This window comes from Sinorhizobium chiapasense, from assembly GCF_045277575.1.
GTDB lineage: Bacteria > Pseudomonadota > Alphaproteobacteria > Rhizobiales > Rhizobiaceae > Ensifer > Ensifer chiapasense_A.
This window is the reverse complement of sequence record NZ_CP144205.1, coordinates 3,057,991-3,114,184: the sequence shown is the minus strand read 5'-3', so window position 1 is coordinate 3,114,184 and position 56,194 is coordinate 3,057,991. Positions and strand designations below refer to the sequence as shown.

Here is a 56,194-nt window from a genome sequence, read left to right as displayed (position 1 = left end):
CGGCATGACTCAGCGAGAGAGGAGGAGTGTTCCTGTTTTCGCTGAGGGCTCGCGGTCGACGGCCGGTCGGTTCGGCTCCGCGTTTTCGTGATCTCCCGCAATATCACGCCCTTCACCTGTGACGGAGGGCGTGACTTTCCTCATCTTTCGCCTGCTATCGCGAACCGCTGTGCACTCTTGCGCAACAGCTTCAGTCGAGCTTGCCTGCCTTCCTGAGCCGTGCGTTGCGAGCGACCATGTTGAGGATTTCGACGAGGGCCGAGAAGGCCATGGCGGCGTAGATGTAGCCCTTGGGCACATGCAGGCCCATGCCTTCGGCGATCAGCGTCGTGCCGATCATCAACAGGAAGGCGAGCGCCAGCATCACGATCGTCGGGTTCTTCTCGATGAAGTTCGCCAGCGGACTGGCGGCGACGAGCATCACGGTCACGGCGGCAATCACGGCGATGACCATGATCGGCAGGTGCGGCGTCATGCCGACGGCGGTGATGATGCTGTCGACGGAGAAGACGAGATCGAGCAGCAGGATCTGGCCGATCGCGGCACCGAAGCTGCTGATCGCCGAGGAGGCGATGAAATCCTCGCCGTGATCGCTCGGATCGACATTGTGATGGATTTCCTTGGTTGCCTTCCAGACGAGGAACAGGCCGCCGGCAATCAGGATCATGTCCTTCCAGGAGAAGCCGTGGCCGAAGGCCTCGAAGACCGGCGTCGTCAGCTTGACGATCCAGGCGACGGTACCGAGCAGAGCGAGGCGCATGACGAGCGCGAGACCGATGCCGACGCGGCGGGCTTTCTCGCGATGTTCGATCGGCAGCTTGTTGGTGAGGATCGAGATGAAGATCAGGTTGTCGATGCCGAGAACCACCTCCATGACGACGAGAGTAACGAGGGCGACCCACGCGGCGGGGTCTTGGGCAAGCAACAGGATATCCTGCATCGGCGATCTTTCCTTTTTGCCGCATGTTTCCTTAAATCGCCTCCGATTTAAGGAAACATGCGGCGCTTCAAAGTGTTACAGCGACCTTTGCGCGTCTGAAAAGACGCGCGGCGCTGTAGGTGGCGCGTCGTTGCGCAAGAATCGCCGCAGTATTTAAGGAACATCGCGGGAGTGACAAGCGCCGCCGGCCCTTTGCGGCGGCGCTTTACCGTTTACGATTTGATCGGAATCCACAGTTCGACCGCGCCCATGCCCGAATGAGGGTCGAAGCGCTCGTCGTAGCGTTCGATCAGATCCGGCGTCTCTCCATGCTGCAGGCCGGACTCCGGCAGCCACGTGCCGAAGATGTGGTCCGCGGTCCTGGCGATCGCCGAGATGTGGCCGCGATGCAGGAAGACGGCATAGCGCTGCTTCGGCAGCTTCAGTGTCGAAAAGCCATCGGGCAGTTCGTCGGCTTCGCTGACTTCCGCGGCTGCCATGTAACGGAAGGTTCCGGCCTCGCCATTGCTTTGGCTGCACACGCCATAGGCGACGTCGCCCTTCTGGCCGGGTATGTTGCCGAAATGGCGGTTGAACCGCTGCCAGAGCGACGGGATGCCCTCGGTGCGGCCATAGGCATAGGTTTCCGCCAATCCGGCCAACAGCAGGGGCGGGCTGTCTTCGAAGCGTGGCGGGTCGATCTTGAGAAGGCGGGTGTCGTCCATCCTGATAGGCTCCATCAGTTCGATGTTTCGAACGTGCCTTTGCTTGCGGACCGTCTCGGGCGTCACGCCGAACTGGTCGCGAAAGGCGCGGGTGAAAGCCTCGTGCGAATTGTAGCCCGCTTCGAGGGCCACCGAAAGAATGCTGAGAGAGCCATCGGCCAGGGCATAGGCGGCATCGGTCAGCCGCCGGCCGCGAATATAGGCGCTGATCGAGCGGCCAGTGACCAGCCCGAAAACGCGCGAGAGATGGAAGCGCGAGAGGCCCGCGGCCCCGGCGATTTCATCCAGCGATATGTCCTTTGCGAAATGGCTCTCGATGAACCAGACCGCCCGTCCGATGGCACTCATCATCACTCCTTAGGCTTGCGCCCTGGTGATAGGGTCTTGCCGGAAGGTGCGCTTGATCGCAATTGCTGGATTGAACGCTCGAAGGATGAAAGAGGTTCGGCGTCAGATCGTCTTTTTCTTCGGTCCGTAGGCGGCCATAAAGACGCGGACGGCGGCGGTGACCGTCGCCTCGATCTGTTCCTTGGGCGGTGCAGAACACATGCCGCCGAACAGCCGGTGCTTGAAGAGGCCGGCCTGTGCCATTTCGATGAACTGGCGGGCAGCCATCTCGGTGTTGTCGATATTGAGCGTGCCGGCGGGAACCTGCCGGTCGAGATAGGCCTTGAGCACGGTGTAGCCGTTTTCCGGCGCCTCGCTGAAGAAGCGTTCGGCCAGGTGCGGCATCCGGTCGATCACGCCGATCACCATGCGCATGGAGCGGATCGTTTCCTCGGCCGTCATGCTGGTCGTCAGCGTCACGCCGAAATCGTAGAGCGATTCCTCGACGTCGTCATGATCGTTGAGCGCATGCTTGGCCGTCTGGACCACCCGGGTCTTGCCCTTGATGATCAGCGCCTTGAAAAGGTCTTCCTTGTTCTCGAAATAGACGTAGAGCGTGCCCTTCGAGACGCCAGCCTCACGGGTGATGTCGTTCATGCTGGCGGCGTCGAAGCCGTGGCTCAGGAAGGCACGCCTCGCACCTTCGAGGATCTGCTCGCGCTTGATCGGGTCCTCACCGGCGGCGTGGCGACCGCCACCCGGACAGAGATCTTCCTCCATGCCGGCTACCGGCTGCACGATGTCCCGTTTCCCGGTCTTCGCCGTACTCATGATGGTCGCTTGTTTCCGTCCTGCTCGCATTAAATTTCAAACCATCGAACCGCGTGGTTCGATTTCCTCTTGATATGCGACCAGAAAGGCCTTATGTCAAGTTTCGATCGAACCGAACGGTTCAGTTCGTTCACCAATCTTTAACCAGGCCGGTGCCCAATGTCCGCATCCCACACATCCAGCGCTGCTCGCGTCCGTCCGGTCGACGAGAATTTCGAAGTGCAGCAGGAAACCGCGCTTGAGGCAAAGGCGCCTGCCGCGGAGCAGACCGCTGTCCAGGCTCCTGCAGAAGCGGTGCAGCCGCCGAAGAAGGCGCGCAAGCCCATCCTCCCCGTGCTCGGTCTGGCGCTTCTGGCCGCCGGTGCGTGGTTCGGCTACGACTGGTGGACCAATGGCCGCTTCATGGTCTCGACCGATGACGCCTATATCGAGGGCGACATCGCGACGATCTCGCCCAAGGTCTCGGGTTACGTCGCCAAGGTCGACGCCGTCGCGAACCAGAAGGTGAAGGCCGGCGATCCGCTCGTCACCCTTGACGATGGCGACTACCGCATCGCTGCCGAGCAGGCCGAGGCAAAAATTGCCACCCAGAAGCTGGCACTCAGCCGTTTCGATGCGCAGATTGCCGGCGCGAAGGCGAGTCTTGCCCAGACCGAAGCGCAGAAGAAGGCTCTCGAAGCGACGGTGCGCGGCGCCGAGCTCGCGCAGAAGCGCGCGAGCGACCTCCAGTCCAAGGCCGTTGGCACCGTCGCTTCGCTTGACAATGCAGACGTCGCGCTCGATCAGGCACGGGCAAACCTTGCCGGCGCCGATGCCAACATCGCTGCCGCCAAGGCGAGCATCACCGTGCTCGAAGCGCAGCGCACGGAAGCGGAAAGCGAGATCCGTTCGCTCGAGCTTGTGCGCGACAAGGCCAATCGCGACCTCGGCTTCACGGTCCTGAAGGCGCCCTATGACGGCGTCGTCGGCAATGTCGCGGTTCAGGTTGGCGACCTCGTTTCCGCCGGCCAGCGGCTCGCTGCCCTCGTTCCGGTCGACCAGCTCTATATCGACGCCAACTTCAAGGAGACCCAGATCGCCCATCTGGTGCCGGGCTCCAAGGTCAAAGTCCATGTCGATGCTTATGAGGACCATGCGATCGAAGGCACGGTTGCCTCGATCTCGCCGGCCTCCGGCTCGGTCTTCTCGTTGCTGCCGGCGGAAAACGCCACCGGCAACTTCACCAAGGTGATCCAGCGCGTGCCGGTGCGCATCACGCTGCCGGCCGACGTGCTGGCCGAAGGTCACCTGCGCGCGGGCTTGAGCGTCGTCGTCGATGTCGACACCCGCACGGCGCCGGATGCGACGAAGGTCGCCGCTACCAAGTAAGCGGACGAAATGCCGGCGCGCCCCTGGGCGCGCCTTATTGTCGAGACCCCAGCGCGCCACGGAGCGCGTTCAAGTCCGGAACGCCGGCGCGGCGAAACGCGCATGTCCAGAACGCTGGCGCCTTAAGCGCCCATGCAAGGAGTGGCTGAGATGGCCGCAACGGCAACAGCAGGTTCGGTGGCGGCCGCCGCACCGAAGGTCGAGGAACATATGGACCCGAAGAGGCTGATCGCCTTCTTCGCCATGGTCGTCGGCATGTTCATGGCGATCCTCGACATTCAGATCGTCTCGGCCTCGCTTGCCGAAATCCAGGCAGGTCTCTCGGCCGGCTCGGACGAGATCGGCTGGGTGCAGACCTCCTATCTCATCGCTGAAGTCATCATGATCCCGCTGTCGGGGACGCTGGCGCGTATCGTCTCGACGCGCGTGCTGTTTTCGGTGTCGGCTGCCGGCTTCACCGCGGCAAGCGCGCTTGCGGCAACCGCGACCAACATCGACCAGATGATCGTCTATCGCGCCATCCAGGGCTTTATCGGCGGCGGCATGATCCCCTCCGTCTTCGCCGCCGCCTTCACCATCTTTCCGCCGTCGAAGCGCAACGTCGTCTCGCCGATCATCGGCCTGATCGCGACACTGGCGCCGACGATCGGCCCGACGGTCGGTGGCTACCTCAGCCACGCCTTCTCCTGGCACTGGCTGTTCCTGGTCAACGTCATCCCCGGGATCATCGTCGCGACGCTCACCTGGAGCTTCATCGACTTCGACAAGCCGGAACTCGGCCTTTTCAAGAAGTTCGACTGGTGGGGGCTGGCGTCGATGGCGATCTTTCTCGGCGCGCTCGAATATGTGCTCGAAGAGGGCAATGCGAACGACTGGTTCAACGACGAGCATATCGTGCTGGGTGCGGTCGCCTCGGCGCTGGCGGCGATCGTGTTCTTCTACCGAGCCTTCAAGGTGGAGTTCCCGGTCGTCGACCTCAGGGCCTTTGCCAACCGCAACTTCGCCTTCGGCTCGATGTTCTCCTTCGTGATGGGCATCGGTCTCTACGGCCTCACCTATCTCTACCCGCTCTATCTCGGCCGCATTCGCGGATACGATTCGCTGATGATCGGCGAGACGATGTTCGTCTCGGGCCTTGCGATGTTCTTCACGGCGCCGGTCGCCGGCATACTCTCGGGCAAGCTCGATCCGCGCGTGCTGATGACGATCGGCTTCACCAGCTTTGCCGGCGGCACCTGGATCATGGGCCACCTGACGGCCGACTGGGATTTCTACGAGCTGTTCATTCCGCAGATCCTGCGCGGCGTCGGGCTGATGCTCTGCATGGTGCCGATCAACAACATCGCGCTCGGCACTATGCCGCCGGCGCGCATGCGTGGCGCCTCTGGCCTTTTCAACCTGACGCGAAACCTCGGCGGCGCGGTGGGGCTTGCGATCATCAACACGATCCTGACCCAGCGCCAGGATTTCCACTATGCGCGCCTTGCGGAGCACGTGCAGTGGGGCAATCCGGAAGCGATGGAGCGGTTCGGCAACCTCGCCGCCAGCTTCAATGCGCACGGCCTCGACGGCACGACGATCGCAATCAAGCAGCTTGCCGCCATGGCGCAGAAGCAGGCGGTCATCCTGTCCTTCAGCGATATTTTCGTGCTTCTGACGGTGCTGTTCCTGTCGCTGATCCTCGGCGTGATGATGATCAGCAAGCCACAGGGCGTCGGCCCCAGCGGCGGCGGCCATTAAAACAGGATGATGGGCCAAGGCGGCCACCATCATTGCCCATGAGGAACAAGGAAGCGGGCGATCGCCTCTTCCTCGTTCCCATGCCGAGCGTTCTGCGCGGTTTACGCAAGGCACGCCTTGCGGCACACTTCCGTCCACGGATATCGAGGGGCGGCGGCATGACGGAACTGGTTTCGGCGGCCATTTCGCGGCGGTCTTTCATGACGGGTCTTGCCGGCTTCGGGTTAGGGCTTGCGGCCTCCCGCAGCCGTGCTGCCGCTCCGGCCATCGATGCGACATTCCTGTTCTCCAGCGACATCCATGCCTGCCTGGTCTCGATCGAGGGGCTTGCGCCGAATTGCGCTGCGGAAGGCAAGACCGACGCCAACCTGCTGCGCCATGTGGCGGCGCTGAACGCCGTGCATGACTTGCGCTGGCCGGCAACGGTCGCTGACAAGCCGAGCGGCCTCGCAAGCGGCGGACGGCAGATCGGCAAGCCACTCGGCCTGGTGCTGGGCGGCGACATTACCGACGATGGCGGCGGCCAGGTGCGCCAGCCGCGTGAAGGGCGGCAACTGCAGCAGTTTTCCAGCCGCTACCAGGAAGGGGCGGGAAATGATCGCGTCCACATGCCTGTTTTTGTCGGGCTCGGCAATCATGACCTCGACCAGGACGGCACGCCGCCGCATGTCGACTGGTATCGCCGCGAGCTGCGCGACTATGTCGAACTCAACCATCGCCAGACGGTCTTCTACAAGCCGCCGGTGCCGGTCACCAACTACGATCCGCTCTCGGATTGCTATTCCTGGGACTGGGGCGGACTGCATCTCGTGCAATTGCAGCGCTTCGGCGGCGACGAAAACAAGGGGGCGGTGAACGCCTTGCCCTGGTTGAAGCAGGATCTCGCGGCCTATGCCGGCGATGGCCGGCCGGTGATCCTCTTCCAGCACTATGGCTGGGACGCCTTCTCGACCGAGGTCTGGGATACGAAGTTGAAGACCTTTGACGACAACGGCGACGGGAGCCCGCATTGGTGGAGCGTCTCTCAGCGTCAGGCGCTGCTCGACACCATCAAGGGCAGCAACGTCATCGGCCTGTTCCACGGGCACCAGCACGAATCGGCAATGATCTACCGACAGAACGGGCTCGACATCATCAAGCCGAAGGCGGCTTATATGGGCGGCTTTGCGATCGTGCGTGTCACGGAAGGCTTCATGGATGTGGTGCTTGCCGAGGCTGGCGAGGTCCATGGCGAGGTCGTCTTTACCGCGGCTTTCAGTAAGCGCCTCGGATAATCCGGGAAATATGAGCTAAATCAAAAAGTTAAAGCATGTAATCCGCTGTCTCGGGACTGGGCGCGGAGCTCTGTTTTCCGCATTCTGCAGATTCTTGATTTACGTACATCAAAAAATCCTCTAAAGGCAGAGCCCGGAGGAAAACATGCGCCCGACAGTTCACGACATCGCTGCCGAAGCGGGGGTCAGCCTCGCGACCGTCGACCGGGTTTTGAACAACCGTCCCGGCGTGCGTGGTGTCACCCGCGACAAGGTCGAGCGCGCCATTGCGACGCTTGGCTATGTGCGCGACGTCGCCGCCGCCAATCTCGCCAAGAGCCGCAGCTACCCGCTGGTCTTCATTCTGCCCGAGGGCGACAACACCTTCATGCGCGGCCTCGCCGCCGAGGTGGAGGCGGCAAAGGTGCGCTCGGCAGTCGAGCGCACTGCAATCACCGTGCTCTCCGTGCCGGCCTTTGATGCGGCGGCTCTTGCCGCGGCGCTGGAAAAGGCGCGGGCGCTAAGCCCGGCCGGCGTCGCCGTGGTTGCGATCGATGCACCCGAGGTCGTTGCGGCTGTCGACCGGCTTCATGAAGACGGCATTGCCGTGGTGACGCTGGTTTCCGATCTGCCGGGATCGTCGCGGGATCACTTTGCCGGCGTCGACAATATCGCCGCCGGCCGGACCGCGGGCAGCCTGATGGGTCGCTTCCTCGGCGGTCGCGAAGGGCCGGTCGCGATCGTCGCCGGCTCGATGCTGGTGCGCGACCATCGCGACCGCCTCGAAGGCTTCAGCGCGGCGATGGCCGAAAGCGCGCCCGGCCGCCGGCTGCTGCCGGTCGTCGAGGGCCATGACGATCCGGCCGAAGTCGAGCAACTCGTCTCGAAGCTCGTCGCCGATCATGCCGATCTCGCCGGCATCTACAGTCTCGGCGCCGGCAATCGCGGCTTGATCACGGCACTCGAAGAGGCCGGGCGTCAGACGGATGTTTGCGCCATCGCGCATGAACTCACGCCGCATAGCCGCCGGGCACTCTCGTCCGGCACCTTGGACGCGCTGTTGAACCAGGATGCCGGTCACGAGGTGCGCAGCGCCATCCGCGTGCTCAAGGCCCGCGCCGACGGGCTCGCCGTGATCGGAGCACAGGAGCGCATCCGCATCGAGATTTTCCTGAAGGACAACCTGCCGGTCGAGCCGGCGTAACGATTTGGAACGACGCAGTTCCAGACGGGAAGCCGGTTTGGAATTGCTCAATGGAGGCAAGCATGTATCTCGGACTGGATCTCGGCACCTCGGGCGTCAAGGCAATGCTGATCGATGGCGACCAGCGCATCGTCGGTTCGGCCTCGGGCGCGCTCGACGTCTCGCGCCCGCATCCCGGCTGGTCGGAACAGGATCCGGCAGACTGGGTGCGCGCGACCGAAGAGGCGATCGCCGGCCTGAAGGCGGCGCACCCGGCCGCGCTTGCGGCCGTCAGCGGCATCGGCCTTTCCGGCCAGATGCACGGCGCGACGCTGTTGGACGCCGACGACTGGGTGCTCAGGCCCTGCATTCTCTGGAACGACACCCGCAGCTTCCGCGAGGCGGCGGCCCTCGATGCCGACCCGCAGTTCCGCGCGATCACCGGCAATATCGTGTTCCCCGGCTTCACCGCGCCGAAGCTTGCCTGGGTGCGGGCCAACGAGCCCGAAATCTTCGCCAAGGTGCGCTGGGTGCTGCTGCCGAAGGACTATTTGCGCCTGTGGCTGACCGGCGAGCATATGTCGGAAATGTCCGACTCCGCCGGCACCTCCTGGCTCGATACCGGCAAGCGGCGCTGGTCGGAAAGCCTGCTTGCCGCCACAGGCATGGACGAAAGCCAGATGCCCAGCCTGGTAGAGGGAACCGATCCGGCCGGAAAGCTGCGTTCGGAGCTTGCGGCGCGCTGGGGCATTTCCGGTGATGTCGTGGTTGCCGGCGGCGCCGGTGACAATGCGGCGTCTGCCTGCGGCATGGGTACCGTTGGTGAGGGGAACGCTTTCGTGTCGCTCGGGACCTCGGGCGTTCTCTTCGCGGCGAATGCGAGTTACCTGCCGAACCCGGAAAGCGCCGTGCACGCCTTCTGCCACGCCCTGCCGAACACCTGGCACCAGATGGGCGTCATCCTGTCGGCGACCGATGCGCTCAACTGGTATTCCGGTATTGCCGGGCAGAGTGCTGCGGACTTGAGCAGCGAACTCGGCGACGACATCAAGGTACCCTCGGGCGTGACCTTCCTTCCCTATCTCTCGGGCGAGCGCACGCCGCACAACGACGCGGCTATCCGCGGCGCCTTCGTCGGGCTCGGCCATGAAAGCAGCCGTGTGGCGCTGACGCAGGCGGTCATGGAAGGCGTTTCCCTTGCCATCCGCGACAGCCTGGAAGCGCTTCGAGCCGCCGGCACGACGCTTTCGCGCGTGACGGCGATCGGCGGCGGTTCGCGCTCGCGCTACTGGCTGAAATCGGTAGCAACCGCGCTCAACCTGCCCGTCGACCTGCCGGCTGATGGCGATTTCGGCGCAGCCTTCGGGGCCGCCCGCCTTGGCCTCATTGCCGCGACGGGTGCGGATCCGGTGGCGACCTGCTACGCGCCGCGCACGGCCGAGACCATCGCGCCCGAGGCGTCGCTGGTTGCGGCCTACGAGGAAAGCTATCAGCGTTACCGCCGGCTCTATCCGGCGATCAAGAGCGCCGCGTCGTGACACGGCGTCCTTGCTTGAATGTCGCGCGCTCAGCGGGTCGGAACCTTGTCGAGAAAGCCGGTGATCGCCTTCAGGCGACCGTTCTCGATCTGGCAGACGTCGGTGCCTTCGATGACCGAGGGAACGCCATCCGGGCCGAGCGCCCAGGAGAAGCGGAGCGTGTCGGCATAACCGTCCGCCGCACCCTTCAGCGTGAAGCGGAAGCCGGGAAACTGCCCGTGCACGCCGGCAATCAGGGCATCGATGCCGGCGTGGCCGTCGCCCTGCATGATCGGGTCACGATAGGCAATGTCGGCGGTGAAGGCCTTCTCGATCAGCGGCGCGCGGCTGGCGGCATCCGTCGTGTTCCAGGCGGCGATGTAGGCTTCGGCGATGGCGTTGAAGTCGTGCATCGAGGTGTTCCTTTCCTTCGGCGTTTCGATGCTTTCCGTATCGCCGGACGAGGGAATGAAACCAATTACCTTCCACGTAATGGCCGGGCTCATCGAATGGGCGATGCCGGCCGAAACCACTCTTGAAAGAGGAGCAAGACCCGTGAGCACAGGATTTTTCGGCGATATCGCCAAGGTCAAATATGAGGGACCCGAGAGCACCAATCCGCTCGCCTTCCGTCATTACAACAAGGACGAGATCGTTCTCGGCAAGCGCATGGAAGACCATCTGCGCTTTGCGGTTGCCTATTGGCACACTTTCGTCTGGCCGGGCGGCGACCCTTTCGGCGGCCAGACCTTCGAGCGCCCCTGGTTCAAGGACAGCATGGAAGCGGCGAAGCTGAAGGCCGACGTCGCCTTCGAATTCTTCGATCTGCTCGGCGTTTCCTTCTATTGCTTCCACGATGCCGACGTGCGCCCGGAAGGCAAGACTTTTGCGGAGAACACGAAGAACCTCAACGAGATCGTCGATCACTTCGAGAAGAAGCAGGCCGAAACCGGCGTCAACCTGCTCTGGGGCACGGCGAACCTCTTCTCCAACCGCCGCTACATGTCGGGGGCCGCCACCAATCCGGATCCGGACGTCTTTGCTTTCGCGGCGGCAACGGTGAAGACCTGCCTCGACGCCACCAAGCGTCTCGGCGGCCAGAACTACGTACTCTGGGGCGGGCGCGAAGGTTATGAGACGCTGCTCAACACCGACATGAAGCGCGAGCTCGACCAGCTCGGCCGCTTCGTCAATCTCGTCGTCGAGTACAAGCACAAGATCGGCTTCAAGGGCGCGATCCTGATCGAGCCGAAGCCGCAGGAACCGACCAAGCACCAGTATGACTACGACGTCGCGACGGTCTACGGCTTCCTGAAGAACTACGGCCTCGAAAACGAGGTGAAGGTCAATATCGAGCAGGGCCACGCGATCCTTGCCGGCCATTCCTTCGAGCACGAGCTGGCGCTCGCCAATGCGCTCGGTATCTTCGGCTCGATCGACATGAACCGCAATGATTACCAGTCCGGCTGGGATACCGACCAATTCCCGAACAACGTGCCGGAGATGGCGCTTGCCTACTACCAGGTTCTCTCAGGCGGCGGTTTCGTAACCGGCGGTACCAACTTCGATGCGAAGCTGCGCCGTCAGTCGCTCGATCCGGAAGACCTGCTGATCGGCCATATCGGTGGCATGGATTGCTGCGCCCGTGGCCTCAAGGCGGCGGCGAAGATGATCGAGGACAAGGCGCTCTCCGCTCCGCTCGAAAGCCGCTATGCCGGCTGGCAGGTGCCGGAAGCCAAGAAGATGCTCGACGGCGGCTTCTCGCTGGAGGAGATCGAAGCCTGGGTGCTGAAATCGGACCTCAACCCGCAGCCGAAGTCCGGCAAGCAGGAACTGCTCGAAAACGTCGTCAACCGCTACGTCTAAACGCTTTCCTGAATTGGTTCATGCGGCGGCTCGGAGTTCTTCGGGCCGCCGTTCGTTTGGGAGTCACTGCAATTTGCATCTTCTGCGCGTAAAAAATCCATGACGCTTTCTGGTTGTTGCCGGCGCATGGGCTTGATGAAATTCTGCATCAGTTGATTCTGAAGTGATCGCATGGCCGTGGACACCGGATGTCTTCGGCGACGAGATTGCTTGGGCTGTCGGATTTCAATCTTCGATAGCATAATTAATCATACACAATTTACAGTTATTTCTATATTATAATATGGTAAACCTTCGGTGCAGGGTGTGCCGTACCTTGAGCTGCAGCGGCCACTCGTCACGCGTGCTGTCGCGGCGCCAGGGGAACAATCCGTATGACCAGCTTCGATTCGAAAACCAAACTTCTCAATGAGCGTCTGCAGTTCGTCGATCTCGACGACGCTCAACGGACCGCGCTTGCGCGCTCGCTGCCCGTCATTTCCGCCTCGCTCGACACGGCGCTGAACAAGTTCTACGCCAAGGCGCGCGCCAATCCGGAAACGGCGCGCTTCTTTGCCAGCGAAGCGCATGTGCAGGGTGCCAAGGCCAGGCAGGCCAGACACTGGGAACTGATCGCCTCCGCCAGGTTCGATGCGCAATATGTCGATGCCGTCACCACCATCGGCAAGACCCATGCGCGCCTCGGCCTGGAGCCGCGCTGGTATATCGGCGGCTATGCACTGATCATCGAATCCATCCTGAAGAGCGTCATCGAGAGCCACCTGAAAGGTTTCCTGCATCGCAACAAGGCGAAGGAGATCGGTACCGATGTGGCAGCCGTCGTCAAGGCTGCGATGGTCGATATGGACTATGCGATCTCCGTTTATCTCGACGCGCTGCAGGAGGAACGTGAACGCTCCGAAGCGGAGCGGCAGGTATTGAACGGCCAACAGGAGGAAGCGCTTTCGGCGCTCGAAGACTGTCTGAAGCGCCTGGCCGACGGCGACCTGACCGCCGTCATTGCCAGCGAACTCGCACCGCAATTCGCAAGCCTTCGATCCAACTTCAATGCCGCGCTCGGCAAGCTCGACCAGACCTTCGGCGCGATCGTCGGGGCGTCCGAGGAAACGGCGAACAATGCCGGCGAACTGGTATCGGCCACCGACGACATGGCGCGGCGCACCGAGCAGCAGGCGGCCTCGCTCGAGGAAACAGCGGCGGCACTCGAAGAGATCACCACCATCTCCAAGGAAGCGGCGTCACGCGCCGAAGAGGCACGGCGCGTCGTCGGAAACGCCACCGACGAGGCGCGCAAATCCGGCGCCATCGTCGAGCAGGCGGTGGCAGCGATGAGTGCCATCGAGGACTCGTCGCGCAAGATCACCCAGATCATCAGCGTCATCGATCAAATCTCCTTCCAGACCAACCTCTTGGCGCTGAACGCCGGGGTCGAGGCGGCGCGGGCGGGCGAGGCCGGCAAGGGCTTTGCGGTCGTGGCGCAGGAGGTGCGCGAACTGGCGCAGAAGTCAGCGGAAGCGGCGCGCGAGATCAAGGAACTGATCGACAAGTCGTTCGAGGACGTGCTGATGGGCGTGTCGCTGGTCAACAAGACCGGCGAGGCGCTGCATCACATCGGCGACCAGGTGATCAACATCAACGGTCACATCGACGCGATCGCCGGCTCGGCGCGCGAGCAGTCGGCCGGTATCGCGGAGATCAACACCGCCGTCACCAACATGGATCAGATGACGCAGCAGAATGCGGCGATGGTCGAGGAAACCAGCGCCGCGACGCATACGCTCATGCAGGTCAGCACCACGCTCAAGGGGCTTGTCGATCAATTCACCGTATCGGCCGGACGGCAAGGGAAACCCAGCCTGGTGGCAACGAACCGGCGTTACGGATGATCATCTGAAGTGAGCGGCGGACGAGGGGAGGGGGCGCCATGATGCCCCCCTTTTCTTTGTCGCGTGATCAGTCCAGACGCTCAACTCGCCGCTTCCACGCGTTTGACGCGGCCGGTGGCGTCGCGAAATGAAATCGATTACAAATCTTTCCGCGAATCTGCGTCCTTGCCTGTTGCCCCGTGTCGAGAATCTGTTAGCTTCGGCGCCTGCAACGTTTCAGGTCCGTCCGTTTAAGCGGAAATCGGGTGTACTTCATCCCCGATCGCTGGCTGTCCGGGCGGGCCGATGCCGTTCCATCGGGAGGAAAATCGGGATGAAGACCATCAAGGGGCCAGGGCTCTTTCTTGCGCAATTTGCCGGCGATGCGGCGCCGTTCAATTCCTGGGACGCGATCACCAAATGGGCGGCGGATTGCGGCTACAAGGGCGTACAGGTGCCGAGCTGGGATGGACGGCTGATCGACCTGAAGCAGGCGGCAAGCTCGAAGGCCTATTGCGACGAGTTCGCCGGCACGGCGCGCGAAAACGGCGTCGAGGTGACGGAACTGTCGACGCATCTGCAAGGCCAGCTCGTGGCCGTGCACCCGGCCTATGACGAGGCCTTCGACGGCTTTGCGGCCGCGGAGGTGCGCGGCAATCCCAAGGCACGGCAGCAATGGGCGGTCGAGCAGGTGAAGCTGGCGCTGACGGCCTCGAAGAACCTCGGCTTGAATGCGATGGCAAGCTTCTCCGGCGCGCTCGCCTGGCCCTTCGTCTATCCCTGGCCGCAGCGGCCGGCCGGTCTCGTCGAGACCGCCTTCGACGAGCTGGCGAAGCGCTGGAAGCCGATCCTCGATCATGCTGAGGACTGCGGCGTCGACATCTGCTACGAGATCCATCCGGGCGAGGACCTGCACGACGGCATCACCTACGAGATGTTTTGGGAGCGCACCGGCAACCATGCCCGCGCCTGCATGCTCTACGACCCGTCGCACTACGTGCTGCAGTGCCTCGATTATCTCGACAACATCGACATCTACAAGGACCGCATCCGCATGTTCCACGTCAAGGATGCGGAGTTTAACCCGACCGGACGGCAGGGCGTCTATGGCGGCTATCAGGGCTGGGTCAACCGCGCCGGCCGCTTCCGCTCGCTCGGCGACGGCCAGGTGGATTTCGGCGCGGTGTTCTCGAAGATGGCGGCCAACGACTTTGCCGGCTGGGCGGTGGTCGAATGGGAATGCGCGCTGAAGCATCCGGAAGATGGCGCGCGCGAGGGCGCCGACTTCGTCAGGCACCACATCATCCGCGTCACCGAGAAGGCCTTCGACGATTTCGCCGGCGCCGGCACCGACGAGGCGGCGAACCGGCGCATGCTGGGGATCTGAGGCAGGGCGGGACCTGAGGCAGGGCGGGACCCGAGGGTCCAACTGCCCCTCACCCTAACCCTCTCCCCGCAGGCGGGGAGAGGGGACGCGGACTGCGGCGGGCCTCGAATTGTTGAGGTTGGTGTTGCGGTCACAGGCGCGAGCGGGCGCGGCATATTCCTTCTCCCCGCGCGCGGGGAGAAGGTGCCGGCAGGCGGATGAGGGGCAAGCCTCACCGCGCGGATGAGGGGCGAAAGCCGCCACAAACAACATCACACGAACGGAAACAGGGGAGAAGATTATGGCAATCGAAGGAACGAGCGAGAAGCGCGAGCGCCGGATCCGGCTCGGCATGGTGGGCGGCGGCTCCGGCGCTTTCATCGGCGCGGTGCACCGCATCGCCGCACGGCTCGACGATCACTATGAGCTGGTGGCGGGTGCGCTGTCGTCGACGCCGGAAAAGGCGGAAAGCTCGGGGCGCGAGCTCGGGCTCGATCCGTCGCGCGTCTATTCCGACTTCAAGCAGATGGCGATCCGCGAGGCGAAGCTGAAGGATGGCATCGAGGCAGTGGCGATCGTCACGCCCAACCATGTGCACCATGCCGCGGCAAAGGAGTTTCTGAAGCGCGGCATCCACGTGATCTGCGACAAGCCGCTGACCTCGACGCTATCAGACGCGAAGAAGCTGAAGAAGGCGGCTGACGACAGCGATGCGCTGTTCGTGCTGACGCATAACTACACCGGCTATCCGATGGTGCGGCAGGCGCGCGAGATGGTTGCCAATGGCGAGATCGGCGCGGTGCGGCTGGTGCAGATGGAATATCCTCAGGACTGGCTGACGGAGAATATCGAGCAGTCCGGCCAGAAGCAGGCCGCCTGGCGCACCGATCCCGCACGCTCCGGCGCCGGCGGCTCGACCGGCGACATCGGCACTCATGCCTATAATCTCGGCGCCTTCGTTTCCGGTCTCGAACTGGAGGAACTTGCGGCCGATCTCGACAGCTTCGTTCCTGGCCGCCAGCTCGACGACAATGCTCATGTGATGATGCGCTTCAAGGCGAAGGACGGTGAACGCGCCAAGGGTCTTCTCTGGTGCAGCCAGGTGGCGCCCGGCCACGAGAACGGCCTGATGGTGCGCGTCTACGGTACCAAGGGCGGGCTCGAATGGACGCAGAAGGATCCGAACTATCTCTGGTATACGCCGTTCGGCGAGCCGAAGCGGCTGCTCACCCGAGCCGGTGCCGGCGCGGGCGCGGCGGCCAACCGCGTCAGCCGGATCCCGTCCGGTCATCCGGAGGGCTACCTTGAAGGCTTCGCCAACATCTATAGCGAAGCGGCGCGCGCCATCTTCGCCAAGCGCAAGGGCGAAACGATCGATCCGGCGGTCACCTACCCGACCATCGATGACGGCATGAAGGGCATGGTCTTCGTCGATGCCTGCGTCCAGTCATCCAAACGAAATGGTGCCTGGGTAAAGGTATAGCGAACTGCCAAAACCGACGGAAGGGCGGGGGCTCTCCCGTAGGCCGGCCCGCCAAAGGCGAGAAAACAACGGGGCCCCGCTCGACGCGGGGCCGGAGCGAGACGAGACAGAGAAATGACCGATCCCAAGATCCTGGCCCAGCGCTTCCCTGGTGATTTCGTATTCGGGGTGGCGACTGCCTCCTTCCAGATCGAAGGCGCCACCAAGGCCGACGGCCGCAAGCCGTCGATCTGGGATGCTTTCTCCAACATGCCGGGGCGTGTCTTCGGGCGGCACAATGGTGATGTCGCCTGCGACCACTACAATAGGCTGGACGAGGACCTGGACCTGATCAAGAGCCTCGGCGTCGATGCCTATCGCTTCTCGATCGCCTGGCCGCGCATCATCCCGGAGGGTACCGGGCCGATCAATGAGAAGGGGCTCGATTTCTATGACCGCCTCGTCGACGGCCTCAAGGCGCGTGGCATCAAGGCTTTCGCAACGCTCTACCATTGGGACCTGCCGCTGGCATTGATGGGGGACGGCGGCTGGACGGCGCGCACGACGGCCTACGCCTTCCAGCGTTACGCGAAGACGGTGATCGCCCGCCTCGGCGATCGGCTCGATGCGGTTGCGACCTTCAACGAGCCCTGGTGCTCGGTCTGGCTCAGCCACCTCTACGGCATCCATGCGCCGGGCGAGCGCAACATGGATGCGGCGCTCCATGCGCTGCACTTTACCAATCTGGCGCACGGCCTCGGCGTCGATGCCATCCGCTCCGAGCGGCCGAGCCTGCCTGTCGGGATCGTCATCAATGCCCACTCGGTGTACCCTGGCAGCCCCAGCAAGGCAGACAAGGCGGCCGCCGAGCGCGCCTTCGACTTCCACAATGGCGTCTTCTTCGGCCCGATCTTCAGGGGCGCGTACCCCGAGACCTTCATGAGCGCGCTCGGCCACCGCATGCCCCTGATCGAGGACGGCGACATGGAGACGATCTCGCGGCCGCTCGACTGGTGGGGCCTCAACTATTACACGCCGATGCGGGTCAGCAACGATCCGGCGAAGGGCGCGGAATACCCGGCGACGATCAATGCGAAGGCGGTGAGCGAAACCAGGACGGATATCGGCTGGGAAGTCTATGCCCCGGCGCTCGGTGAGCTGGTCAAGACACTGAACGCCAAGTACGAACTACCGGACTGCTACATCACCGAGAACGGCGCCTGCTACAACATGGGCGTCGAGAACGGTGTCGTCGACGACCAGCCGCGGCTCGACTATATCGCCGACCACCTGTCGGTGACGGCGGACCTGATTGCCGAGGGCTATCCGATGCGCGGCTATTTCGCCTGGAGCCTGATGGACAATTTCGAATGGGCCGAAGGCTACAAGATGCGTTTCGGCATCGTCCATGTCGACTACGACACCCAGGTCCGCACCATCAAGAAGAGCGGGCATTGGTACAAGGCGCTCGCCGAAGAGTTTCCGAAGGGCAACCATGTCTGACGATTGGGATAGGTGGCGTCAACCCGCCACCACCAAGCGATTCTCCGTCCGCAGTCTCACCGGCGAACCGGAAGGACTTCGAGGCTCTGCCGGTCGAGTTGGGCCAGTACCTCCTTGAAACCATAGCGCGGCTTCCAGTCGAGCTTTTCGATTGCGGCGCTCGGGTCGTAGACCCGATCGATCGTCTCCGGCAGCGCCCAGCCGCGATCGGCGAAGGCCTGGGACAATTTGGGCGCCCGCTCGCGCAGGAGCCCTGCCGCATCCTCCGCCAGACGGCGGCAATCGGTCGGAAGCAGCGGTGTTTCGCCGGAGATGATGTAGCGCTGGAAGGCGGGGCCGCCATTGTCGAGCGCCGCCACATGCGCCGCAGCCACGTCACGCGCATCGATGCCGCGGTGCAGGCGATAGCCTGCGACCCTGTCGGCGGTCTCCGGGAAAGAGCGCGACATGCGCAGCACCCGCACATGCAGGGCACGATCCGCGGCGTTTTCGAGCAGGGCTTCGGCCGCAAGCTTGGTGTGGTGATAGATGGTGTGCGGTTTCGGCGGCGTTTCCTCGGTGATCCAGGCACAGCCTCCCTCCGCGACTGCGTGGCCATAGAGCGCCGTCGTGCTGGTAAAGACGATGCGGCCGACGCCCGCGGCCCGCGCCGCGGCAATCACCAGATGCGTGCCCATCACGTTGACGCGCTCGAACTCCTGATCGGCGACCGTATCGACGTGGGGCGCATGCAGTGCAGCCGTATGGATGACGGCATCTGCGCCCTCCATCGCGCGCTCCAGCAATTCGCCATCGACGAGATCGCCGACGATCGCCGTCGTGCCGAAGGGCATGCGGTCGATGCCGACAACGTCATGGTCGGCGGCGAGTGCGTTGTAGATGGCTCGGCCAATTCGGCCCGAACTTCCGGTCAAGACGATGCGCATGTTCTACCTCGTAACCCTGTTCCTGCCCGTTAGCATGAAACGAGATCGGGTGCAGTCCGTTCGAACAGGGATATCCAAGGCGGGGATTTGCCCGCGGGCACGCGCGCCGCAAAAGAGCATGGTTTTGCCATTCTCGCGCCGATCACGGAAAATCATGCCTGTGAAATCCGACGGCAGTTCTCCATAAGAGCCGTAGATTATGTCGCATGCGGGCCATGCGGCGCCAAAGTTGAACTGACTGGTTGCTTGATGCTAGAGAAGTGCTCCCTGTTCCGAATGCGTTGTCGAATGTCGGCCTGAGCGGACGCGCCTTCCATCCCGTCTGCCGTCGGGATCATGAGTTTTGAACATTCCGAGAGCACCTATGTATCCGCACATTTCGACTGCGCCTCTTTCGGGGATCTCCGGACGATGAGCGCTTCCGCCCAAAGCGCCACGCCACTGGCTGACGCAGCCGTCGTCTTCGACGGCGTTTCCAAGCATTTCCCCGCCTCCGGCAGCAGCGGCGCTTTCACCGCGCTCGACAACGTCTCGCTGACGGTCGATCGCGGCTCGATCACCGGCATCATCGGCCGTTCCGGCGCCGGCAAGTCGACGCTGATCCGGCTGGTCAACGGCCTGGAAAAGCCGACGGGCGGTAAGGTGCTGGTCAATGGCGTCGACGTCGGCGCGCTCGACGAGGCGGCGCTTCGCGCGCTTCGCCGTTCGGTCGGCATGATCTTCCAGCACTTCAATCTGCTTTCGTCGCGCACCGTGTTCGGCAACGTCGCGCTGCCGCTGGAGATATCAGGCATGGACAAGCGCGCGATCGAACAGCGCGTGCGGCCGCTGCTCGATCTCGTCGGCCTTGCCGACAAGCATGGACGTTATCCGGCCGAACTCTCCGGCGGCCAGAAGCAGCGCATCGGCATTGCTCGGGCGCTGGCAACCGAGCCGAAGCTGCTGCTCTCCGACGAGGCGACATCGGCGCTGGACCCTGAGACGACCCAGTCGATCCTCGAGCTTCTGAAGCGCATCAATGCCGAACTCGGGCTGACGGTGCTGCTCATCACCCACGAGATGGAAGTGGTGAAGGCGGTGACCTCCGATGTCGCGGTCATCGATCACGGCCGCATCGTCGAGCGCGGTCACACCTTCGACGTCTTCACCCATCCGAAGCACGAGACGACGCGGGCGCTGCTTTCGGGCCTGGCGGGTTCGAAGCTTCCCGACGCAGTGGTCCGCGCCCTGAAGCCGCAGCCCGCCGCTGGCGATCGCGCCGTGGTCCGGCTCACCTTCTTCGGTGCCGCGGCCGAAAAGCCGCTGATCTCGCAACTGATCAAGTCCGTCGGCGCCGAGGTCAACATCATCGCCGGCACGATCGACGAGATCGGCGGCGCGCCCTATGGGTCGCTTGTGGTCGCCTATGGCGCCGATGCCGAGACGTCCGGTCGCGCCGAACGCTTCTTCACCGAAAACGGTCTGGTCACGGAGGTGCTCGGCTATGTCGCCTGATCTTCTGTTGCGTATCGGCAGCGCCACCATCGACACGATCTACATGGTCGCGGTCGCCGGCCTGATCGGCTCGCTGATCGGCCTGCCGATCGGCATCTTCCTCGCGACCAGCGGCAAGGGTGAACTCTTCCCGGCGCCGACGCTGAACCGTATCGTCGGGCTGATCGTCAACGCCACGCGCTCGACGCCGTTCATCATCCTCGTCGTTGCCATCATTCCCTTCACCCGGCTCTTGACCGGCACCTCGATCGGCACCAAGGCGGCGATCGTGCCGCTGACGATCGCGACCATCCCCTTCGTCGCGCGCCTGGTCGAAGCGGCGATCCGCGAGATCGACAAGGGGCTGATCGAAGCGGCCCGCGCCATGGGCGCCACCCCGATGCAGATCGTTTTCAAGGTGCTGCTTGCCGAAGCGCGGCCGGCGCTAACGCTGGCGCTCACCATGACCGCCGTCAGCCTCATCGGCTATTCGGCGATGGTCGGCGCCGTCGGCGGCGGCGGGCTCGGCGACCTCGGCATCCGCTACGGCTACCAGCGCTTCATGCCCGACGTGATGCTCGTCGTCGTCATCGTCCTCATCGTGCTGGTACAGCTCGTCCAGAGTGCCGGCGACGGCCTGGCGCGGCGCTTCGACAAGAAGAACCGCAAGACCTGATTCCTCCCAAGACTTGAACGTGAACAAGGAGACATCCATGAAGAAGCTCATCATCGCAGCGGCGATTGCCGCTTTAACCGCCGGTACGGCGCTTGCCGAAACCATCAAGGTCGGCGTAACGCCGGGCGAACATGCCCAGATCATGGAGAAGGTGAAGGAGATCGCGGCACCGAAGGGCCTCGATATCGAGATCCTCGAATTCTCCGACTACGTCGTTCCAAACCAGGCGCTGGCCGATGGCGATCTCAACGCCAACTCGTTCCAGCACCAGCCCTATCTCGACAACCAGATCGCCGATCGCGGTTTTGATATCGTCAGCGTCGGCACCACCATTACCACGCCGATGGGCGTCTATTCGAACAAGGTGAAGAGCCTCGACGAGCTTCAGGACGGCGCGACGATCGCCATCCCGAACGACCCGACCAATGGCGGCCGCGCTCTGCTCGTTCTCGCCTCGAAGGGTCTGATCAAGGTCAAGGAAGAAGCCGGCCTGAAGGTCACGCCGGCCGACATTACCGAAAACCCGAAGAATATTACCTTTGCCGAGCTTGATGCAGCACAGCTGCCGCGCTCGCTGCAGGACGTCGATGCGGCCGTGATCAACACCAACTACGCCATGGAAGCCGGCCTGCATCCGAAGAAGGACGCGATCGCCATCGAAAGCGAGAAGTCGCCCTACGCCAACGTCATCGCCGTACGCAAGGCGGACAAGGATGCGCCGTGGGTGAAGACGCTGGTCGAATCCTACCACGACGAAAAGGTTAAGGCTTTCATCAACGACACCTTCAAGGGCGCGCTGATCCCGAGCTGGTAAGCCACGCATTCGAAGAGAAACATGGACCGCGCGCCGCACGTCCGGCGCGCGGTTTTTCTTTGACCGCAAGGCCCGCTTGGCTATCCTCCTGACGCTTCGAGGAGGATGCAACATGAGTGTGATGAACGGCGGCTGCCTCTGCGGCGCAATCCGGTACGAGGCGAAGGGACAACCGCTCTATTCCGGCTGCTGCCATTGCCGCGATTGTCAGCGTGCAACCGGAACCGGTCATTGCTGCTACATGATCTTCGATCGGGCAGACGTGACAATATCAGGCGCATGCCGCGCCTACGAGAAGCGCGCCGAAAACGGCAATCCCTCGATCCGCTACTTCTGCGAGACCTGCGGCAGCCAGCTTTTCGGCTCCGGTCCCCCAGGCGATCCGCGCCTATCGATCTATGCCGGCACGCTCGACGATCCCTCGGTGTTTCAGCCAACCGACGCGATCTTCACCCGCAGCCGCCACGAATGGGACCGCAGCGCGCTGTCGCTCGAGGAATGCGAGGCGTTGCCGGGATAGTTACTACAGCGCGGGTTTGCCCCTCACCTTGGGTTTAACCCGAGGACTAACCCTCTCCCCGCAGGCGGGGCGAGGGGACGTGGACTGCGGCCATGCCATCACTTGTCGGTGACTGTTGGAGAGCAAGGGGAAGGCGGCTTTTGGCGCAAACGGGCGCCACGTGCTTCCTTCGCCCCGCTTGCGGGGAGAAGGTGCCGGCAGGCGGATGAGGGGCCTTCCTCACCGCACACGGATGAGGGGCGAACCGTCATCAGCTTCCGAGGTGGCGCTCGCCGCGCTTCTTCGCAAGCTCGATCTGCTTCTGGCGCTGGCGGTAGCGTTCCCGGTCTTCGTCGGTGCGGATCTCGTAGCAATGGATGCAGGAGACGCCTTCCTCGTGATGCGGCGAGGCGAGGTCGGCGGGGGTCAATGGCTGGCGGCAGGCGTGGCAGAGCGTGTGCTCGCCTTCTTTCAGGCCGTGGGTCACGGAGACGCGTTCGTCGAAAACGAAGCAGGCGCCCTCCCACAGGCTTTCTTCCTGCGGCACCTCTTCGAGATATTTCAGAATGCCGCCCTTGAGGTGGTAGACCTCGTCGAAGCCCTGCTCCTTCATGAAGGCGGTCGCCTTCTCGCAGCGGATGCCGCCGGTGCAGTACATGGCGATCTTCGGCTTGTTGTGCAGACCGGTGTGGTTGCGCACCCAATCCGGAAACTCGCGGAAGGTCTTGGTCTGCGGATCGACCGCGCCCTTGAAGATGCCGATCGCCGTCTCGTAATCGTTGCGTGTATCGATGACGATCGTATCGGGATCGGAGATCAGTGCGTTCCAGTCCTTGGGATCGACATAGGTGCCGACGATCTTGTTGGGGTCGATGTTCTCGACGCCCATGGTGACGATTTCCTTTTTCAGCCGCACCTTCATGCGCAGAAACGGCATCGAAGACGCTCGGCTTTCCTTATGCTCCAACGCCGCAAGCTCCGGCTGGGCACGCAAGAATGCGAGGACGGCGGCGATGCCGGCATCCGTGCCGGCGATCGTGCCGTTGATGCCCTCATGGGCAAGCAGCAGTGTCCCCTTGACGCCGTTTTCGTCGCAGACGGCCTGCAGCGGTTCGCGGAATTCGGCGAAGCGCGGGAAGCTTGCGAAATGATAGAGCGCGGCGACGAGGAACTGGCCATGCGTCTGCGGGCGCGGGGTCGTGGAAATGTCGGTCATGGCCCGTGCAAATACAGCTTTCGCGCCGCAAGCGCAATCGCGGCGGCCGAGAGGGGGACTCTGTCACGCTGCGGACGATGGCCGGGGCGGCCCCGTTAGCGGGCGGCATCCAGCCAAAGCAGCCGGATCGTCCGGCTCTCGTCGTCGGGCTGCTCCTGGAAGACCGTTGCAGCCAGCTTCAAAGCGTCGCCGCGCAAGGTTTCCTGTCTTGCGATGACGGCGGCGATGAGATGGGCCTGGTCCTGGCTGTTGCCGGCGAGGCCGGGCTCCTCGTTGATCAACTGGATCAGGACAGCGAGATCGTTGAGGTGGCCGAGTATGTCGACCAGCATCTTGGCCTCGTTGCGTTTGGCCTGCATGGCGGACCGCCAGGTCTCGCGCATAAGCCCGAGATGCATGCGGTAGTCCTGTGCCCGCTTGCGCAATTCGTGGAACGGGTCCGCCTCCGTGCTCGATCCGCACGCTTCCTTGGCGCGGGCGGCGCGCTTGAGTGTCCGCTGCCAGCCTTTCGTCAACCGGGCTGCCGTCTTGCTGCGGCGATCGTCGAAAGATACGTGGGCCAGTGCCTGCAGCGCCTGCTCGCAATTGACGATGGTGCCGGCGACGCGATCCTCGATGTCGGTCTCGCTGGCGGCGATGTGGTCGCGACGGGTCGCCAACCGTTCGCAGACATGGGCAAGCGCTCTTTCTTCCTCTTCGCTGCAAGCCCCAGCCCTGAGATAATGAGCGTTTTCGACGAGGGCGGCGGCATCGCGGACGATCGAGAGGTTGCGGGCCATCTCGCGAATGCGCGCGTTTTCGTACTTCTGGAATTGCGGCGCGTCGGCAGCGACGAGCCGGTAGAGCGAGCGCAGGCGCTTGAAGTTCTTGCGGGCGTCATGGATGGCCTCGTGCAGGCCCTGAGGGCGGTCTTCGAGGGTCATGACCGCCTCGGTGAGCTGTTCGGCGGCAATGGCACGGAAATCGTCAGTGAACGGCCGTCCGGGCCGGAAGGCGTAGGTCATGACTGGGGTTCCATCAGCCCCTCTGTGGCAAGCGCCTGGTTGGAGTAGCGACGGTCGCCGGTGACTTCGCGACCGATCCAACCGGGCAATGCCGGTATGTCGGTCTCGCGCTTCATTTCCACTTCGGCAACGATAAGGCCCTTGAGCGCGCCTTCGTAGACATCCACTTCCCAGATGAAGCCCTTGTGCGGCACGCGGTAGCGCCGTTTTTCAATGATGATGCCGACCGCCTGGGTCAGCATCTCGCGGGCGTCGTCCAAAGGCAAGTCGTATTCATACTCGTTTCTGACGAGCGCCGACTTGCCGATCTTTATGGTGAGGCGGGCCCATTTGTTGCCGTGGATACGCACGCGCAGCGAGCGGTCGTCCATGGTCACGACATAGGCTTGCCTGAGGTCGATGCCTTTGTCCGCATGCTCTCGCCACCCGTCGGAAGCGACCAGAAACTTGCGTTCTATTTCCTTCGCCATGGATAATCCGCCATTTCGATAGGCTCGCCGCCATCAAACTATCGCTTTCGCGCGAAGGCTCAAGTCATCTCTTTGTTGTAGGTAATATTTTATCTTCGACTTAAATGAGAATGCCGCACACTTGCGCCCTTGGGTCTCGACAACCGATGGCCGGCGGAGTATGCGGAAGGCATATTCAATCGTTTTAAAAAGGACGATCGGCATGAGCGCGAAAACCGACAGGCTTCTTTCCATCCTCAAATTGCAGCCGGTCGTTCCGGTTCTGGTGATCGACGACGTCGCGACCGCGGTGCCGCTGGCGCGCGCCCTGGTTGCCGGTGGGTTGAAGGCGATCGAGATCACGCTGCGCACGCCGGCTGCGCTCGAAGCGATCAGTGCCGTTGCCCAGGAAGTCGAAGGCGCCGTTGCGGGTGCCGGCACGATCCTCAATGCCGCGCAGTTCCAGGCGGCGGTCGAAGCCGGCTCGAAGTTCATCGTCAGCCCCGGCACGACACAGGAACTGATCGACGTCGCCAACGACCACGAAGTACCGCTGCTGCCGGGGGCCGCCACGGCGAGCGAAGTCATGGGCTTGCGTGAAGAAGGCTACGACGTCATGAAGTTCTTCCCGGCCGAGCAGGCCGGCGGTGCAGCCTATCTCAAGTCGCTGTCCTCGCCGCTTGCCGGCACGCTCTTCTGCCCGACCGGCGGCATTTCGCTTTCGAACGCGCGCGACTATCTGACGCTGCCGAACGTCGTCTGCGTCGGCGGCTCCTGGGTCGCGCCGAAGGATCTGGTCGCCAAGGGCGATTGGGCCGGCATCACCAAGCTTGCGGCCGAAGCCTTCGCGCTCAAGGGCTGAGTGCGACGCACCGATGTCCACTTCCGAAGGCCGGGCCGACGCCCGGCCTTTTTCGTTGGTGTGCCTCGACCGTCTCGCCTCTGGCGCGAATTTGTATTTTCCCTGCAACGTTCCTATGTCTCAATCCATTCAGCGATGGGCGCGCGGGCGGCGCTCCCTTTCGCTCGTCCCCCAACCGTCCGGAACCGAGAAGGAGCGAAACCCGATGTTCGACGCGAAGAAATTGCTGGATCAGTTTCTGGGATCGCAGGTGCCCGGTGCCGGCGGCACGGTGCGCGATCGCGCGACCCAGGTGACGCAGCTTGCCAAGGACAATCCGCTGGCGACTGGCGCCATCGCCGCTGTCCTGCTCGGAACCAAGTCGGGTCGCCAGCTTGCCGGCAATGCCGCTGTACTCGGCGGCCTCGCGGCGATCGCGGGTCTCGGTTACCAGGCCTACAAGAATTATCAGGCCGGCAATACGCCGGGAGGCCCGACGGTTGCCAAGGGTGAACCGGAACTCCTGCCGCCACCGGCCGATTCCGGCTTTGCGTCTGCGCCGGAGGCCGTCAGCCACGATTTTGCACTGACGCTGGTGCGCGCCATGATCGCGGCCTCGCGCGCCGATGGCCATATCGATGAGGCCGAGCGTCAGCACATCATGGACAAGCTGTCGGTTTCCGGCCTTTCGGCCGATGCCGCCGCCTTCCTGGAAAGCGAGCTTGCCAACCCCGTCGATATCGACGCGATCGTCGGCGCCGCAAAGACCGAGGAAGAGCGTGTCGAGATTTATACCGCATCGCGCCTGACGATCGAGCCGGAGACGCGTGCGGAGCGTGGTTATCTCGACCTGCTCGCCGGCCGCCTCGGTCTTCCGGACGCGTTGGTCGATCACATCGAGGCGACGGTATCGGCGGCCAAGGTGCCGGCTACGGCCTAGCACATCGGCTGAGCGCTGATGGTTGCATCGCCAGTTCGAACAGGGATCATAACCGGTTTGAACAGCGTTCATAACCGGTTTGAACAGCGTTCATAACCGGTTTGAACAGCGTTCATAACCAGTTTGAATTTGTGTCGGCCGCCACTCTGGCCTATGCCGAAGCGTGACGGATGAAGGAGGAGCGGCCGATGCGTGATCTCAGGAACTGGAAGGGATGCCCGGCGCCGAAGGGCGTCGCGCTCGAAGGGCGCTTCGTCAAGCTCGAGCCTTATGAGCGCGACCGGCATCTGCAGGACCTCTGGGACGGTCTCGGCGGCATGGCGATCAATCCGCTGCTTAAATATTTCACGCAGCCGGATTTTAGGGATATCGAGGATTTCGACGCGTGGCTGACGGCGGCGCAGGAGAAATCCGGCTGGGTCACCGAGGTCTTTCGCGACAAGGCGACCGGCATCGTCGTCGGCATGGCCAACTACATGCGTGCCGATCCGGCCAATGGCGTCGTTGAAGTGGGAGCCGTGGCGCATGGCGCCGCCATGGCGCGCTCGCCACTCTCGACCGAAGTCCATTACTTGATGGCGAAACATGTCTTCGAGGATCTCGGCTATCGTCGCTACGAATGGAAGTGCCACAGCGAGAACATGGCGAGCCGCAACACGGCGGCGCGCCTCGGCTTTACCTTCGAGGGCATCTTCCGCCAGCACATGATCTCCAAGGGCGAAAACCGCGACACGGCCTGGTTCTCGATGATCGACAGCGAGTGGCCGCTGCTCAATGCCGCATTCGAAACCTGGCTCGCAGTTGATAATTTCGACGAGGATGGTCGCCAGATACGGCGGCTTGAAGATATACGTGCGGACTTGGAGCGGCAGGCGGCCAAGTAAGCGCCTGACGCTTCGTCGCACCAGACAACAGCAGGGAAATCATGCAGAACAAGGAAAAGTCACCGGCGATCGCCGCTGCGATCATTCTCGTCGCCGCCGGCCTCGGCTTCTTCGTGCTGCCGTCGATCATGCTGAAGCTCGGCGACATCTCGCCCTGGCTGGCCGTCGCCTTCGGCGTGATCTTCGTCCTCGGTTTCTTCCTGCTTTTCTGGCTCCGGGCTCGCTACCAGCGCAAGCGCGGGCTTTGAAGAAGAGCATCCCGCTTTCAAAGCGTATCGCTGGAAGCGGAAGCACGGCCTAGAAACGAAATGCCAGATCGTCAGCTCTGCAGCGCTGCGCCGAGAAGCACCAATCCAAGCAACAGAACCAAGGCTGCGCCGGCGATCTCGATGCCATGCGAGATCCGGGCGGCGGCGGTGCCGCTCGAAGCGTAGCGGAGCGCAAAGCCCTTGGCGGTCACTGCCATGGTTGCGAGGATCGAGACGGTGATCGCCGTGCCGATCGACATGGCGAAGACGGAGAGCACGCCGCCGAGATAGAGCCCGTTCAGGAGCGCGAAGGAAAGCACGATGAGCGCGCCGGAGCAGGGCCGCAGGCCGACGGCGATGACGGCCGACCAGGCTTCTCGAAGCGCGAAACGATCACCTTTCAGCAGCGACGGGTCGGGCGCGTGTGCATGCCCGCAGCTGGCGCAGACTTCGCCCGGGCCATGGCTGTGCCCGTGGTGCCCATCGTGGGCGTGATGATGATGGTGATCGTGATGATGATGGTCGTGATCGCGCGCGAGATGGATATGCCCGCCGCCGGCGACTGAGGCCACGGCGGCCGGACGCAGCATCGACCGCAGCTTGCGCAGGAGCAGCCAGCCGCCGAAGGCGGCGATCAAGGCGTAGCTGGCGATCTCCAGCCAACGCGTCGCGGTGGTCATGTTGATCGAAGAACCGCGCAGCAGCAGGTAGACGGCGCCGATCAAAAGGATCGCGACGATCCCCTGCAGGATCGAGGACAGGAAGGAGAGCATCACGCCGCGCTTCAGTTCCGTCTCATTGGCGATCATGTAGGAAGAGATGACCGCCTTGCCGTGGCCGGGGCCTGCGGCGTGCAGAACGCCATAGGTGAAGGAAAGCCCGACCAGCGACCAGAGCTGCCAGGGGTTCTCCCGCATGCCCTTCAGCGCGCCGGTCATCATGCGGTAGAAGCCCTGCTGCTCCATGTTCACCCAGGCGAAGAAGCCGCCAAGGAAACCGGTCGTCTTGAACGCAGGTTCGGCGGTGCCGATGCCGAGCGGCGACTGGGCCGCAGCGAAGGTTGCGGAAAGCGCCGTGACGACGAGCGCTGCCGTGATCAGACGTCCAATGCTGCGGGTGTTCAGCATGAGATCTCTATCCTGGTTGCGAAGAGCTTCGACATGTCCGTGCCTGTCGGATCGTTCCAGAAGGCGTCGGTCAGGGTGTCCTTGTTCTCGGCGAGGACCTCGTCGGGATCCGGGCGGACGACCTTGTGTTCGCAGGCGCTGATCTTGTCGCCGACGACGGTCAGGTCGTTGTCGGTCGGGAAATCCATCGCCGTATACATGGTTGGATCGTAGACGCCGAAGGAAAGCTTGCCCTTGAGCGGCATCGGCTCAGCCGGCTTGACCGCGAACATCATCAAGAGCTGGCCGTCCTTGTAGTCGACGTTGATGCTTTCCGGCTTGTTGACCTTGATGGTTTTGCCGTTGTCGAGGATCGTCGTGTAGTAATTGTACTCCGAGAGCGACTCCAGCACGGTCTGGCCGACTTCCTTCAGCTCGTCCGGGTCGAGCATCGCATTCGAGTTCTTGTCGAAATCGAGGACCGCGCTCGACGAGAACAGCTCGTCGAAACGCCAGACGTTCCTGAGCTCGCTGATTTCGGCCTTGTCGTCGGAGACCACCTCGAGCCGCGCTTCCGCGAAGATATGCGGATGGGCAAAGGCCAGCGACGGCGCAAGCAGCGTGGCAAGGCCGACCGTGGCGAGGCGCTTGATTCTCATGAGGCGGCAATCCTTTCGGCCGGGGCAACCGCCCCGCGATTCGTTTCCGGGAATGTACCGGAAATGGGACGGAATTGGGACTTGGCCGATCACATCCATTGCTGGCCTTTTCTGTCAGTGCGGCCTGCGGAACCAGGCGTGCAGGAAATCGACCAGGGTCCTGACCTTGGCCGGCAGGTAGCGGCGATGCGGATAGATCGCATAGATGCCGCGGTCGCGCGGCAGGAAATCGTCGAACAACGTCACGAGTTCGCCTGTCGCGATCTTCGGTCGCGCGATGAAGTCCGGAATGACGGCGATGCCCATGCCGGAGACGGCGGCCCGCAGAGCGGCGAGCGGACTGTTGACCTCGATCGGGCCGCTGACCGGGACGGTGAAGGCCGAACCATCGGCCTCGACGAAGCGCCAGTTGGAATAGGAACGGCCATTGGTGTCGAGAATGCAGGGGATCTTGGAAAGGTCGGTCGGGTGCTCGATCGGACCGGATTTATCCAGGAACTCCGGGGCGGTGCAGATCAGCACCTGGAAATCATCGAGCTTGCGGGCGATCAACGTCGAATCCTCCAGCCGCGTGATGCGGATGGCGACATCGAAACCTTCCTCGACCAGATCGACGAAGCGGTCGTCGGAGACGATCTCAAGTGAAAGTTCCGGGTGCTGCTTGCCGAAATCCACGAGCGACTGGCCGATCTCCGCATCGACGAAGGTGCGCGGTGCGGTGATGCGCAAGCGCCCTTTCAGGTCGGAATTGTTGGCGCGCACGAGATCGGCGAGGTTGTCGATCTCCTTCAGGATCTCCGATGCCGTGCGATAATAGGTGTGGCCGGCCTCCGTCAGCGAGAACTGCCGCGTGGTGCGGTTGAGCAGCAGCGCGCCGAGCTCGTCCTCGAGTTCACGCACATATTTCGAAAGCAGCGCCTTCGACTTGCCGACGCGCCTCGCGGCGGCCGAAAACCCCTCGGCGTCCACGACATCGATAAAGGCGCGGATGCGGGTGAGTGTGTCCATGGCGGTCTTTCTTTCTTGCTCTCGGGGGCACGTCGCTGATTCGTCTTCAAGGCTTCTCATTCGCGACGATGCAGGCGCCAGGTTGTCCGTCGCTTGCGTCTGTTGCACCGGCTTCAACGAACGCTGACGAACTTTCTATTAACACTAGCCTTTTCAATAGTTTGCGCCGGTGATCGATCTGGCGAAAATCGTTCAATGATTGTGAACGTCAGCAGTTTTGCCCGTATGGGAAAAAATTCAACTGCCAGTGCGAAAAAACTCTTGATTACGACAAGGTTTTTTCTTACCTACGCCCTTGCCCAAAGTCGCACGTGCCTGTGGGTGTCCGCCGACCCTCGATTAGGTGAGGGTATCGGTAAGGTACCTGGAACTAACCCCTCCAGTCGCTATTCCGGCCAACCGGGAAATGCGAGGACATCTTGAAGCAACGACGGTGCGGGCCTTTCTGGTGTCTGCCGGCTCTCCAACAGCCGGGGTTACTGAAGAGGCACACCTTCATTGCCGGAAGTGCGGTTGGGTTATCCCCTCCAATCCATGGCAGACAAAGCCGAATTGAAGCCTAGGCGGGCTTTGATTCATCGTTCGCGCATCGAGCGCATGCATGGTTCCGGGGTCTCCACCGGCTGGTTCCAGCGCATGTGCGCGTATGCCCTTTGTCCTCCGTGAAAGCGGAGCATTTTGGATCAGGGGAATATGGCCATGACCACCGCACGCATCATCGACTTCCTCAACACCCGACGACCCGAAGGTCCGTGCCTCGTTGTCGACCTCGACGTCGTGCGCGACAATTTCAGGGCCTTCCGCCACGCGCTGCCCGACAGCGCGATCTACTATGCCGTCAAGGCCAACCCGGCGCCGGAAATCCTGCGCCTTCTCGCCGGTCTCGGCTCCTCCTTCGATTGCGCGTCCGTCGCTGAAATCGAAATGGCGCTCGATGCCGGTGCGACCCCGAGCCGCATTTCTTATGGCAACACCATCAAGAAGGAGCGCGACATTGCCCGCGCCCATGCGCTTGGGGTCAACCTGTTCGCGGTCGACAGCCACGAGGAAGTCGAGAAGATCGCGCGTGCAGCCCCCGGCGCCCGCGTGTTCTGCCGCGTGCTGACCAATGGCGAAGGCGCCGAATGGCCGCTGTCGCGCAAGTTCGGCTGCGTCCCGCAGATGGCTGTCGACGTCCTCGTCTACGCCCATCAGCACGGCCTCGTCTCCTACGGCGTCTCGTTCCATGTCGGTTCGCAGATGACGAAGCTCGACGCCTGGGATGCGGCTCTCTCGGATGCCAAGCGCGTCTTCGTTCAGCTTGCCAAGCGCGGCATCGAGCTGAAGATGGTCAACATGGGTGGCGGCTTCCCGACGAAGTACCTGAAGGACGTCCCGACGGCGGAAGCCTACGGCCAGGCGATCTTCGGCGCGCTGAAGAAGCACTTCGGCAACAACATCCCGGAGACCATCATCGAGCCCGGTCGTGGCATGGTCGGCAATGCCGGCGTGATCAAGGCGGAAGTCGTTCTCGTGTCGAAGAAGTCGGACAACGACGCCCATCGCTGGGTGTTCCTCGACATCGGCAAGTTCGGCGGCCTCGCCGAAACCATGGACGAGGCGATCCGCTACCCGATCCGCACGGCGCGCGATGCCGATGACATGGAGCCTTGCGTGCTCGCCGGCCCGACCTGCGATTCGGCCGACGTGCTCTATGAGAAGAACATGTATCCGCTGCCGATCACGCTTTCGATCGGCGACGAGGTTCTGATCGAAGGCACTGGCGCCTATACGACGACCTACTCGGCCGTCGCCTTCAACGGCTTCGAGCCGCTGAAGGCCTACGTGATCTGATCCGGCTTGCTCCCGTCCTGGGACGGGAGCGCCATCTCACAATTTTCATTCGGTCCGCCTGAAGCGGTTTTGATGACGGGAGGCCCCGATGGCCGCTGTTGTTGACGCCCTGCGCGCATTCTTCGCGCCTACCACATTTGTAATCGATGCCGAAAATCCGGGCGACGTCGTCGCTCGCGAGAACCTGCTCGACCGTGCCATGGGGCCGGAGCGCCGCCGCAAGTCGTCCGAAAAGCTGCGCAGCGGTCGGCTGCCGGCGGAGGGCCTCGCCTTCGTCGCACGTGACATCGACGGTCACGTGATCGGCACGGTGCGTCTCTGGAACGTCGAAGCCGGCGTCAGCCGTGAAGGCCATCCCGTGCCGGCGCTGCTGCTCGGCCCGCTTGCCGTTGATCCGGCGCACGAGGGCAAGGGTATCGGCGGCATGCTGATGCGGGCGGCGATCGAAGAGGCCAAGAACCGCGGCCATGGCGCGATCCTGCTCGTCGGCGACGCGGCCTATTACGAGCGCTTCGGCTTCTTTGCGAGCCGCACCCAGCATCTCGTCATGCCCGGCCCGTTCGAGCGCAACCGGTTCCTGGCGCTCGAGCTCAGGGATAACTGGCTTGAAGGCGCTGCCGGCATGATCGTCGCCAGCGGCCGCAAGCTGGCGATGCCGCCGGTCCGCCGCGCCGCCTGAGCCCTCTTTCCGCCTCCAACCCTGCGGAGGCGGATCTTTCGCTGCTCCCTTGCTGGTCCGATGCGATCGGTGAGGGGGCAGACGCCCGATGGACCGGGCGCTCTCGCGATGAATTTGTGATCTCCTTGACGACGCGGCGTCGCTGACCTGTCCTTGCGGACAAGGACTCGTTTACGCGGATGAAACCTCCCGCTGGATCCATTCATTCTCGGGCAGCGACCTGCTGCCGTTTCTGCTGACATCCTTCATCATTGAACTGACACCGGGACCGAACATGGCCTATCTCGCCATGGTTGCGGCCTCGGAGGGGCGTCGGCCCGGCATCGCGACGGTCGCCGGCTTGGCGCCTGCCGCCTCCTTCGGGGGTAGCCTGTCAGGCGGTCGCGCGGCGATAGAGGGCGAGCGAACCGGCGAGCGCCAGTAGCGCGCCGCCGCACAGCCGGTCGAGCCACACGGCGCCGGATTGCTTGAGGAAGGCCGTGGCCTGTGCGCCGAGCAGCGCATAACCGAACATCACGGCAAGATCGACCGAGGCAAAGACGAGGGCGAGGATGGCATATTGCGGTGCTTGCGGCGCGGCTGCGTCGATGAACTGCGGCAGGAAGGCGGTGAAGAACAGGTAGCCCTTGGGATTGCTAACCGCGACGAGGAAGCTCTTGAGGAAGATCGCGACAGCGGAAACGGGTTGACCGGAGCCGCTTGCCTCCGTTGCGACCTGGATCGAGCCTTTCGACCGCAACAGCATGATGCCGAGAAAGGCGAGATAGGCCGCCCCCAGCCATTTGACGACGGTGAACCAGAATTCAGAGGCCGCCAGGAGCGCCCCAAGACCGAGTGCGACCGCGCCGATCAGCACGAAATCAGAGAGAACCGCGCCAATCATGCCGGCGGTTGCGCGTTTTACGCCGTACCGCGAGCCGTTGGTGAGTGCGAGCAGGACCGTGGGGCCTGGTGTTGCGATGCCGATGAAGGCAACCAGCGCGAATGCGAGTATTGTCATGTCGGTCATGATATCCTCCCTGCGTCTTCCGCGCTGTAGTCGTCCCACAGCTTTTGCGCGTGTGCAATCCTCTTCTGCGCTTGCGTGATCGCCGGTTTTCCAGGCCGAGTTTGACAGCATAGCCGGCATCCCCTATGGAGACGGCAGGGTGAAGGTCCCTGCCGTCCGCGAGCGTCATGCTTTGGTGAAGTCCTTCTTCGAGACACGGTCAGCCGAATCGGCATGCGAACCGGTGGCAATGCGGACTCCCATCTCAAGGAATGCATGCCGCTGCAGGAGACCCTCTCATGACGCGCGGATCAACCACGCTTCCCTCACTCGATACGCTGAAAGACCAGGCGAAACGCCTACGCACCCGCCTTGCATCCGAAGGCGAGGCCATCGGCCACTCCCGATCGCTCGAGCTGATCGCTGCCCAATACGGCTATCGCGACTGGAACACGCTGCATGCCGCCGTCGGCAACCGGCCGCCCTTCAATCCCTGGATGCTGGGCGCGCGGGTGAAGGGGCGCTATCTCGGCCAGGCTTTCGAAGGCGAGATCCTGTCGGTGCAGGCGTTGACGACGCAGCCCGGGCGGTATCGCCTGACGATGAAATTCGACGAACCGGTGGACGTCGTCACCTTCGAGAGCTTTTCCGCTTTTCGCCAGCGGGTGACCGCGACCGTAGACGAGACGGGAAGGACGATCGAAAAAACCTCGAACGGGCTTCCTCAACTCGAACTCGAATGGTGACGCCGGCGCCTCACCATCATCGTCCCATCTGCATATCCTGTGGTAGCTCCCCGAGCACTGTAGGCCGAAGAAGCGGCTCCGCTCCGATGGATCAGACGATCGTCTGGTCCATCTCCGCTGCAGGGACCTCGTCGACGCGGTGAATGCGCACCACCATTGCCGGGACGCCCGCGACCGTTGTGCGCGGCGGGACGGGTTTCAACACAACACTGCCTGCCGCGATCTTGCTGAATGCGCCGACCTCGATGTTGCCGAGGATCTTGGCGCCGGCGCCGATCATGACGCCGCGGCGGATCTTCGGATGCCGGTCGCCGGTTTCCTTGCCGGTGCCGCCGAGCGTGACGTTCTGAAGGATCGATACCTGGTCCTCGATGACAGAGGTCTCGCCGATAACGATGCCGGAACCGTGGTCGAGCATGACCGCGCGCCCGATCCGGGCGGCCGGGTGGATATCGGGACCGAAGACGAGCGAGGCGAGGTTCGAGAGCCAGTTGGCGACGTCCCTGCGGCCCTCGATCCAGAGCCGATGGGCGGCGCGATAGGTCTGCAGCGCCTGGAAGCCCTTGAGGTTGAGGAGGACATGCAACAGGCCGGGGCAGGCGGGATCGCGCTCCATCACCGCCTGAAGGTCCGCCTCGGTGGCGGTGAGAGCGTCGGCGTCCGCTTCGAAAACATCCGAAAGCAGTTCTGCCAGCGATCGTTCGTCGACGCGGGCGACAGAAAGACGATTGGCGACAACAGCTGCGAGCACCGCTGCATCCGACCGGGCCCCGGTGATCAGCCGCAACGTTTGCGCCATGACCGGTTCGCGCATCGCGAGCGCCCGGGCGTCCGCACGGATGAGGTTCCAGACCTCACCGTCCGCCAGCGAGACAACGGTCGAGCCTGCATAGAGGGGAGCTTCGGCGCCTGCGGTCATTGTTCGCCTGTTATCCCGCGATGTCGACGACGCCGCAGTCACCCTCGGCCGAACCGAAGGCGAGCTGCCGGCCATCCTTGTTCCAGGCCATGGCGGTGATGGCGCCCTTGCCAGGGCGGCGCAGCAGCACTTCCTTGCTGTCGGCAAAGCGTGCGCCGAGGATCATGCCGTCCTGATAACCGATGGCGACGATGTCTTCGGCCGGATGGCAGCAGACGGAGGTCACCATGATGTCGGCGCGGGTACCGAGTTCCAGCGGCGCCTTGCCCATCGGCCCATCCTTGCCCTGGAATGGCCAGACGATCGCAGCCGGTGCGCCGGAGGAGGCAAGCCACTTGCCCTTGGCCGACCAGGAGAGCGACTTCACCTTGGCCGGATAGCCGGTCATGCGCATGTGGCGCGCCTCAGTGCCGGGCTTGGCATCGAGCTTCCAGCCATGCAGTGCGTTTTCCTGCATCGTGGTCACGAGGAAGCGGCCATCGGGCGAGAAGGTCACGCCGGTGTGTGCGCCCTTCCATTCGAGATCGATCGGCTGGCCGGAGGTGCCGACCCAGTGCATCGAAACGCCGTTGTAGCGAGCGGCGGCGATGCGCAGACCCTTCGGGGCGAAGGCGAGGCCCTCTACGGTGCGCTCCTCGGCGAATTCCTTCGTCGTGCCGTCGGCCAGACGCACATGCGTGGTCTTGCCGTAGGCATAGGCGACGGCGCCCTGGGGGCCTGCGGCAACTTGCGCGATCCACTTGCGCGGCGCTTCGGCGACCAGCGAGGTGGTGCCGTCGGCGGCCGTACGCATGATCTTGCCGTCTTCGCCGCCCGTCAGCAGCGTATCGTTCGCTTCGTCGACAACGAGCGACAGCAGGCCCTCGTGGACCTCCGTCGTCTTGTGGCCGAGGTCGAGGCGGTGAACGGCACCGATGGCTTCGGCGAAGAAGGGAACGCCTTTGAGAAAGGCCACGCCGACGACGTGACCTTCGAGATCGAGAGGAGCGACGGTCGGCATCAGTTCGGCTGCGCCTCGCATGCCTTAAAGGTGCGCTCGAGCTTTTCACGGTCGAGATCGCGGCCAATGAAGACGAGTCGGCTTTCGCGCTTCTCGCCATCCTTCCAGGCGCGCTGGTGGTCGCCCTCGATGATCATGTGCACGCCCTGGACGACGTAACGCTCGGCGTCGCCGGCAAAGGCGATGATGCCCTTCAGGCGCAGGATGTTCGGGCCGTCCGTCTGGGTGATCTTCTGGATCCAGGGGAAGAAGCGGTCCGGGTTCATCTCGCCGCCGCGCAGCGAGATCGACTGCACCGTCACGTCATGGATCGGCGAGGGCGCGTGATCGTGGTGATGATGGTCGTGATCGTGGTCATGATCATGGTGGTGGTGATCGTGATCATGGTGGTGATGGTCGTGATTGCAGTCCGGACCGCAGACATGATCATGGTCATGATCGTCCTGGTCGAGGAAATGCGGGTCGTTTTCCAGCGCCTTTTCGAGGTTGAAGGCGCCCTGGTCGAGGACCTTCGCCAGATCGATGTCGGAGCGTTGCGTGCGGTAGATGCGCGCCGACGGATTGATGACGCGCACGGTCGCTTCGATACGCTCCAGTTCCTCCGGGGTGACGAGGTCGGTCTTGTTGAGCAGCACGACGTCGGCAAAGGCGATCTGGTCTTCCGCCTCGCGGCTGTCCTTCAGGCGGAGCGGCAGGTGCTTGGCGTCGACGAGCGCAACGACGGCGTCGAGCTCGGTCTTGGCGCGCACGTCATCGTCCATGAAGAAGGTCTGGGCAACCGGAACCGGATCGGCAAGGCCGGTGGTCTCGACGATGATCGCGTCGAAACGGCCGGGACGGCGCATCAGGCCTTCCACCACGCGGATCAGATCGCCGCGCACGGTGCAGCAGACGCAACCGTTGTTCATTTCGTAGATTTCCTCGTCGGACTCCACGATCAGGTCGTTGTCGATGCCGATCTCGCCGAACTCGTTGACGATGACCGCGTATTTGCGGCCATGGTTCTCGCTTAGAATGCGGTTCAGGAGCGTCGTCTTGCCGGCGCCGAGATAGCCGGTGAGCACGGTGACGGGGATCGGCTTCTGCGGGGATGTTTCGGTCATGGGAACCTCTGGGATTTCCGGATGCGGGAGCGGGCATCCTGCTGCATGTTTCCTTTAATCGCCGCTGATTAAAGGACAAAAACATGCAGCAGTTCAAAGTGCTACAGCGACCTTCGCGCGTCTGATCAGACGCGCGGCGCTGTGGTCGCGTTTTCATATAGGAGATGCAGCGGCGATGCGCAAATGGCGCTGATGATTTTGCCGGCCGCAAGGCGGTGGTCGCCGGAGCACTCGATAACCCTCCCTTCATCAAAATCGGCGAGAGTCCGCGCCACATCGTAGGGGTCCACAGGTGAAGACGATTTCCATCAACGGCCGGTTCTTGACCCAGCCGCTTACCGGCGTGCAGCGCTTTGCCCGCGAGATGACCCGGGCGCTCGACGCGCGCATTGCTTCCGGCCAGGTACCGCATGTCCTGAAGGGAGTGCGCTGGCGGCTGCTGATACCGGGCAAGACGGTTGACGACCTCGGTCTCAAGGCGATCTCGGTCGAATCCTTCGGCTCGGGGCCGGGCCATGTCTGGGAGCAGGGAGCGCTCTACTGGCGGGCGCGGCGCGACACGCTCATCGGCTTCGGCGGTAGCGGTCCGGTGCTGCATGGTGACCAGGTGGTGGTGATTCATGACGTTACGCTGTTTCGCCACCCGGCCTCGTTCGGCCGCGGCTACCGGCTGTTCCACGGGACGCTCGGCTACCTTCTCACGCGGCGGGCGAAGATCGGGACGGTCTCGAACTTCTCGCGCCGGGAACTCGCCGACGTCTTCCGGGTGCCGGCCGCCGGCATCGATGTGATCTACAATGCCACAGACCACTTCGCAGCGCTTCGGCCGGACGAGGGGATCGTCGAGCGGCTGGGGCTTGGCGACACGCCGTTCTTCCTGCTCGTCGGCACGCTGAAGCCCAACAAGAACGTCGAGTTCGCAGTGCGCGCTTTCGAGGCACTTGGCGCCGGTAACCACAAGCTCGTCGTCGTCGGTGGCACCGATCCGACCGTGTTTCGCGACGTCGCGCCGACGTCGAAGGGTAACCTGATTTTTCCGGGCCGCCTGGCGGACGAGGAGATCGCCGGGCTGCAGCGGCGCGCCGTGGCCTTCGTCTTCCCCAGCCTCTACGAAGGCTTCGGCATCCCGCCGCTCGAAGCGATGACGCAAGGGTGTCCGGTCCTCGCGGCCGATATCCCGCCGGTCCGCGAGGCCTGTGGCGATGCCGTTCGCTATTTTGATCCGATGGCGACGGAAACACTCGTTGAGGCAATGCGGACGATCTCTTCTGACGAGGCGTTGCGCCGGGAGCTTACACGTGCCGGCTTCGACAATGCCAGACGCTTTTCCTGGGATGGAAGCGCGGTCATGCTGCTCAATCTGCTGGCCGCACGGCGAGGCTGACCGGCGGGTCTCCCGACGTCGATCAGAGTTCCAGCATCCGCAACGGGTCCATCCGGCCACGCAACAGATCCAGGAACGCGACGATGTTGCCCTTGAGGCGGCCGCGCCGGTCGACGAGGCCTTGCGGCTTGAGGCTACCGAGCACGTTGGCGGCGATGTTGCCGCCCATCAGCCTCAGCGCCCATTTCAGGCTGACGGTGCCTTTGCGGAAGAGATAGAGTGGATTGGCGACCTGCGAGTAACCGAAGCGCAGGCCGGAGGTGCGACCGCGCTTGTTGCCGAGATGCACGCCACGCAGGGCCTCGCTCTTGACGATCCGGCCTTGCCCGGCGAGACGCCGGCAGAAATCGACATCTTCCTGCCAACCGTAAAGCGGCAGGCGCTCGTCGAAGCGGGCTCCTTCGGCTGTGATCGCCGAAAAACGGAAGACCATGTTGCAGCCATAGGCGTTGTAAACCGGCGTCGGCAAGCCATCTGCTGTCGTCGCGTCGTCACGGCGCAGGATTGCCAAACCATCCTCGACAGGCAGGCCCGGACCGTGAATGCCGTCGGCAAGAACGAGGCCCGTTGCCACGACGATGGCCGGTTCGGCCCGAAAGAGCTTTTGCGCCTGCTCTAGAAAATCGTTGCGCGGCAGGAAATCGTCGTCGAAGAAGACGAGCAGCCCGGCGCTCTCGGCGGAGCCCAGAATGGCGTTTCGCTGTTTCGTCAGTCCGCGCTCGCCGGCGACGATCGTGACCGGGACTGGCAGTGCTCGGACAAAAACCTCGTCGACATCGTCGGGCGCACTTGGGCAAACGAATATCGCGTCGGGTCTTCGCGTTTGCCGCGTCAGGTGCAGCAGCGTTTCGGAGAGGACTTCGCGGCGGCCCGCGGTCGCTATGCCGACGACGATGTTCATGAAGCGCTCCCCGCTCGGTTTCAGGGCGATCTAAGCGGAAATTCGTGCAGTTTTTCTTAGCGCCTATCTTCTTGGCGCCTAGGCTGCGCTGGGTCCCGGCGTCCGCATCATCAGCCGCAACCGGTTGAGCGCGAGCAGGCAGAGCAGACCGCCGAAGGCAATGCCGGCACCGATGGTGACGTAGCCGGTTTCACCGGAGAGGGAGAAGGCCAGAACGGCCGCACCAAGTCCGGCGGCGGCGAGGAGCACGGGTGGCCAGGAGAAGTCGAAGGCGAGCGAGGACATCAGGCGCAGGCCGAGCAGAGCGGCGAGGATCGCGCCGATGGCGCTGCCCCAGGCGAGTGCCGCATCGTCTGCCCCCGCGAGCATCCGGGCTGCCAGCGCTCCAAGGCTCAGAAGCACGCAGTCGGCAACGGCGAGCAGCAGGATCAGCGCCAGGCGTTGCCTCAGATGCAATGGCGTCGGCAGCATGATCTGCGTCAGCGTGCGAACAAGCGAGAGCACGATGATGGCCGGGGCGGTGGCGAGGAAGCCTCGTTGCAGATCCGGGCTGACGACAAGCCAGGCAGCGGGCAGAAGGACGGCGAAGATGCCGGCTGCCATCATCAGCGCGAAGCTCGTCAGCAGCGCGTAGTATCGTCCGAGTTGTCGGGCCAGGTCCGAGCCGTTGCCGGCGCGGTCATGCGCGGCGACGATCTCCGGATACTGGATCGCCTGGAGGGCCGAAACGATGAGCACGAATGGGCGTTGCAGCAGGTCGAGCGCGAGCAGGGCACCGGCGGCGCTTGTCGCGCCGAGCGCCGAGGTGAGGATCGCTTTCAGCGCCAGGGGCGCGAACATGGCGGCGGTGGCGGCCCCGGCCGAGACGCTGCCATAGACCAGATGCTTGCGGAAACGGGCACCGTCGAGCGCGGCGGCAGGGCGCGTGGCCGCGCGGCGCGAGAGCAGGAATGCAAGCAAACCATAGGCAGCGTAGCCGGCGAAAAGGCCGGTAACGGTCGAAAGGAAGCTCGGCGAAACCAGCGCTCCGGCCAAGGTGCCCGCGGCAAGAATGGTGGCGCGGGATCCCTGCAACACCGAGAAGGCGCGAAAATCCTGGCGGAAACGCAGCATGGTCAGGTGCAGGTCGCTGCCGCCTTGCGCAATCGAGACCAGACCGCCGACAAGCGCCACGACGGGCGGCACACCGAAGAGCAGGGACGTGCCCGCCGCGATCAGGCACAGGACGGCGCAGGCCATGGCCTCGATCAGGATTGTGCGTCGTTCCGCCGCTTCGCTCTCCGCGTCTGGTCCAGGGTAGAAGCGCGTGCAGGCAAAGCGCACCCATTCGAAGGCGGCGATCGCCGCGAACTGACAGATGGAGATGAAGAGCGAGTAGCTGGCATAGTCGGCCGGCGCCAGCCAATGGGCGACGACGATCAGCAGGCCGAAGGCGATGACGGCCTGGTAGAAATAGGCGCCGAGCGCAACGATCTTCGCCATGGGGTTCTCTGTCTTTCGTTTCGCGTTTGTGATAGCGCAAAACCGCAAACAAAGTGTTTGCCGGACCGCCGCCTCCGTCCTCAGTCGAGGTCGACCGGATCGAAATCCCTCATGTCTTCCAGCAGTTCGAGAAAGCCTTTGACCGCATGGGCGATCAAGCGATCACCCCGTGCTGCCGTGGCGGCGGCGGCGTTTCCGGCAACACCCGCGGTGTTGAGGTCGCGCATCTTCCAGCCGAAGGCATGCGGGCCGTAGGCGCGCAGGTGCTTGAAGCGCTCTGCAAATTCCTTCTGGCGGGAGCGGAAATCGGACGCCTTCGCCATGTCGACCTTGTCGGGATGGAGCGCCAGCATGACCGATGTCTCGATGTCGCCGCCGTGGATGTCCAGCGCCTTGTCCTCCGGCCTGATCCAGCCGTCCGGTTGGCCGAAGCGGGTCCAGCTCGTTGCAACGGCCAGCATGTTGAAGCGCACGCGCGCTTCGGTGGCGACGATCGTCATCAACGGCGAGTTGCCGCCATGGGCGTTCAGCATCACGAATTTGCGGATGCCTTGCCTGTGAAGATCGCCGGCAATGCCGAGCCAGCGCTCGACCGCCTCGCCATAGGCAAGCGTTCGGCTGCCGGCGACATCCATGTGTTCGATCGAGTAGCCGACCGGTTCGGCCGGCAGGAAAGTCACGGGCAGGTCGGCGGGGAGCGCCGCGATCGTGCGGGAGACGATGCCCTCGGCAATCAGCGTGTCTGTTTCGAAGGGCAGGTGAGGGCCATGCTGCTCATGGGCGCCGAGCGGCAGCACGGCAATCCAGTCACGGCGGGCGCCCTCCGGAAGGTCGGCCGGATTGTCCTGCCATCGCGGTTCAGGCATCGACATTTCTCTTCGATCCTCCACGTCAATTGTCGTAAAATTGTTATTTGAGTCATACAGTTCGTAATCGCAAGCTGTATTGTTATAAGTGTTCGACGCAGAGATTCGGCAGGAGGTCCAATGGGCAAGAAGAACAAGGCCGAAAAGAAAGGCAAGAACGGGAAGAAGAAGGACGAGCTCCTGACAGAGCCGCACGATCTTGCCGCTATCCTTGTCCAGGCTGCGCGGTCCATGCGCACCGTACTTTCCCGTAATTTGCTCGAAAGTGGTCTCTACGCCGGACAGGACGGCGTGATGCTGGCGCTGGCCGAAACCGACGGCATGACCGCGGGTGGCCTTGCCGCCAGGCTTGGGGTCAAGGCGCCGACCATGACCCGCACGATCGGCCGCATGGAGGCGCAGGGCTTCCTCGAGCGCCGGCCGGACGAGGACGACGCGCGGCTCACCAAGGTCTATCTCACCGAGCCCGGCCGCAACCGCCTGCAGATCATCGCCGAAGCCGGCCAGCATTCGGAAAAGCTCGCGACACGCGGCCTGACCGAGAAGCAGGTGCGCACCCTGATGAAACTGCTGCGCGCAGTCGACAGCAATCTCCAGGCCGCCCGGGCCGCCGACTAACCCCCCTTGTTCGCCGCATATTGCCGTGGCGATTTAAACAGTTTAAATAGGGATTTAAATTCATGGCACGCGTGCGTCCATTAAGACGTACGAAAGAGTGCCGCAAGGCATGCCGCAACAACCTCATTCGGATTGGATCGTGGGGTTGATGTGGCCGGGGGCGAAACAAGGCTTAGAGGGGGCATCGTGGCGCAAAAGGTCAAGCTTTCGACAATCGCGGAAACACTTGGTCTATCGACGGCAACGGTATCCCTGGCCCTGCGCGACAGTCCTTTGGTCGCAACCGTCACTCGCGACAAGATCAAGGAACAGGCGCGCGCGCTCGGTTATATCTACAACCGCCGCGCAGCCAGTCTCAGAACATCCCGCTCAGGCATCATCGGCGTCGTCGTGCACGACATCATGAACCCGTTCTACGGGGAAATCCTGAAAGCGATCGAGGCCGAGCTCGACCGTGACAAGCAGACCTTCATTCTCTCCAACCACTATGACTCGGTCGAAAAGCAACGCGACTTCATCGAGACGCTGCTGCAGCTCGGCGGCGACGGCGTGATCATGTCGCCGGCGATCGGCACGCCGCTGGAGGACATCCAGCTTGCCGAGGACAACGGCATGCCGGCAATCCTGATCGCCCGCTCGATCGAGGGCGTGGACGTGCCGATTTTCCGCGGTGACGACGCCTACGGCATCTCGCTTGCCACCAATCACCTGATCGGCCTCGGCCATCGCTGCATCGCCATGGTCGGTGGCACGGACCAGACGTCGACCGGGCGCGACCGCTATCAGGGCTATGTCAACGCGCTGCGCAAGGCCAATATCGAAGTCGATCCGGAACTGCGCATTCCCGGCCCCCGCACGAAGCAGGGCGGTTTCGAGGCGGCGGTGCATCTGCTCTCCCTGCCGCAAAAGCCGACAGCGGTCGTGTGCTGGAACGATCTGGTGGCGATCGGCATGATGAACGGCATTGCCCGCGCCGGTCTGGTGCCCGGCGTCGATATTTCGGTCACCGGCTACGACGATCTCGAAGAAGCGTCGATCGCCACGCCGGCGCTCACCACCGTCTGGAACGGCCAGGCCGATGTCGGCCGCAGTGCTGCCCGCGCGCTCCTTGACAAGCTTTCCGGCAGCCACGAACCCGACGGCATCCATCTGATCAAGCCGGAAATGCGCATCCGCCAATCGACGGGCCCGTTGCGCGTCATCGCCTGAGACTTCCCTCCCGACAGGAGTTGCCCATGTCCAAGAGTCGCACGCGCGTTCTCGTGCCCGGAAAGATCCATCAACGGGTGATCGATCGATTGGCCGAGCAGTTCGAAGTCATCAGGATCGAGAGCGCCGATCCGGCTTTGGTGATGCCGGACATGCAGGACGTGAAGGCGGTTGCCGTTGCCGGCCGGTTGCCGGGAGCCCTGATAGACGCCCTGCCGCAGCTCGAGATCATCGCCAATTTCGGCGTCGGCTACGACGGCGTCGAGGTCGCACATGCCGCCGCCAAGGGCATTGCCATCAGCAATACACCGGATGTTCTGACCGAGGAGGTGGCCGATACTGCGATTGGCCTGCTGCTGAACACGCTCCGGCAATTGCCTCAGGCAGAACAATGGCTGCGCCAGGGGCGCTGGCGCCGCGAGGGCGCGTATCCTCTGTCGCCGTTGTCCTTGCGCGGTCGAAGCGTCGGTCTTTATGGCCTCGGGCGCATCGGTCTTTCGATCGCCAGACGGCTCGAAGCCTTCGGCGTGTCGATTGCCTATCACACGCGCAGCCCGCGCGAAGGCCTGCCCTATGCCTACCATTCGACGCTCGTCGGCCTCGCGGCGGCCGTCGATACGCTCATTGTCATCGTGCCCGGTACCGAGGCGACGCGGCGGACGGTGAATGCCGAGGTGCTTACAGCGCTGGGCAGCAATGGCGTGCTGGTCAATGTCGGCCGCGGCTCGACGGTCGACGAAGCGGCGCTGATCGCGGCGCTTCAGGGCGGGATGATTGCCGGTGCCGGCCTCGACGTCTTCGAGAACGAGCCACACGTGCCGGACGCGCTGATGGCGCTGCCGAACGTTTCGCTCCTGCCGCATGTGGCCTCGGCCTCGGTGTTCACGCGCAACGCCATGGCCGATCTCGTTGTCGACAATATCGAAGCCTGGTTTGCGACCGGGAAGGCGCTGACGCCGGTGCCGGAGACGCCGTTCACGCGGCGCGCGGGTTGATACCCGGCATCGTTGCCTCGAGCGATGATAGGAAGCAGAAGCGTCAGGCGGCCAGGCGAGCAGCGGCGTAAGTCCGCACGGCGTCGCCGAAGGCCTTGAACAGGCTGGCCGAGGGGGTGTCGGTGCGCACCCAGTATTCCGGATGCCACTGTACGCCAACGGCAAAGGCCTTGGCGCCGATCACCGAAACCGCTTCGATCGTGCCGTCGTCAGCGACCGCCTCGACTGCCAGGCGCGGAGCCGCGGCACCGATCGCCTGCCGGTGCAACGAGTTGACGCGGATGCGGCCGGCGCCAAGTACCGGAGCGAGGCAGCTTCCTTCCTTGACGATGACGTCCTGGCGGATGCCATAGGCTACGTCGAGTTCCTTCACGTCGGGCTTGCGGTGATCCCAGATCCCCGGCTGGTCCTGGATTTCGGTCGCCAGCGTGCCGCCGAGCGCGACGTTCAGCTCCTGAATGCCGCGACAGATGGCGAGCAGCGGCACGCCGCGCTCCAACGCCCGGCGGATCAGCGGCAGGCTGGTCGCGTCACGGCCGGGATCGAAGGGACCATCGGTGTCCTTGGCCTCCCGGCCATAGAGCGATGGGTGAACGTTCGAACGGGCTCCGCTTGCAAGCACGCCGTCGACGCGATCGAGGATTTCGTCGATGTCGTTCCCCGTTTCGAGCGCCGGAATGAGGAAGGGCATGACGCCGGCGCCTTCGACGGCGGCGCGCACGTATTGATGGGCAACGACATGCCAGACATTGCCGTCGAATTCGCGGAAATCGCAGGGGATGGCAACGACAGGTTTCGACATCGTCAGGCTCCGTAACAGGCTCGAGAAAAGCCTTGCCGTCAGATGTGGATGAAAGTCAACTGGGAAGGTGGGGAGCTGGATCGCTGCGCCGATCCAGGGCCGATCGCCAGGGAAGCGCCATCTGAAAAGGGCAGGAATTCGCAGGTAATTCTTTAATTTCGAGTAACCATCCTGCACGCAAGTTTGGGATCGTCCGCCGCTATCGTAGAATTGCCAAAGTTGCAGCCGAGCCCTTTTATTGTGCGGATACCTATGTTTGGTTGCAGAAACCGACCATTGTTCGGCGCGGTTCGCACTATTGAGTTGAACTCTTGGGTCTTACCGGCGCGACCCGGCGATTTTGCTGGGATTCGATACTTTTTTCGGGGCGTTAGACGAAATCATTCGTTAAGTCATCACCCTTAACAATCCGGTAAACCGGAGCTTGGTTCATGATGCGACCTGGACAGAGCGCTCTTCCGACTGACGTGTATCTGTCATCCGTGAGCTCGCTCTACGAACATCGCAAGACGTTGCTGATCGGCATGTTGTCGCATGTCGTGACGTTCCTGCTCGTCTATCTCAAGACCAGTGATCCCTTTTATCTTGCCTGTTCCGGCGTGATCTTCGTGCTCTGGGCGCTGCGCAATCTCGATATGGCGCGGTTCGACCGGCAGGATTTCTCCAATGCCGACCGGGCGATGGTGCGCAAATGGGAGAACCGCTACATCGTCGGTGGCGTCAGCGTCACGCTCACCTGCGGCATCGCCTGCGGCTATGCCATTGCCGTTAGCCAGGATTCCTTTTCCGAGCTTGCCACCATTTCGGTAACGCTGGCCTCGATGATCTCGCTCGTTGGACGCAATTACGGCTCGGAGCGGGCCGTGCTTCTCCTGTCGTCGTCTGCGTGCCTGCCGATCGTGATCGGCCTGATCACATTGCAGGACGTGTTCATGCTGGCGCTCGCCTTGCTGATCCTGCCGTTCATCCTCTCCACCTGGATGATGGCCAACAATGTGCGCGCCTTCCTCTATGAAAACGTGTTGGCGGCGCGCGAGATCGCGACCATCGCCGGCCAGTTCGACGCCGCGCTCAACAATATGACGCATGGTCTGTTCATGCTGGATGGCGACGGCCGCGTGGTGGTGGCCAACGAGCGTGCGAGCGAATTGCTGGCGCTTGGCGACAGGACCGAACTCAAGGATTGGCTGCTCGATGACGTGATCCGCCGCGGCGCGCGGCGCATGCGGCTCAATGCCGAAAAGACCAAGGCAATCTCGCGTCAGCTCGACCTTCTGCTCAAGGGCAAGCGCCCACAGGTATTGATCCCGGTCAGCGAGGAACTGCATCTCGAGTTTTCGGCCAGCCGCCGCGACAATGGCGATATCGTGCTGATCTTCGAGGACGTGACGGCGCGCGTGCAGGCGGACAAGCAGATTCTGCACATGGTGCGTTTCGACAAGCTGACGGAGCTGCCGAGTCGCGACTATTTCGCAGAGCTGGTCGTGGCCGCCGCAAGCGGCGAGGAGAAGGAGGACCGGCTCGTCGGCCTGATGGTCCTCGACGTCACCGAGTTCAAGCATGTCAACGACATGCGCGGCCACATCGTCGGCGACAAGCTGCTGCAGGCGATTGCCGGCCGGCTGAAGGCGCTCGCCGGCGACGATGCGATTGCGGCGCGGCTGATGGGCGACGAGTTCGTCGTGTTCTTTCCGAACAAGGCCGGCGTCGCCGATCTGGAAGAACGGATGCGTGGGCTTCACACGGATCTGCGCGGCACCTACGTTGCCGGCGGCTTCACCTTCAACATGAGCGTGAGCGCGGGCTTCGTCATCGCATCGAACGTGGATCTGAAACTCGAAGACCTGCAGATCAAGGTGGATCTCGCGCTTTCGGAAACCAAGCTGCGCAACCGGGGCGGCTGCACCGCGTTCGAAGCCGAGATGGACGCCCGCTATGTCGACCGCCAGAAGCTCAAGGCCGACCTGCGCGAGGCGATCAATGCGCGCAGCCTGACACTCTCCTACCAGCCGATGTTCGCGCCGGGCGGCGGCCGGGTCGAGTGCTGCGAAGCGCTGGCCCGCTGGACGCATCCGGAGCGCGGGCCGGTGCCGCCGAACGTCTTCATCCAGCTCGCCGAGGAATTGGGGCTGGTCACGGAGATCACGCGTTTCGTGCTCGATCAGGCCTGCCGGGATTGCAGGGACTGGCCGAACGATGTGTCCGTCTCCGTCAACCTCTCGGTTCTCGACCTTCGCAGCAGCGAGATCGTCACGATGGTCACGGATGCCCTTCAGGCAACCGGCCTCGATGCTTCGCGGCTGCATCTGGAAGTGACTGAAAGCTGCCTGATGGACGAGCCCCTCAAGGTGCAGGCGATCCTGCGCGAGCTACGTGGCCTCGGCATCACCATTGCCATCGACGATTTCGGTACCGGTTATTCGAGCCTCAGCTATCTCGATGTCCTCCCGGCCGACATCATCAAGATCGATCGCTCCTTCGTGCGCAATATCCGCGAGGATTCGCGTCGCTTCAAGCTTCTGCGCGGGACGGCCAATCTTGCTCGTGCCCTCGGCCTGCGCATCGTCGTCGAGGGCGTCGAGACGGCCGATCAGCTACAGCTCATCACCGAGCACAATTGTGCCGATTTGATACAGGGCTTTGTCTTCGCTGCCCCTATGCCTGCCTCTGCCATTGCGACGCTTTGCAAGAATGGCGTGCCAAAACGAGGCGCGAAACCCAGCAGTAAGCGCATCGCCTGACGCTGCGATCCCAAATTCCGTCCTGTTTTGACACTGCCCATTCTGCAGCAAGTCATTGATTAGGAGGAATAAATACATCCCATTTTGATGCGTATCGCTCCAAGTCGATCGATTTAATTTACGAATTTTTAGGGTTAACAAAAAGTTAACGGTGAACTGTTCCGTTTTGCGGTTGCCGCCCCATCTTCCGTCAATAGGTTAACGATTTGTTAACCATGAGGTTTGGAATATGGGTGAGACGGTTCACCAGGCGGAGCCTGGGCGTTTTTCTGAAAAGCTGATGCAATTGCTCGATCGTGTCGAATACCGGCGGGTCGAAACCGGCGAGGACATGGAGGACATCGCGCGGCTGCGCTACAAGGCCTACAAGTCCGTCAACCTGATGGAATTGACGGGCTCCACCCTGATCGATGATCTCGACTTCGACAGCCACGCCTATGTCTTCGGCATCTATCTCGACGAGAGCCTCGTCAGCACCGTGCGCGTACATCACGTGACACCGGAGCATCGCGCCAGCACATCGGGCCTGATCTTCGGCGCCGAGATCGACGCGTTCCTCGATGCCGGCATGGTCCTGGTCGATCCGGGCCGGTTGGCCGTCGATCCCGACGTCATCGGTGACGAGATGCGGGCGCTGCCCTACCTGACGCTCCGCCCGGTCGCCATGGCCTGCGAATACTTTTCCGCCGACCGTTGCCTGACGGCCTGCCGGCCGCGCCATACCGCCTTCTACAAGCGCATTTTCGCCTCGGAGACCGTGGTCGCCAAGCGCGAGAATCTGGGGGTCTACAATGCCGACGGCGCCCTGCTCGTGGCACAGGTGAGGGGGCAGCGGCCTTCGATCCTCGACCGCTACCCGATCTTCGATTCGGAGCCTTTCGAACGCCGCATGATGTTTGCCGATCGCAGCGAGGTGCCGTTCGCGCCGCTGACGATCCTGCCGACCGCGCGCATGGCGCAAACCGGCTATGGTCGCTCCTACCGAACTTCCGTCCTCCGCTGACAGACTTCGATAGCGACATCGGAGGGTGGGGCGCGCCCGTGTGCGCCGCCCTTGCTGCTGGCCGCGACATATCGCCCCATCAGATAGTGCTGAAGGACGGGTTTTCGTTGCGCCCGGCCCAAGCATTGTGTAAGGGCAGCTATAAGGGTTTTCGCGACTTTTCGCGGGAGCCATGCTTCGATTAGGAGCGGCGATGACCAAGGGTCACGCCGTGGCATTCAGGGAGAATTTGGACGATGGCTGAGCATCATTCTGGACCGGTCGATGTGGGAGCCCCGATGGACTATCCGGAGCACGAGAAGACCTACCGCATGTTCCTGAGCGCATCGAAGTACGGCACGCTGTTTTGCGTGGCGCTGCTGATTGCGATGGCTGCCGCATTCTTCACGACGATGGGCTTCTTCTCCTCGCTCGTGCTCTTCATTCTGCTCAACGTCGCAGGTTTCTTCTTCCTGCGCTAATCCGCGTCATCGGACTGATTGCCGAGGGGCTGGATGCTTCCTCGGCGACCGGGCGCGAGCCCGGACGAAGTTGCATGCCGTCGACTGGAGGCGTCGACGTTGCACGGCACTTCAAGATGCTGCAGCGCCCTTTGCGCACCCAATAGGATGCGCGGCGCTGTAAAGAGATCTCCATGTCCCGGGCATTCGCTGCAATGGGACATGTTTCCTCACTGCGTGAGGGGGGAGTGGAAAGCAGACCCGCGATGCCGAGCGAGACTCGGGCGTCGATCGGCGGCCGGACCGCCGGCGGTTCGAACACCTTGGTGTCTGTTTCCAGTAAATATGTGCTTGGCACCCCAGTGCCTCGCATATGGGGGCGTGTTGGCTCGATTGGCCGCATGCTTTGCAGTCGGAGAGAATGCCCGCATTCCGGCCTTGGCTCGATTGCGGCCAAGGAGGGGGATTTGTGAGCGAGATTGTCTTTGTCGCCAAGGAAACGGACCCGAACGAGGGTCGCGTTGCCGCATCGCCGGACACAGTGAAGAAACTGAAAAGCCTCGGCTTCGACGTCGTCGTCGAGGCGGGCGCCGGATCGCTGTCGCGCATTCCGGACACTGAGTTCGAAAAGGTCGGGGCCCGGATCGGGGCGATTGCCGACGCCAAGACGGCCGACGTCGTGTTGAAGGTGCGCCGGCCGACGACTGCCGAAATCGGCGGCTACAAGTCGGGCGCCATCGTGCTGGCCATCATGGATCCCTATGGCAACGAGGCGGCGATCGCCGAGATGGCCAAGGCGGGCTTGACTGCCTTCGCGATGGAGCTGATGCCGCGTATCACTCGGGCGCAGTCGATGGACGTGCTCTCGAGCCAGGCAAACCTCGCCGGTTACCAGGCGGTGATCGACGCCGCCTGCGAATATGACCGAGCGCTGCCGATGATGATGACCGCGGCCGGTACCGTTCCTGCCGCCAAGGTCTTCGTCATGGGCGCGGGCGTTGCCGGCCTGCAGGCGATCGCGACGGCGCGCCGTCTCGGTGCCGTGGTTTCGGCGACGGACGTGCGTCCGGCCGCCAAGGAACAGGTCGCCTCGCTCGGCGCCAAGTTCATCGCCGTCGAGGACGAGGAGTTCAAGGCGGCCGAAACGGCCGGTGGCTACGCCAAGGAGATGTCCAAGGAGTATCAGGCCAAGCAGGCCGCACTCGTTGCCGAGCATATCGCCAAGCAGGATATCGTCATCACCACGGCCCTGATCCCGGGGCGCCCGGCGCCGCGGCTCGTCACCCGTGAGATGCTGAAGAGCATGAAGCCCGGCTCGATCGCGGTCGACCTTGCGGTCGAGCGCGGCGGCAACGTCGAGGGCGCCGAGCCCGGCAAGGTTACGCAAGTCGAGGACGTCAAGGTCATCGGCCATCTCAACGTGCCGGGCCGCATCGCGGCTTCCGCGTCCGGTCTTTACGCCAAGAACCTCGTGACTTTCCTGGAGACCATGGTCTCCAAGGAAACCAAGGCGCTCGCGCTCAACATGGAGGACGAGCTCGTCAAGGCGACGGCGCTCACCCATGGCGGTGAGGTCGTGCATCCGAACTTCGGCGCCAGCAAGGGGGACAAGTGATGGCGAATGAACTTCTCGACAAGGCGCTCGCCGATCTCGACCGGGCAGTGGAAGCGGTCCGCACCGCTGCGGAATACGTGCCGGACACGGCCGGCGCAATCGCCCATGGTGCCACCGGCGGCGCGATCGATCCCTTCGTCTTCCGCCTGGCGATCTTCGTCCTGGCGATCTTCGTCGGCTACTACGTGGTCTGGTCGGTGACGCCGGCGCTGCACACGCCGCTGATGGCGGTCACCAACGCGATTTCCTCGGTCATCGTCGTCGGCGCTCTGCTTGCCGTCGGCATCTCGGCCTCGGGGCTGGCGACGGGTTTCGGCTTCGTGGCGCTGGTTCTTGCCGCCGTCAACATCTTCGGCGGTTTCCTCGTCACCCAGCGCATGCTGGCCATGTACAAGAAAAAAGACAAGTGAGGCCGGCCCGATGAACGCTAACTTCGCAGCCTTCCTCTACCTCGTCTCCGGCGTCCTGTTCATCACGGCGCTGCGCGGCCTGTCGCACCCGACCACCAGCCGCAGGGGCAATGTCTACGGCATGATCGGCATGGGCATTGCCATCGTCACGACGCTCCTGCTGGCGTTGCCCTCCTTCGGCGGCCTGATGCTGATTGTCGTCGGTCTTGCCATCGGCGGCGGCATCGGTGCCGTCATCGCCCGGCGCATCGCCATGACCTCGATGCCGCAGCTCGTCGCGGCCTTCCACTCGCTGGTCGGTCTCGCCGCCGTCCTGGTGGCGGCTGCCGCGATGTACGCGCCGGAAAGCTTCGGTATCGGCACCGTCGGCGACATCCATGCGCAGGCGCTGGTCGAGATGTCGCTCGGCGTCGCGATCGGCGCGATCACCTTCACCGGTTCGGTCATCGCCTTCCTGAAGCTCGACGGGCGCATGTCCGGCAAGCCGATCATGCTTGCGGGACGCCACGTCATCAACGCCGGTCTCGCTGCGGCGCTGATCGTGCTCGTGGTCATGCTGGTGCTGACGCAGAGCACGACGGTCTTCTGGCTGATAGTCGCGCTTTCGCTCATTCTCGGCGTGCTGATCATCATCCCGATCGGCGGCGCCGACATGCCGGTGGTCGTGTCGATGCTCAACTCCTATTCGGGTTGGGCCGCGGCCGGCATCGGCTTCACGCTCGGCAACCTGGCGCTGATCATCACCGGGGCGCTCGTCGGCTCCTCCGGTGCGATCCTGTCCTACATCATGTGCAAGGGCATGAACCGCTCGTTCATCTCGGTCATCCTCGGCGGCTTCGGCGGCGAGAACGGGGCCGCGGCGGCTGACGACGGCATCCAGCGCACGGTCAAACAGGGCTCGGCCGACGACGCGGCCTTCCTGATGGCGAACGCCTCCAAGGTGATCATCGTGCCGGGTTACGGCATGGCGGTTGCCCAGGCGCAGCATGCGCTGCGTGAAATGGGCGACCAGCTCAAAGCCGCTGGCGTCGAGGTCAAATACGCGATCCATCCGGTCGCGGGGCGCATGCCCGGCCACATGAACGTGCTGCTCGCGGAAGCGAACGTACCCTATGACGAAGTGTTCGAGCTCGAGGACATCAACTCCGAGTTCGCCCAGGCCGATGTCGCCTATGTCATCGGCGCCAACGACGTCACCAACCCGGCGGCCCGCGACGACAAGTCCTCGCCGATCTACGGCATGCCGATCCTCGACGTCGACAAGGCCAAGACCTGCCTCTTCGTCAAGCGCTCGCTCGGCTCCGGCTATGCCGGCATCGACAACACGCTGTTCTACAAGGATGGCACGATGATGCTGCTCGGCGACGCCAAGAAGGTGACGGAAGACATCGTCAAGGCGTTGCACGCCTAAACCTGGCTTGCAGAAGCCGACAATGAAACGCCCGCCTTTCGGCGGGCGTTTTGCGTTGGAAGGTATTTTGCTGCGCATTCCAGAAAAATCGCCCTCGCGCTTTTTCCGGAGTTGATTTAGCCGGCCGGTGCCAGCGTCAGTGCGTCGACCCCGATGGCGACGTTCAGACCCTCCTGGACCTGGACATTGACCGGCTGCAGCATGAAGGCCTTGTTGGTGCCGCCGCCGATCACCTTGGCGCCGCCGCCGACGGCAACGCTCGCATCGGCGCCGACGCCGTAATATTCACCGGCCAAGGCATACGCGGTCATCGGCGTCCCGGTCTTGGCCAGCACGTCCCAGACCATCGTCGTTTTTCCCGTCTGGCCGATATCGATGCCGATCTTGCGGATCTTGCCGGCATAGACCGCGCGAGGGCCGCCATTGGTAGGTGTGAAGGTGCACATCAGGTTCTTGGTCGAGGTCACGATCAGGCCGGTGCCGCCTTCCGAACCGCAGACGAGACGGCCGAGTGCGACATAGTTCTGCGCGGCGGCAGGGCCCGTGGCCAGCGCGGCCAGTGTCAGCGCAGTGACGAGGGTTCGTTTGATCATGGCGTGGTCTCCGTTCTTACTGCGCCGCGCGTGCCTTGGCGCGCTGGGGTCGCGGTAGCACTACGAATGGCTGGATGTTTTGTCCTTAGATCGGAGACGACCCAAGGAAACACGCAGCGACACCTCTGGCAAACGGATGATGACCGGGAAGGTTCCGCTTTGGCGGAGAGGCGAAGTGGCAGCGGCACGAACGAAAACGCCCGCGTGTCGCGGGCGTTTCGAGAAACATCACGAGTGGAGGGCTCAGGAGGCCTTGACGCGCGCAAGGCCGGCGCGCGCCGGCTCGTATTTCGGGTCAAGCTGCAATGCGTGCGCGTAGGACTTCGACGCCTTGACCTTGTCGCCCTTGCGCTCGTAGATCAGCGCCTGGTTGGCCCAGGACTCGGCAACCTTGCCGTTGAGGTTGATCGCGGTGTTGAAGTCGGAGAAGGCGTTGTCGTCGTCACCCTGGGCGACATAGGAGATGCCGCGGCCGTTGTAAGGTTCCGGCGAGCTCGGCGACAGCGAGATCGCAGTCGAGAAGTCTTCGATCGCCTGGCCGTGCTGGTTGCGTGCCTGATAGATCAGGCCGCGATTGTGATAGGCACGGGGATCGGTCGTGTCGAGCTGGATCGCCTTGTTGAAATCGTTGAAGGCGGAATCGAGCTGGCCGGCCTGGCGATAGAGATTACCGCGGCCGATATAGGCGACGTCGTAGTTGGCGTTCAGCTGCAGCGCCATGTTGTAGTCGGCAAGGGCTGCCTGGGTGTTGCCCATGTTGCGATGGACGAGCGCCCGATTGGCATAGGCCTGGTAGAAGCGCGGGTTGAGCTGGATCGCCTGGTCGAAATCGGCGATCGCCCGGCGATATTCGCCGGCGCGGCCGTAGGCCGAACCGCGGACATTGTAGCCTTCGGGATCGCTCGGGTTCGAGGCGATCACGCTCGAAAGCGAGGCGATGTTTTCCTGCGAGCCCTGTTCGCGCTCGACCTTGTTGGTCATCGAGTCCGGGCCGTCGGTGGTGCAGCCTGCGAGAAGAAGGGCCGAACCGAGGAGCAGCATGGCGGCAAGCCTCGGCTTGCGCTGGTGGCGGCGAGACGCCTCATGGACAGTAAAACCGGAGACGTCCGCAGTCATGGCAGCAAGTTTCAAAGGTTGATCCCTCAAATCGACAAGGTCTCGAAAGCCATCGGCTTTCCGTTCCTTACAGCGCCGCGTGTCTTTCCAGGACGCGCCAATGTCGCTGTAATACGTTGAGTTTCTGCATAATTTTGTCCCTAAATCGATTCCGATTTAAGGAATTATGCAGCAGAGCCGCTGAAACTCCCCGCGGGCTCCGCAGCCGGGCTTCATCGTGCCTCGGCGAACCGTCCGGTCAAACGCTCCGGTCGGCCATCCGTCACCGGCAGCGTCGATCACGCTAACCTGTCGTCGGAAAAGATGTCCATACCAAAAAAAGGCGGTGGCGATATTTCGCCCCCGCCACGACTTACATCGGAAAGCGTCGAAAAAACGACAAATCAGCGGGCCAGGAGGCCTTCGCGCTGTGCACGCTTGCGTGCCAGCTTGCGGACGCGGCGAACGGCTTCAGCCTTTTCGCGGGCGCGCTTCTGGGACGGCTTTTCATAGTAATCGCGCATCTTCATTTCGCGGAAAATGCCTTCGCGCTGCATCTTCTTCTTGAGAGCGCGGAGCGCCTGATCGACATTGTTATCGCGGACAAGTACCTGCACGTGAAATCCCGTTCCTTTGGTTCGAGTTGTTTGCAGCTCCGTCAGGTGCCGGAGGCAAAAGAATGACATTCGCTAA

The 56,194-nt window shown here is 63.1% G+C and carries 54 protein-coding genes; 31 read left to right on the top strand and 23 right to left on the bottom strand.

Annotation, left to right across the window (positions count from 1 at the left end; all coding sequences use genetic code 11):
- Positions 1-190 precede the first annotated feature (190 nt).
- The 3 genes from QM996_RS15060 to QM996_RS15050 all read right to left on the bottom strand — a co-directional run bounded on the left by QM996_RS15060 (position 191) and on the right by QM996_RS15050 (position 2,751).
- Entirely contained in the window at positions 191-940 is a 750-nt protein-coding gene (locus QM996_RS15060; protein WP_500268159.1) for a TerC family protein, read from the bottom strand.
- Positions 941-1,152: 212 nt separating this feature from the next.
- Positions 1,153-1,992: an AraC family transcriptional regulator gene (locus QM996_RS15055; RefSeq protein ID WP_500270324.1), complete on the bottom strand. Its 840-nt coding sequence runs from the start codon at positions 1,990-1,992 to the stop codon at positions 1,153-1,155.
- 102 nt (positions 1,993-2,094) lie between these two features.
- The gene (locus QM996_RS15050) at positions 2,095-2,751 is read right to left on the bottom strand and encodes a TetR/AcrR family transcriptional regulator (RefSeq protein ID WP_500270323.1); all 657 of its coding nucleotides are present in this window, start codon (positions 2,749-2,751) and stop codon (positions 2,095-2,097) included.
- Positions 2,752-2,961: 210 nt separating this feature from the next.
- Between QM996_RS15050 and QM996_RS15045 the strand changes: the two genes are divergently transcribed.
- From QM996_RS15045 to xylB, 5 genes are all read left to right on the top strand, one after another.
- The gene (locus QM996_RS15045) at positions 2,962-4,170 is read left to right on the top strand and encodes an HlyD family secretion protein (RefSeq protein ID WP_500268158.1); all 1,209 of its coding nucleotides are present in this window, start codon (positions 2,962-2,964) and stop codon (positions 4,168-4,170) included.
- A 150-nt stretch (positions 4,171-4,320) separates the two neighbouring features.
- Positions 4,321-5,910: an efflux MFS transporter permease gene (locus QM996_RS15040; RefSeq protein ID WP_500268157.1), complete on the top strand. Its 1,590-nt coding sequence runs from the start codon at positions 4,321-4,323 to the stop codon at positions 5,908-5,910.
- Between the two features lie 158 nt (positions 5,911-6,068).
- Positions 6,069-7,184, top strand: coding sequence for a metallophosphoesterase (locus QM996_RS15035; protein WP_500268156.1), 1,116 nt, complete (start codon positions 6,069-6,071; stop codon positions 7,182-7,184).
- A gap of 145 nt (positions 7,185-7,329) precedes the next feature.
- Positions 7,330-8,367, top strand: a complete 1,038-nt coding sequence (locus tag QM996_RS15030; protein ID WP_500268155.1) for a LacI family DNA-binding transcriptional regulator — start codon at positions 7,330-7,332, stop codon at positions 8,365-8,367.
- A gap of 62 nt (positions 8,368-8,429) precedes the next feature.
- Positions 8,430-9,884, top strand: a complete 1,455-nt coding sequence (gene xylB / locus QM996_RS15025; protein WP_500268154.1) for a xylulokinase — start codon at positions 8,430-8,432, stop codon at positions 9,882-9,884.
- A 29-nt stretch (positions 9,885-9,913) separates the two neighbouring features.
- On the opposite strand, the gene QM996_RS15020 is transcribed toward xylB, so the two are convergent.
- Positions 9,914-10,276, bottom strand: a complete 363-nt coding sequence (locus tag QM996_RS15020; RefSeq protein ID WP_500270322.1) for a nuclear transport factor 2 family protein — start codon at positions 10,274-10,276, stop codon at positions 9,914-9,916.
- 142 nt (positions 10,277-10,418) lie between these two features.
- Between QM996_RS15020 and xylA the strand changes: the two genes are divergently transcribed.
- A complete protein-coding gene (xylA, locus tag QM996_RS15015) occupies positions 10,419-11,729 on the top strand; it encodes a xylose isomerase (RefSeq protein ID WP_500268153.1) in 1,311 nt (436 codons plus the stop codon).
- Here the strand turns inward: xylA and QM996_RS15010 are convergent.
- Entirely contained in the window at positions 11,726-11,878 is a 153-nt protein-coding gene (locus QM996_RS15010; RefSeq protein ID WP_500268152.1) for a hypothetical protein, read from the bottom strand. The two genes, xylA and QM996_RS15010, sit on opposite strands and share 4 nt — an antisense overlap.
- Positions 11,879-12,103: 225 nt before the next feature.
- Between QM996_RS15010 and QM996_RS15005 the strand changes: the two genes are divergently transcribed.
- From QM996_RS15005 to QM996_RS14990, 4 genes are all read left to right on the top strand, one after another.
- Positions 12,104-13,615 (top strand): methyl-accepting chemotaxis protein, encoded by a 1,512-nt coding sequence (locus tag QM996_RS15005; protein ID WP_500268151.1) that lies wholly within the window; start codon positions 12,104-12,106, stop codon positions 13,613-13,615.
- A gap of 313 nt (positions 13,616-13,928) precedes the next feature.
- A complete protein-coding gene (locus QM996_RS15000) occupies positions 13,929-14,981 on the top strand; it encodes a sugar phosphate isomerase/epimerase family protein (protein WP_500268150.1) in 1,053 nt (350 codons plus the stop codon).
- 280 nt (positions 14,982-15,261) lie between these two features.
- Complete coding sequence (locus QM996_RS14995; protein WP_500268149.1) at positions 15,262-16,443, top strand: Gfo/Idh/MocA family protein; 1,182 nt, start codon at positions 15,262-15,264, stop codon at positions 16,441-16,443.
- Positions 16,444-16,557: 114 nt separating this feature from the next.
- Complete coding sequence (locus QM996_RS14990) at positions 16,558-17,925, top strand: beta-glucosidase (RefSeq protein WP_500268148.1); 1,368 nt, start codon at positions 16,558-16,560, stop codon at positions 17,923-17,925.
- Between the two features lie 56 nt (positions 17,926-17,981).
- On the opposite strand, the gene QM996_RS14985 is transcribed toward QM996_RS14990, so the two are convergent.
- The gene (locus QM996_RS14985; RefSeq protein ID WP_500268147.1) at positions 17,982-18,851 is read right to left on the bottom strand and encodes an NAD-dependent epimerase/dehydratase family protein; all 870 of its coding nucleotides are present in this window, start codon (positions 18,849-18,851) and stop codon (positions 17,982-17,984) included.
- Positions 18,852-19,262: 411 nt separating this feature from the next.
- Between QM996_RS14985 and QM996_RS14980 the strand changes: the two genes are divergently transcribed.
- From QM996_RS14980 to QM996_RS14965, 4 genes are all read left to right on the top strand, one after another.
- The gene (locus QM996_RS14980) at positions 19,263-20,345 is read left to right on the top strand and encodes a methionine ABC transporter ATP-binding protein (protein WP_500268146.1); all 1,083 of its coding nucleotides are present in this window, start codon (positions 19,263-19,265) and stop codon (positions 20,343-20,345) included.
- On the top strand, positions 20,335-21,000 hold the full coding sequence (locus tag QM996_RS14975) for a methionine ABC transporter permease (protein ID WP_247959836.1): 666 nt from the start codon (positions 20,335-20,337) through the stop codon (positions 20,998-21,000). Before QM996_RS14980 ends, QM996_RS14975 begins: the two co-directional genes overlap by 11 nt.
- Before the next feature lie 37 nt (positions 21,001-21,037).
- A complete protein-coding gene (locus tag QM996_RS14970) occupies positions 21,038-21,814 on the top strand; it encodes a MetQ/NlpA family ABC transporter substrate-binding protein (protein WP_429813092.1) in 777 nt (258 codons plus the stop codon).
- Between the two features lie 112 nt (positions 21,815-21,926).
- Positions 21,927-22,334 (top strand): GFA family protein, encoded by a 408-nt coding sequence (locus tag QM996_RS14965; RefSeq protein ID WP_500268145.1) that lies wholly within the window; start codon positions 21,927-21,929, stop codon positions 22,332-22,334.
- A gap of 250 nt (positions 22,335-22,584) precedes the next feature.
- Here QM996_RS14965 and trhO read toward each other — a convergent pair whose 3' ends face one another.
- The 3 genes from trhO to QM996_RS14950 form a co-directional block, all read right to left on the bottom strand.
- A complete protein-coding gene (trhO, locus tag QM996_RS14960; RefSeq protein WP_500268144.1) occupies positions 22,585-23,529 on the bottom strand; it encodes a rhodanese-related sulfurtransferase in 945 nt (314 codons plus the stop codon).
- A 95-nt stretch (positions 23,530-23,624) separates the two neighbouring features.
- A complete protein-coding gene (locus QM996_RS14955; RefSeq protein ID WP_500268143.1) occupies positions 23,625-24,533 on the bottom strand; it encodes a CHAD domain-containing protein in 909 nt (302 codons plus the stop codon).
- Positions 24,530-25,003: a CYTH domain-containing protein gene (locus QM996_RS14950; RefSeq protein WP_500268142.1), complete on the bottom strand. Its 474-nt coding sequence runs from the start codon at positions 25,001-25,003 to the stop codon at positions 24,530-24,532. Before QM996_RS14950 ends, QM996_RS14955 begins: the two co-directional genes overlap by 4 nt.
- Before the next feature lie 202 nt (positions 25,004-25,205).
- Here QM996_RS14950 and QM996_RS14945 point away from each other — a divergent pair, with 202 nt between their 5' ends.
- The 4 genes from QM996_RS14945 to QM996_RS14930 all read left to right on the top strand — a co-directional run bounded on the left by QM996_RS14945 (position 25,206) and on the right by QM996_RS14930 (position 27,895).
- Positions 25,206-25,844 carry a 2-dehydro-3-deoxy-phosphogluconate aldolase gene (locus QM996_RS14945; RefSeq protein WP_247959830.1) on the top strand — a complete coding sequence of 213 codons (639 nt, stop codon included), beginning with the start codon at positions 25,206-25,208 and terminating at the stop codon, positions 25,842-25,844.
- Positions 25,845-26,049: 205 nt separating this feature from the next.
- On the top strand, positions 26,050-26,763 hold the full coding sequence (locus QM996_RS14940) for a tellurite resistance TerB family protein (RefSeq protein ID WP_500268141.1): 714 nt from the start codon (positions 26,050-26,052) through the stop codon (positions 26,761-26,763).
- Between the two features lie 188 nt (positions 26,764-26,951).
- On the top strand, positions 26,952-27,647 hold the full coding sequence (locus QM996_RS14935; RefSeq protein WP_500268140.1) for a GNAT family N-acetyltransferase: 696 nt from the start codon (positions 26,952-26,954) through the stop codon (positions 27,645-27,647).
- Positions 27,648-27,688: 41 nt separating this feature from the next.
- The gene (locus QM996_RS14930; protein ID WP_500268139.1) at positions 27,689-27,895 is read left to right on the top strand and encodes a hypothetical protein; all 207 of its coding nucleotides are present in this window, start codon (positions 27,689-27,691) and stop codon (positions 27,893-27,895) included.
- Positions 27,896-27,966: 71 nt separating this feature from the next.
- On the opposite strand, the gene QM996_RS14925 is transcribed toward QM996_RS14930, so the two are convergent.
- The 3 genes from QM996_RS14925 to QM996_RS14915 form a co-directional block, all read right to left on the bottom strand.
- Positions 27,967-29,022, bottom strand: a complete 1,056-nt coding sequence (locus tag QM996_RS14925) for a nickel/cobalt transporter (protein ID WP_500268138.1) — start codon at positions 29,020-29,022, stop codon at positions 27,967-27,969.
- The gene (locus QM996_RS14920; protein WP_500268137.1) at positions 29,016-29,660 is read right to left on the bottom strand and encodes a DUF1007 family protein; all 645 of its coding nucleotides are present in this window, start codon (positions 29,658-29,660) and stop codon (positions 29,016-29,018) included. Before QM996_RS14920 ends, QM996_RS14925 begins: the two co-directional genes overlap by 7 nt.
- A 114-nt stretch (positions 29,661-29,774) precedes the next feature.
- Positions 29,775-30,668 carry a LysR family transcriptional regulator gene (locus QM996_RS14915; protein WP_429813118.1) on the bottom strand — a complete coding sequence of 298 codons (894 nt, stop codon included), beginning with the start codon at positions 30,666-30,668 and terminating at the stop codon, positions 29,775-29,777.
- Between the two features lie 693 nt (positions 30,669-31,361).
- Between QM996_RS14915 and odc2 the strand changes: the two genes are divergently transcribed.
- Positions 31,362-32,501: a type III PLP-dependent enzyme gene (odc2, locus tag QM996_RS14910; protein ID WP_500268136.1), complete on the top strand. Its 1,140-nt coding sequence runs from the start codon at positions 31,362-31,364 to the stop codon at positions 32,499-32,501.
- Between the two features lie 88 nt (positions 32,502-32,589).
- Positions 32,590-33,180 (top strand): GNAT family N-acetyltransferase, encoded by a 591-nt coding sequence (locus QM996_RS14905; RefSeq protein ID WP_500268135.1) that lies wholly within the window; start codon positions 32,590-32,592, stop codon positions 33,178-33,180.
- 373 nt (positions 33,181-33,553) lie between these two features.
- On the opposite strand, the gene QM996_RS14900 is transcribed toward QM996_RS14905, so the two are convergent.
- A complete protein-coding gene (locus QM996_RS14900; protein WP_500268134.1) occupies positions 33,554-34,189 on the bottom strand; it encodes a LysE family translocator in 636 nt (211 codons plus the stop codon).
- 278 nt (positions 34,190-34,467) lie between these two features.
- Here QM996_RS14900 and QM996_RS14895 point away from each other — a divergent pair, with 278 nt between their 5' ends.
- The gene (locus tag QM996_RS14895) at positions 34,468-34,914 is read left to right on the top strand and encodes a glyoxalase superfamily protein (protein ID WP_500268133.1); all 447 of its coding nucleotides are present in this window, start codon (positions 34,468-34,470) and stop codon (positions 34,912-34,914) included.
- A gap of 91 nt (positions 34,915-35,005) precedes the next feature.
- Here the strand turns inward: QM996_RS14895 and cysE are convergent, their stop codons facing one another.
- The 3 genes from cysE to QM996_RS14880 are packed head-to-tail and all read right to left on the bottom strand — an operon-like array spanning position 35,006 to position 37,936.
- Positions 35,006-35,833: an LbetaH domain-containing protein gene (gene cysE / locus QM996_RS14890; protein ID WP_500268132.1), complete on the bottom strand. Its 828-nt coding sequence runs from the start codon at positions 35,831-35,833 to the stop codon at positions 35,006-35,008.
- Between the two features lie 10 nt (positions 35,834-35,843).
- On the bottom strand, positions 35,844-36,833 hold the full coding sequence (locus tag QM996_RS14885; protein WP_500268131.1) for a WD40 repeat domain-containing protein: 990 nt from the start codon (positions 36,831-36,833) through the stop codon (positions 35,844-35,846).
- On the bottom strand, positions 36,833-37,936 hold the full coding sequence (locus QM996_RS14880; RefSeq protein WP_500268130.1) for a CobW family GTP-binding protein: 1,104 nt from the start codon (positions 37,934-37,936) through the stop codon (positions 36,833-36,835). Before QM996_RS14880 ends, QM996_RS14885 begins: the two co-directional genes overlap by 1 nt.
- Before the next feature lie 292 nt (positions 37,937-38,228).
- On the opposite strand from QM996_RS14880, the gene QM996_RS14875 reads away from it, so the two are divergent.
- A complete protein-coding gene (locus QM996_RS14875) occupies positions 38,229-39,320 on the top strand; it encodes a glycosyltransferase family 4 protein (protein ID WP_500268129.1) in 1,092 nt (363 codons plus the stop codon).
- Between the two features lie 22 nt (positions 39,321-39,342).
- Here the strand turns inward: QM996_RS14875 and QM996_RS14870 are convergent, their stop codons facing one another.
- The 3 genes from QM996_RS14870 to QM996_RS14860 form a co-directional block, all read right to left on the bottom strand.
- Entirely contained in the window at positions 39,343-40,221 is an 879-nt protein-coding gene (locus QM996_RS14870) for a glycosyltransferase family 2 protein (protein ID WP_500268128.1), read from the bottom strand.
- Between the two features lie 78 nt (positions 40,222-40,299).
- On the bottom strand, positions 40,300-41,703 hold the full coding sequence (locus QM996_RS14865) for a polysaccharide biosynthesis protein (protein ID WP_500268127.1): 1,404 nt from the start codon (positions 41,701-41,703) through the stop codon (positions 40,300-40,302).
- A gap of 80 nt (positions 41,704-41,783) precedes the next feature.
- Positions 41,784-42,575: a creatininase family protein gene (locus tag QM996_RS14860; RefSeq protein ID WP_500268126.1), complete on the bottom strand. Its 792-nt coding sequence runs from the start codon at positions 42,573-42,575 to the stop codon at positions 41,784-41,786.
- A gap of 114 nt (positions 42,576-42,689) precedes the next feature.
- Here QM996_RS14860 and QM996_RS14855 point away from each other — a divergent pair, with 114 nt between their 5' ends.
- The 3 genes from QM996_RS14855 (at position 42,690) to QM996_RS14845 (ending at position 45,391) form a co-directional block, all read left to right on the top strand.
- Positions 42,690-43,187: a MarR family winged helix-turn-helix transcriptional regulator gene (locus QM996_RS14855; protein ID WP_173520329.1), complete on the top strand. Its 498-nt coding sequence runs from the start codon at positions 42,690-42,692 to the stop codon at positions 43,185-43,187.
- Between the two features lie 186 nt (positions 43,188-43,373).
- Entirely contained in the window at positions 43,374-44,396 is a 1,023-nt protein-coding gene (locus QM996_RS14850; RefSeq protein WP_065375395.1) for a LacI family DNA-binding transcriptional regulator, read from the top strand.
- 26 nt (positions 44,397-44,422) lie between these two features.
- Positions 44,423-45,391, top strand: coding sequence for a 2-hydroxyacid dehydrogenase (locus QM996_RS14845; RefSeq protein ID WP_500268125.1), 969 nt, complete (start codon positions 44,423-44,425; stop codon positions 45,389-45,391).
- Positions 45,392-45,434: 43 nt separating this feature from the next.
- Here QM996_RS14845 and QM996_RS14840 read toward each other — a convergent pair whose 3' ends face one another.
- A complete protein-coding gene (locus QM996_RS14840) occupies positions 45,435-46,193 on the bottom strand; it encodes a gamma-glutamyl-gamma-aminobutyrate hydrolase family protein (RefSeq protein ID WP_500268124.1) in 759 nt (252 codons plus the stop codon).
- A 431-nt stretch (positions 46,194-46,624) separates the two neighbouring features.
- Here QM996_RS14840 and QM996_RS14835 point away from each other — a divergent pair, with 431 nt between their 5' ends.
- The 6 genes from QM996_RS14835 (at position 46,625) to QM996_RS14810 (ending at position 53,813) form a co-directional block, all read left to right on the top strand.
- A complete protein-coding gene (locus QM996_RS14835; protein WP_500268123.1) occupies positions 46,625-48,934 on the top strand; it encodes a putative bifunctional diguanylate cyclase/phosphodiesterase in 2,310 nt (769 codons plus the stop codon).
- A 229-nt stretch (positions 48,935-49,163) separates the two neighbouring features.
- Entirely contained in the window at positions 49,164-49,937 is a 774-nt protein-coding gene (locus QM996_RS14830) for an N-acyl amino acid synthase FeeM domain-containing protein (RefSeq protein WP_500268122.1), read from the top strand.
- Between the two features lie 236 nt (positions 49,938-50,173).
- Positions 50,174-50,398 (top strand): aa3-type cytochrome c oxidase subunit IV, encoded by a 225-nt coding sequence (locus QM996_RS14825; protein WP_173520335.1) that lies wholly within the window; start codon positions 50,174-50,176, stop codon positions 50,396-50,398.
- Positions 50,399-50,846: 448 nt separating this feature from the next.
- Positions 50,847-51,992, top strand: a complete 1,146-nt coding sequence (locus QM996_RS14820) for an NAD(P) transhydrogenase subunit alpha (RefSeq protein ID WP_500268121.1) — start codon at positions 50,847-50,849, stop codon at positions 51,990-51,992.
- Positions 51,992-52,402 carry an NAD(P) transhydrogenase subunit alpha part 2 gene (locus QM996_RS14815; RefSeq protein ID WP_173520337.1) on the top strand — a complete coding sequence of 137 codons (411 nt, stop codon included), beginning with the start codon at positions 51,992-51,994 and terminating at the stop codon, positions 52,400-52,402. Before QM996_RS14820 ends, QM996_RS14815 begins: the two co-directional genes overlap by 1 nt.
- Positions 52,403-52,412: 10 nt before the next feature.
- Positions 52,413-53,813 (top strand): NAD(P)(+) transhydrogenase (Re/Si-specific) subunit beta, encoded by a 1,401-nt coding sequence (locus QM996_RS14810; protein WP_500268120.1) that lies wholly within the window; start codon positions 52,413-52,415, stop codon positions 53,811-53,813.
- A gap of 116 nt (positions 53,814-53,929) precedes the next feature.
- On the opposite strand, the gene QM996_RS14805 is transcribed toward QM996_RS14810, so the two are convergent.
- From QM996_RS14805 to rpsU, 3 genes are all read right to left on the bottom strand, one after another.
- Positions 53,930-54,406, bottom strand: coding sequence for a DUF992 domain-containing protein (locus QM996_RS14805; RefSeq protein ID WP_500268119.1), 477 nt, complete (start codon positions 54,404-54,406; stop codon positions 53,930-53,932).
- Between the two features lie 243 nt (positions 54,407-54,649).
- On the bottom strand, positions 54,650-55,537 hold the full coding sequence (locus QM996_RS14800) for a tetratricopeptide repeat protein (protein WP_500268118.1): 888 nt from the start codon (positions 55,535-55,537) through the stop codon (positions 54,650-54,652).
- A 368-nt stretch (positions 55,538-55,905) separates the two neighbouring features.
- On the bottom strand, positions 55,906-56,118 hold the full coding sequence (gene rpsU / locus QM996_RS14795) for a 30S ribosomal protein S21 (protein ID WP_034786884.1): 213 nt from the start codon (positions 56,116-56,118) through the stop codon (positions 55,906-55,908).
- Positions 56,119-56,194: the final 76 nt, after the last annotated feature.

Bases quoted from the DNA above. Each gene is read 5' to 3' on its own strand.
- QM996_RS14950 (WP_500268142.1), bottom strand. From the start codon at position 25,003: ATGGCGAAGGAAATAGAACGCAAGTTTCTGGTCGCTTCCGACGGGTGG.
- QM996_RS15020 (WP_500270322.1), bottom strand. From the start codon at position 10,276: ATGCACGACTTCAACGCCATCGCCGAAGCCTACATCGCCGCCTGGAAC.
- xylB (WP_500268154.1), top strand. From the start codon at position 8,430: ATGTATCTCGGACTGGATCTCGGCACCTCGGGCGTCAAGGCAATGCTG.
- QM996_RS15055 (WP_500270324.1), bottom strand. From the start codon at position 1,992: ATGAGTGCCATCGGACGGGCGGTCTGGTTCATCGAGAGCCATTTCGCA.
- QM996_RS14955 (WP_500268143.1), bottom strand. From the start codon at position 24,533: ATGACCTACGCCTTCCGGCCCGGACGGCCGTTCACTGACGATTTCCGT.
- QM996_RS14945 (WP_247959830.1), top strand. From the start codon at position 25,206: ATGAGCGCGAAAACCGACAGGCTTCTTTCCATCCTCAAATTGCAGCCG.
- QM996_RS14860 (WP_500268126.1), bottom strand. From the start codon at position 42,575: ATGTCGATGCCTGAACCGCGATGGCAGGACAATCCGGCCGACCTTCCG.
- trhO (WP_500268144.1), bottom strand. From the start codon at position 23,529: ATGACCGACATTTCCACGACCCCGCGCCCGCAGACGCATGGCCAGTTC.
- QM996_RS14840 (WP_500268124.1), bottom strand. From the start codon at position 46,193: ATGTCGAAACCTGTCGTTGCCATCCCCTGCGATTTCCGCGAATTCGAC.
- QM996_RS14915 (WP_429813118.1), bottom strand. From the start codon at position 30,668: ATGGACACACTCACCCGCATCCGCGCCTTTATCGATGTCGTGGACGCC.
- QM996_RS14810 (WP_500268120.1), top strand. From the start codon at position 52,413: ATGAACGCTAACTTCGCAGCCTTCCTCTACCTCGTCTCCGGCGTCCTG.
- QM996_RS14880 (WP_500268130.1), bottom strand. From the start codon at position 37,936: ATGACCGAAACATCCCCGCAGAAGCCGATCCCCGTCACCGTGCTCACC.
- QM996_RS14870 (WP_500268128.1), bottom strand. From the start codon at position 40,221: ATGAACATCGTCGTCGGCATAGCGACCGCGGGCCGCCGCGAAGTCCTC.
- QM996_RS14920 (WP_500268137.1), bottom strand. From the start codon at position 29,660: ATGAGAATCAAGCGCCTCGCCACGGTCGGCCTTGCCACGCTGCTTGCG.
- QM996_RS14855 (WP_173520329.1), top strand. From the start codon at position 42,690: ATGGGCAAGAAGAACAAGGCCGAAAAGAAAGGCAAGAACGGGAAGAAG.
- QM996_RS15010 (WP_500268152.1), bottom strand. From the start codon at position 11,878: ATGCAGAATTTCATCAAGCCCATGCGCCGGCAACAACCAGAAAGCGTC.
- QM996_RS14895 (WP_500268133.1), top strand. From the start codon at position 34,468: ATGACGCGCGGATCAACCACGCTTCCCTCACTCGATACGCTGAAAGAC.
- QM996_RS14830 (WP_500268122.1), top strand. From the start codon at position 49,164: ATGGGTGAGACGGTTCACCAGGCGGAGCCTGGGCGTTTTTCTGAAAAG.
- QM996_RS14905 (WP_500268135.1), top strand. From the start codon at position 32,590: ATGGCCGCTGTTGTTGACGCCCTGCGCGCATTCTTCGCGCCTACCACA.
- QM996_RS14815 (WP_173520337.1), top strand. From the start codon at position 51,992: ATGGCGAATGAACTTCTCGACAAGGCGCTCGCCGATCTCGACCGGGCA.
- QM996_RS15005 (WP_500268151.1), top strand. From the start codon at position 12,104: ATGACCAGCTTCGATTCGAAAACCAAACTTCTCAATGAGCGTCTGCAG.
- QM996_RS14805 (WP_500268119.1), bottom strand. From the start codon at position 54,406: ATGATCAAACGAACCCTCGTCACTGCGCTGACACTGGCCGCGCTGGCC.
- QM996_RS15060 (WP_500268159.1), bottom strand. From the start codon at position 940: ATGCAGGATATCCTGTTGCTTGCCCAAGACCCCGCCGCGTGGGTCGCC.
- QM996_RS14865 (WP_500268127.1), bottom strand. From the start codon at position 41,703: ATGGCGAAGATCGTTGCGCTCGGCGCCTATTTCTACCAGGCCGTCATC.
- odc2 (WP_500268136.1), top strand. From the start codon at position 31,362: ATGGCCATGACCACCGCACGCATCATCGACTTCCTCAACACCCGACGA.
- QM996_RS14995 (WP_500268149.1), top strand. From the start codon at position 15,262: ATGGCAATCGAAGGAACGAGCGAGAAGCGCGAGCGCCGGATCCGGCTC.
- QM996_RS14990 (WP_500268148.1), top strand. From the start codon at position 16,558: ATGACCGATCCCAAGATCCTGGCCCAGCGCTTCCCTGGTGATTTCGTA.
- QM996_RS14930 (WP_500268139.1), top strand. From the start codon at position 27,689: ATGCAGAACAAGGAAAAGTCACCGGCGATCGCCGCTGCGATCATTCTC.
- QM996_RS15040 (WP_500268157.1), top strand. From the start codon at position 4,321: ATGGCCGCAACGGCAACAGCAGGTTCGGTGGCGGCCGCCGCACCGAAG.
- QM996_RS14965 (WP_500268145.1), top strand. From the start codon at position 21,927: ATGAGTGTGATGAACGGCGGCTGCCTCTGCGGCGCAATCCGGTACGAG.
- QM996_RS14980 (WP_500268146.1), top strand. From the start codon at position 19,263: ATGAGCGCTTCCGCCCAAAGCGCCACGCCACTGGCTGACGCAGCCGTC.
- QM996_RS14935 (WP_500268140.1), top strand. From the start codon at position 26,952: ATGCGTGATCTCAGGAACTGGAAGGGATGCCCGGCGCCGAAGGGCGTC.
- QM996_RS15045 (WP_500268158.1), top strand. From the start codon at position 2,962: ATGTCCGCATCCCACACATCCAGCGCTGCTCGCGTCCGTCCGGTCGAC.
- QM996_RS14900 (WP_500268134.1), bottom strand. From the start codon at position 34,189: ATGACCGACATGACAATACTCGCATTCGCGCTGGTTGCCTTCATCGGC.
- QM996_RS14825 (WP_173520335.1), top strand. From the start codon at position 50,174: ATGGCTGAGCATCATTCTGGACCGGTCGATGTGGGAGCCCCGATGGAC.
- QM996_RS15035 (WP_500268156.1), top strand. From the start codon at position 6,069: ATGACGGAACTGGTTTCGGCGGCCATTTCGCGGCGGTCTTTCATGACG.
- QM996_RS15030 (WP_500268155.1), top strand. From the start codon at position 7,330: ATGCGCCCGACAGTTCACGACATCGCTGCCGAAGCGGGGGTCAGCCTC.
- QM996_RS14940 (WP_500268141.1), top strand. From the start codon at position 26,050: ATGTTCGACGCGAAGAAATTGCTGGATCAGTTTCTGGGATCGCAGGTG.
- QM996_RS14985 (WP_500268147.1), bottom strand. From the start codon at position 18,851: ATGCGCATCGTCTTGACCGGAAGTTCGGGCCGAATTGGCCGAGCCATC.
- QM996_RS15000 (WP_500268150.1), top strand. From the start codon at position 13,929: ATGAAGACCATCAAGGGGCCAGGGCTCTTTCTTGCGCAATTTGCCGGC.
- QM996_RS14845 (WP_500268125.1), top strand. From the start codon at position 44,423: ATGTCCAAGAGTCGCACGCGCGTTCTCGTGCCCGGAAAGATCCATCAA.
- QM996_RS15050 (WP_500270323.1), bottom strand. From the start codon at position 2,751: ATGGAGGAAGATCTCTGTCCGGGTGGCGGTCGCCACGCCGCCGGTGAG.
- cysE (WP_500268132.1), bottom strand. From the start codon at position 35,833: ATGACCGCAGGCGCCGAAGCTCCCCTCTATGCAGGCTCGACCGTTGTC.
- QM996_RS14925 (WP_500268138.1), bottom strand. From the start codon at position 29,022: ATGCTGAACACCCGCAGCATTGGACGTCTGATCACGGCAGCGCTCGTC.
- QM996_RS14970 (WP_429813092.1), top strand. From the start codon at position 21,038: ATGAAGAAGCTCATCATCGCAGCGGCGATTGCCGCTTTAACCGCCGGT.
- QM996_RS14885 (WP_500268131.1), bottom strand. From the start codon at position 36,833: ATGCCGACCGTCGCTCCTCTCGATCTCGAAGGTCACGTCGTCGGCGTG.
- QM996_RS14975 (WP_247959836.1), top strand. From the start codon at position 20,335: ATGTCGCCTGATCTTCTGTTGCGTATCGGCAGCGCCACCATCGACACG.
- QM996_RS14835 (WP_500268123.1), top strand. From the start codon at position 46,625: ATGATGCGACCTGGACAGAGCGCTCTTCCGACTGACGTGTATCTGTCA.